Source organism: Planktothrix serta PCC 8927 (assembly GCF_900010725.2).
Classification (GTDB): domain Bacteria; phylum Cyanobacteriota; class Cyanobacteriia; order Cyanobacteriales; family Microcoleaceae; genus Planktothrix; species Planktothrix serta.
Genome location: NZ_LR734839.1, coordinates 1 through 57,671, shown reverse-complemented (window position 1 = coordinate 57,671; position 57,671 = coordinate 1). Strand labels below are relative to the sequence as shown.

Below are 57,671 nucleotides of genomic sequence, written 5' to 3'. Positions count from 1 at the left end.
GTCAAGGATTTTGGACTGAACAAGGGGAACCCTTGCGCTTAATTGGTACCCAAATTGATTTGGCATCTTCCCGATTAGAAAATCCCCCCTCTTCAACAGAAAATCTGCCTCTGGATGATCCCATTCAGCACTTAAAATCCGTTGTGTTTAAAACCGATATTCAAGGGAATTGGACATTTTTAAATTCAGCTTGGACACAGTTAACGGGATTAACCATAGAAAATAGCTTAGGAACATCATTTTTAAACTATATTTATTCTCAAGATCGGGAAAAAGCGACTCAATGGTTAGAATCGTTAATGTTAGGTCGTTCCCAAGCCAGTCAACAAGAATTCAGAATTTTAGTCTTTAATATCAAAGAACGAGAGGATGCAGGACAGCGTTCCCAACCGGCGACTCGCCGCATCTTAATTTCGGCTCAATTAACTTTAGATAAACACAAGCAAATTACAGGAATTATCGGAACATTACATGATATTACAGAACAGTTTCAGGAATTAGATGAATTAAGAGAACGAGAAAAATTAATTCATGAATTTTATGAAATTACTGTCGGAAATACGGCTAATTTTGAAACTCGAATTAATGCTATTTTGAGAATGGGTTGTCATCGATTAGGAATGGATATTGGATTACTCGGACGAGTTTTTGCCGATCGCTATGAAGTGATTTCTTCCTATCTCTGTGACGATTTTCCCTTTGGATTTGCGAAGGGGGATACCTTAGCCATTGAACAAACCTTTGAATGGGAAGCTTTAAAAACTGAAGAAGTGGTTTGTTTAGAATCTATTAAACAATCAACCTGGAAAGATCATCCCGCTTATCAAACGCGACGGTTAGAATCTTATATTGGAATGCGGGTAATTGTTGGGGGACGAATTCATGGAACCTTGAGTTTTATGAGTCGCAATTCTCGCGCACCTTTTCAACAGTTAGATTTAGAATTTTTGAAATTAATGGCAAATTATATTGGGAATGAAATTGCACGGGAAAAATCTCAAGAAATTCTCCAACAACAAAATCAACATTTATTATTGCTCAAAGAAATCACCCATAAAGTTCGTTCTAAATTAGAAACTCAAGAGATTTTTCAAACAACAGCCACTCAAATTGGCAGGATTTTTGGGGTAAATCGTTGTTCAATTTATACTTATCGATCTGACCCTTACCCCCACTTATCCTGTGTAGCAGAATATCTAGAATCTGCTTATGATTCTACCTTGAATTTTGAAATTTCAGTTACTTATAATCCCTATATTGAAAAACTTTTAGCGGAAGATGCAGCGATCGCTTCTGTGGATGTTTTTACTGAACCTTTATTAGAATCTTCAGCCCCCATGTGTCGGCGGATGGGATTAAAATCAATGTTAGCAGTTCGCACGTCCTATCAAGGGGATGCAAATGGCATTATTATGCTGCATCAATGCGATAAAATGCGCCAATGGATACCCGAAGAAATTGAATTTTTAGAAGATGTTGCGAATCAAGTCGGATTAACCTTAGCCCAGGCTAAACTGTTAGAAGTAGAAGTCAAAAATCGTCAACAATTAGCCGAACAAAATAAAGCCTTAGAAGAAGCGAGATTAGCCGCAGAAGTCGCCAGTCGTGCTAAAAGTGAATTTCTAGCTACCATGAGTCATGAAATTCGCACACCGATGAATGCGGTAATTGGGATGACGGGTTTACTATTGGATATGGATTTAACCCCAGAACAACAGGATTTTGTGGAAACCATTCGCACCAGTGGTGATGCGTTACTCACGATTATTAATGATATTTTAGATTTTTCTAAAATTGAATCGGGTAAATTAGATTTAGAACAAAATCCCTTTAAACTTCAAAACTGTTTGGAAGAATCCCTAGAATTGCTTTCAGCAAAAGCCGCCGAAAAAGGGATTGAAATTGCTTATTTAATTGAACCCTCTACTCCTCAAATGGTTCTAGGAGATGTCACCCGACTGCGCCAAGTTTTAGTGAATTTGCTCAGTAATGCGGTGAAATTTACAGCCCAAGGAGAAGTCGTTGTTTCGGTGAAAGCTGCGGAGGTTAAAAATTCCTCATTAACCCTTAATTCTACCCCTGGAATGGCGCATAAAATTTATGACATTCAATTTGCGGTTAAGGATACCGGAATTGGAATTCCATCTGATCGGATGGATCGTTTATTTAAAGCTTTTTCTCAAGTGGATGCTTCCACAACTCGACAATATGGAGGTACAGGTTTAGGATTAGCAATTAGTCAGCGTTTATGTGAACTCATGGGGGGACAAATGTGGGTCGTGAGTCGCGCTTTATCGGATTTTAATATGGATAATCAACCGTTAACTTCCCATATAAGTGGAAATCCTCCAGAGAATTTTGTAGAGGCGTTTGAGTTAGATACGGGCGCCACTTTTTACTTTACCATTCGTGCTGAAGCTTTGCAAAAAGTGGAAGCGGATGAACTGTCTAATTTCCTCGTCGGTAAGCGATTATTAATTGTTGAAAATCATGGCATTAATCAAACGGTTTTAATTCGGCAAGCGAAATCTTGGGGAATGATTCCTGTTTCTGTGAAAACGGGGCATGAAGCTCTAAATGTGTTAAAAAATAATCCGAATTTTGATTTAGTGATTTTAGGAATGAATTTAGCAGATGTTGATGGCATTACTTTAGCAAAAAGAATTCGAGAATGGGAACGCACCCATGCAGAAGTTTTCCTAGAACAAAAACCCCTTAATATTACTTTCTTTAATTATGTGGTGAATACCGATCTGGTTAAACAGGTCGAAAATAGTAAGATAAATTGTGCTGGTTTTATTAATAAACCTCTGAAACAATCACAATTTTATAATACGTTAGTGCAAATTTTTAGCTCTCCCATAGAAAGCGTGATCAAATCTTCTCCGAATTCCTTTGGCTTGGGATCGTCCAGTTTATTGTCTCCTCAAGCTTCTAATAATTTACGAGTTTTGCTGGCGGAAGATCATGTTGTTAACCAAAAAGTTGCAATTCAAATGTTACAACGCTTGGGCTATCGTGCTGATATTGCGGGGAATGGATTAGAAGTTTTAGAGGCTTTAAATCGACAATATTATGATGTGATTTTGATGGATGTTCAAATGCCATTAATGGATGGTTTAGAAACCACTCGTCGGATTGTCACCGAATATGCAGAAGGTCGGGAAAATCGTCCTCATAAACCTTGGATTATTGCGATGACTGCTAATGCTATGCAAGGCGATCGAGAAATGTGTTTAGCCGCTGGAATGGATGATTATATTACTAAACCTGTGCGTCGGGAAGAACTTGCAAAAGCTTTATCCCAATGTCAACCCCTGCATAGTGGAAATGGTCATGAATCTTTAGAAAATTCATCAGAATTCGCCACGAATGGACATTCTAATTCTGCCGTTAACGATCAACGAAATTCGCAGGGAAATTCGACCCTAGAAACAACTCTTAATTCTTCAGAGTTGATATCTTTTGAATCTCCTGCCATTGATCAACAAGTTTTACAAAACTTAAGAGAATATGATGATGATGATGATCCCTTTGTAGATACATTAATTCAGGATTATTTAGCTGACACCCCCCAAAAAATTCAAGAGATTCAAACCGCTATAAAAACTCAAAATATCAGAGGATTAAAAGAAGCATCTCATACTCTAAAATCGAGTAGTGCTCAATTAGGTGCAATTACATTTTCTGAATTATGCAAAGAGTTAGAATATATGGGACGGGCAGGAATGGAAGCAGAAAATGGAACTAATATTGAATGTTTTACTTCAGGAAGTGCCGCCACCGGATTATTAAAGCTGGAAACAGAATGGTTACGAGTTAAAGCGAGTTTAGAACAAGAATTATCGAGGCAAGCCATGGGAATCCAGAATTAAGAATTGTTGACTTTTTAAAACTAACGGTTGACGATTTTTCCTTGATTCTTTACAATTAAATGATGAGGAAAAATCAGCTTGACATTTAAGAACAAATTCTTTCTGTTCCCAGATCCGATGTTCCCTGCTGTATATTGATGCTATTGGGGTCAGAACATCATCTCAAAATTTCCTCAAAATTCTATAATTTAATTTAGTTACCCATTCAATTTTAAGTATGATTCCTGTGATTTTGGCTGGTGGAAAAGGTGAACGGTTTTGGCCTCTGAGTCGCAAACATCGACCCAAACAATTTTTGAGTTTAGATGGAAGTGGGATCAGTTTATTACAAGCAACCGCAGAACGGTTATTACCCTTAACAGAAAGTTGGGATGGGTTATGGGTTGTTACTTCTGCTTTATTAGAGTCGGGGGTTCAAACTCAACTCCCCCAATTACCCCACCCGAATATTTTAGCAGAACCCGAAGGACGAGACACCGCACCCGCTTTGACTTGGACAACCTTAGAAGTGGCTAAACGTTATGGGGAAAACGCGGTTATTGGGTTCTTTCCGGCGGATCATTGGATCGCGGAACCGGAGAAATTTCGTCAAACATTAAAGGCGGCGGAAGTATTAGCAAAAACCCAAGATGTGATCGTGACATTAGGGGTAAAACCGACCTATCCTTCAACGGGATATGGTTATATTGAACAGGGAGAAGAAATCGGAAGTTTTGAGGGATTTCCGGCGTATAAAGTGGCTCGATTTACGGAAAAACCGAATCGAGAAACCGCCGAACAATTTTTAGAAACAGGGCGATTTAGTTGGAATGGAGGCATTTTTGTATTTCGTGTGGGTGTGGTTTTAGCAGAATTAAAAACTTATGTTCCTGAATTAGTTTCTGCTTTAGAATTGAAAGGAAAAGACGCTTATCCTGAGTTGAAAAAAATTAGTATTGATTACGCTTTAATGGAAAAAACTCAAAAAGCTTGTGTTTTACCCGTTGAATTTGGCTGGGATGATTTAGGAGATTGGAATGGATTAGAACGGTTATTAGGAGGAGATAAACCGAATGTGGAATTAACAACCCATGTAGGACTAGACACCAAAGGGGCGATTTTATTTAGTAGCAATTCTGAGGAAGTTATTGTTACGATTGGAGTTGAAGATCTGGTTATTGTTCGAGATGGCAATGTTACCTTAATTGCTAAAAAAGATCGCACCCAGGAAATTAAGCAAGTTCTCAAACAGTTAGGGGATGATCCGAAGTTAAAAGAGTTACTCTAAGCCCAGATTCTTTCGGCAAAATTGAGTACGAAAGAATTAGAAAATTTGGGTCGAGTGGCGATCGCCCAAATCTAAAAATTAGCTGCTTTTAGCCCCAGGAACTCAAGTTCCTGGCTAAAAGCTCAAACCCGTTAAAACGGGTTAATAAAATAAAATCTTTAGTGATGTTTTGAAAACCATCGGTAAGCAGGTCATCTACTAAAGTTGAGGCTCCACCGCCTACATCAATGATCTGCCCTGCTTTCGCACCCTCAGCAATACAAATATTACGACAAACTTATCAACAACAAAACGAAATAGGGGATAATTGGAATTAATGCCTATTGATTTAGGCTCCCTAGATCTGATCTTAAACTGTTATAATTTATATCAATCGTTAAACCTATCCAGATTTAAAGGACAGATTGAATATGATCTCACCGCAATTACTAGAAATAGAAAAATCGGTCAATAATTTATCCATCAATGAGAAACTCTGGTTATTAGAGCAGATTGCTCGAAAAATACGAGAAGGAGATTCAACAGATGAATCAACAGCATTGATACCACACATTACCCTAGAAGATAAATTGAATCAGATGAAAGAATTTTTAGGGACTCCTTGGGAGGGAAAAGAGGATTTTTTACAAATTATGGAAGAAATTGATCAAGAACGCCATTGTTATTTAGGTCGTGAACTTGAATTATAGCCCCTAACTATAGGATTTTTTGATTGTGTATTTACTAGATACTAATATTTGAAAATTGGCTAGATTAATATTCTTGGGTTTGATGGGTTCCGCCCATCCTACTGATCATGACGGATTTCCGAACTAGCACTCGGAACAGTTGAGTGCTAAAGTTGGCTATTGGTGATTAATGATATTGTAAGATGGCTAAAATTGTTTCGTTTGGTGAAGAATCCCGTAAAGCCTTAGAAAAAGGCATCAATGCCTTAGCCGATGCGGTGCGAGTCACCCTTGGCCCTAAAGGTCGGAATGTTTTATTAGAGAGAAAATTTGGGGCCCCAGAAATTGTCAATGATGGTATTACCGTTGCGAAAGAAATCCAACTGGCTGACCCCCTAGAAAATACAGGCGCTCGACTGATGCAGGAAGTCGCCTCTAAAACCAATGAAGTCGCTGGAGATGGGACAACAACCGCCGCGATTTTATCTCAAGCCATGATTCATGAAGGGTTAAAAAACGTCGCAGCAGGGGCTAATCCCGTCGCCATCAGACGGGGAATGGAAAAAATTGCTCAAATTTTAGTCCAAGAAATTGAAGCCGTTGCTAAACCCGTTGAAGGGGATGCGATCGCCCAAGTCGCTACAATTTCCGCCGGAAACGATGAAGAAATCGGTCAAATGATTTCTCAAGCGATGGAAAAAGTCACCAAAGATGGGGTGATTACCGTTGAAGAATCCAAATCCATCACCACAGAATTAGATGTGGTCGAAGGAATGCAACTGGATCGGGGATATATTTCTCCCTATTTTATTACCGATAATGAACGGATGGTCGTAGAATTTTCTAACGCCAGAATTCTGATTACCGATAAAAAAATTAGTTCGATTCAGGACTTGGTTTCTGTCTTAGAAAAAATCGCTCGATCGGGTCAACCTCTGTTAATTATTGCTGAAGATATTGATGGGGAAGCTTTAGCAACTCTGGTGGTGAATAAAGCCAGAGGCGTGTTAAATGTAGCAGCCATTAAAGCTCCTAGTTTCGGTGATCGTCGCAAAGCTTTGTTACAGGATATTGCTGTTCTCACGGGCGGACAATTAATTTCTGAAGAAGTGGGATTAAGTTTAGATACTGTTTCTTTGGATATGCTAGGAACAGCCAGCAAAATCACTATTGAAAAAGACAATACGATTATTGTTGCTGATAGCAAAAATCAAGCCGATGTGAAAAAACGGGTTGAGCAAATTCGCCGTCAATTGGAAGAAACCGACTCTGAATATGATGCGGAAAAACTCCAAGAACGGATTGCTAAATTAGCGGGTGGTGTCGCTGTAATTAAAGTTGGGGCTGCCACTGAAACGGAAATGAAATCTCGCAAATTGCGGATTGAAGATGCGTTAAACGCGACAAAAGCAGCCGTAGAAGAAGGGATTGTTCCTGGGGGCGGGACAACTTTAATTCATCTGGCTAAAAAAGTGGATGAAATTAAATCCCAACTCAGTGATGAGGAAAAAATTGGGGCGGCAATTATTTCTAAAGCCCTAGAAGCACCGTTATATTATATTGCTAGTAATGCTGGGGCTGAAGGTGCTGTTGTGGTAGAAAATGTCCGCAATACTGAGTTTAATATGGGCTATAATGCCTTAACGGGAGCTTATGAAGATTTAATTGCTTCTGGGATTATTGACCCTGCTAAAGTGGTACGTTCCGCGCTACAAAATGCTACTTCTATTGCGGGATTAGTGTTAACAACTGAAGCCTTAGTTGTGGAAAAACCAGAGAAAAAATCCGCAATGCCCGATATGGATGGTATGGGCGGTATGGGCGGTATGGGTGGTATGGGCGGTATGGGCGGTATGGGTGGTATGGGCATGATGTAGAATGCCTTGATGTCACTTTATCCTGAATTATTCCAAAATTGAACAATAGCCCAAGCAACGGATATACTAAGAGTCATCTTAATATATCCGTTGCTTTTTTGATCGGAGGTTTTTTCGACCGCATTTCAGATGTTGAAATCTTTCTGTTAGTATTCCCTATTCCCTATTCCCTATTCTCTATTCCCTGTTCCCTGTTCCCTGTTCCCTGTTCCCTGCTCTATGATTCATTCTACCTATCAAATCGGAGGAAGTTTAGCTCAAGATGCTCCCACTTATGTAGTTAGAAAAGCGGATTCTGATCTGTATTCCGAATTACAACAAGGGCATTTTTGTTATGTTTTAAATTCTCGACAAATGGGAAAATCCTCCTTACTGGTCAAAACTCGTTATCGTTTACAACAAGAAGGATTTCGATGTACAACCTTAGATATGACTCGTATTGGTAGTGAAATGGTAACTGCCCAACAATGGTATAAAGGAATTGTCAGCGAGTTATGGCGAGGATTTAATCTTTTAGGAAAATTTAATTTAAAAAATTGGTGGAAAGATGAAGAAGACATTTCAGTGATTCAACGGTTAAGTAATTTTATCGAAGATATTTTATTAACTCAATTTCCTGACGATAAATTAATTGTTTTTGTTGATGAAATTGATAGTATTTTAAGTTTAAATTTTAAAGTTGATGATTTTTTTGCCTTGATTCGATTTTGTTATAATCAACGGGCAATTAATCCTGAATATAACCGCATTAGCTTTGCTTTATTTGGAGTTGCTACCCCTTCCGATTTAATTTGCGATCGCAGTCGTACCCCCTTTAATATTGGTAAAGCTATTGAATTAGAAGGCTTTACTGTCAATGAAGTTCAACCTTTAATTCAAGGCTTAGAACAGAAAATCACTAATCCTACTGCTGTGATGCGGGCGATTATAAATTGGACAGGAGGACAACCCTTTTTAACTCAAAAATTATGTCAAATGGTTTTCCATTCTGTGGAGGAAACGATGAATAATGTTTTAACAATTCCCCCTGGAACAGAAGGATTTTGGGTTGAATCTTTAGTGCGATCGCATATTATTTATAAATGGGAATCCCAAGATGAACCCGAACATTTAAGAACCATCCGTAACCGCATTGAATATAATCAATATCGCCTCGGAAGAATCCTCGCAATCTATCAAGATATCCTCCAAGGATTAGAAGTTGAATCCGATGATAGTAACGAACAAGCAGAACTAATTTTATCCGGTTTAGTCGTCAAAAAAGAAGGTATTCTCCGGGTCAAAAATCGAATTTATCAAGAAGTCTTTGATTTAGAATGGGTCGCCCAACAACTGAGTACCCTGCGGCCCTATTCTCAAGCTTTTGATGCCTGGATACAATCAAACCAACAAGACTTTTCCCGATTATTACGAGGACAAGCCTTAAAAGAAGCTCAAAATTGGTCAAGTGGTCGCAGTATTAGTGATTTAGATTATCAATTTTTAGCCCAAAGTGAAGAATTAGACCGCCGGGAAGTTCAACAAGGTTTAGAAGCCGCCCGAATGCAAGAAGTAGAAGCCCGACTTACCCAAGAAAAACAAACCGCAAAACTGCAACGGTTTCTACTTCTATCTGTTAGTATTGCCTTCGTGATTGCGATGGGATTAAGTGGAATTAGTTGGTTGCAATATCGTCAAGCGCGAGTCAATGAACAACAAGCAAAAACTAATGAAATTAAAGCCTTAAGTCAATCTGCCGAGTCCTTATTTGCTTTAAATCAACGATTTGAAGCCTTAATTCAATCCATGAAAGCCTATCGAAAATTACAAACCCTACCCAATATTGATCCCGAAACCCACCTGAATGTGCAATTGACACTGCAAAAAGCCGTTTATGGAATTCAAGAATATAATCAACTCTTGGGGCATACGAGTATAGTTTCCACCGCAGAATTTAGCCCTAAAGGAGATTTAATTGCCTCTGGGAGTCAGGATAAAACAATTAAATTGTGGAAACCGGATGGTTCATTATGGAAAACCCTGATAGGACATGGAGGTGGGATTACGGGGTTAGCATTCAGTCCCCGCCATCCCCTCCTGGCTTCGGCGAGTGCAGACAAAACAATTAAATTGTGGAAAACCGATGGTAGCTATTTAAGAACCTTAAATGGACATAAAAAATCAGTCATGGCTGTTAGTTTTAGTCCGATTCAGGATATTCTGATTTCGGCTAGTTTTGATCACACCTTAAAATTGTGGACAATAGATGGAAAACTCTTAAAAACCATACCCGCCCATTCTGCCCCAATTAGAACGGTTGCCTTTAGTCCCGATGGTCAGAGATTCGCCTCTGGAAGTGCAGATAAGACGGTTAAAATCTGGAAATTCGATGGCACACTTTTAAAAACCTTGACCGGACATCAGGGGGAAATTATGGCGGTGAATTGGAGTCCCGATGGTCAACTGATTGCTTCCGGGAGTCGAGATAACACCCTTAAACTCTGGAGTCGAGAAGGAATTTTAATCGATAGTTTTGGCCCCTTTGAAGATGACGTTTGGGATGTGGCATTTAGTCCCAATCAGAAATTTTTAGCGGCGGGAATGCGAAATAAAGAAATAAAACTCTGGCGAAAAGATGTCCAGAATTCTGTTTATACCCCTTATAAAACTTTATTAGGACATTATGGAGAAGTAAATCGGATTGTCTTTAGTCCCGATAGTCAAACCATTGCTTCGGCGAGTTGGGATAAAAGTGTTAAACTTTGGAAAACCAAAGATTGTTTAGTAACTCGGTTAATCGGTCATCAAGACAGCGTTTGGGGAGTCGCTTTTAGTCCCGATGGTCAAACCATTGCTTCGTCATCCTTAGACAAGACGATTAAACTCTGGACAAAACAGGGGAAATTATTACAAACACTTACAGGACAAAACTCGTGGGTTCATCAGGTTGAGTTTAGTTCCGATGGTCAATGGTTAGCATCAGCCTCTGGAAATGGGACGATTGAACTTTGGAAAAAAGCTAAAAATGGAACATTTATCACCCATCCCAATCAAATCCTAGTAGGACATCAAGGCGGGGTTTGGGGGATAAAATTTACCCCCGATAATCAATCCCTGATTTCTGGAAGTTGGGATGAATCGATTAAAATTTGGGGAATCGATGGCACACTCCGCCAAGCTTTGAAGGGTCATAATGGTCAAGTCTGGGGAATAGCAATTGCGCCCAAGGGTGATTGGATTGTTTCAAGTTCTGACGATAAAACCATAAAACTCTGGGGATTGAACGGTCAACTCCTACAAACCTTAACAGGTCATCAAGATGGGATTTGGGGACTGGCTTTGAGTCCCGATGGACAGATTTTAGCCTCCGCCAGTCGAGACGAAACCGTAAAATTATGGCGTTGGAATCCTCAGCTTAAATCCTTTATTTATGAAAATACCGTCAAGGGACACACAGCAACTGTTATGGCGGTAGCCTTTAGTCCTGACCAAAAGTTATTGGCATCAGCAAGTCAAGATAAAACGATTAAACTCTGGAAACTCGATGGCACTTTAGTTAAAACTTTAAATCGTCATAATGATGAAGTTTATAATGTTAAATTTAGTCCCGATGGTCAAACAATGGCTTCTGTTAGTGTGGATAAAACGGTGATGTTATGGGATTTACATCAAGTTTTAACCTTGAACGAATTCGCTTATGCTTGTAATTGGGTACAGAATTATTTAAAAACAAATTCAATGGTCAGTCCCGAAGACCGAACGTTATGTCAGGGAACAGGGAACAGGGAACAGGGAACAGGGAACAGGCAATAGGCAATAGGCAATAGGCAATAGTAAACTAGGTAATAGGTAATAGTAAACTAGGTAATAGTTAAAAGTCAAAAGTAAACTAGGTAAAAATAATGATGAAAATATTAGGATTTGTGGCAGTTGTCGGAACTCTCCTGAATGTTACACCCCAGGTTAATCCTGTAGCTTCCATTCCGTCTAATTTTCCCCTACAACTCGCTCAAAATTCCCGACCCTCTTCCTCAATTCAAGGTTATTGTTTTGCCGTTGCTAATGATAATATAGACTCCATCGCCCGGATTTATATTAATAGTAATAATCAAGTCACAGGTCGAGTAGAAGCAACGATTCATAATGAAAAAGAATCCTATTATACGTCCTATACTCAAACGTTACAAGGAATAAAAAAAGGAAATCAATTAATCTTAAATATTACCACAAAAATTGAGTTAGATACCCAAAAAAGCAAAGAAACCTGGACGTTAACAGCCGATTCTCTGAATACCGGACGGGTGATTTATCAAAAACAACCTTGTTTGGTGTCTCAAATTCGTTTCGCACCGGGCAAAAATTCAGCAACCGTGAGTCAATCTGTTGTACGGGGGAGTCGAGATATTTATTTATTAAAAGCTAACAAAGGGCAGAGAATGGATGTTAAAATTACCGCTTTAGAAAATAACGCTGTTTTTGATATTATTGCCCCCAATGGGCAGGTTTTGAAAACAGAAGCCACCCAGTCTAGCTTGAAATTACCCGCCACTGGAAATTATGAAATTGTTGTTGGCGGAACTCGTGGGAATGCTAGTTATCAATTAAACGTTAAAATTCAATAGGGAGGGAACAGGGGACAGGGAACAGGAAACAGGGAACAGGGAACAGGGAACAGGAAACAGGAATAATATCGGAGAGTGACAGAATAGGGATATAAACTTGATGATATCAAATTCAGAGTTAATTTTTCAAATTTTAGAAAGGAAAAAAACGGGATTCCTAACCCGAAACCCCGCTTCTGAGTTGTTCAGTCTTTAATCAACGGTTTTTTTGGACTTCCAACCCGATTGATAATAGATTCCTGAACCCTGATCAGCAACAAAATGACAAGACCAATAGGATTGAATAAAACTCTTCCAAATTGGTTCATTGGAATAGTGATAATAATCCCCTAAAAGCGGTTTAATCGCTTCCGTTGCTGTTTTTAAATGATAATGGGGAATACTTAAGAAAATGTGGTGAGCAACGTGAGTGCCAATATCATGATGAATGGGGTTAATAAACCCATAGTCACGGTCAATGGTTGATAAAGCTCCTTTGAGGAAATTCCAATCCTCGCCTCGATACCAGGGGATATCAGCTTCACTATGATGTAAGTAGGTAACGAGATCCAGCCAGATCACAAACACCAGATAGGGCATGAAATAGTATTTCACGAAAAACACCCATCCGAATTGATAGGTGAGAAATCCTAAAAAGCCTACCATGACCACTAATAGGGATGTACTGGTAATAATATCCCATTTTTCAGAGGGTTTAAACAGAGGGCTACTGGGGAGAAAGTGAGAGCCTTGACGATTGGGCGATCGCCGAAATAGATAAATCGGATAGGCCAGCAAAGGCAAATAAAAGCGAAATAGCTTTTCATACCAAGGCATCAGATTAAACTTGGTTTCCGTCACCGGATACCAACTTTCATCAGTGTCAATATTTCCAGTATTGGCGTGATGAGTTCTGTGGCTAATCCGCCAACCGTGATAGGGGACAAGCAGGGGGACATGGGAAATATGGCCAATTAAGTTATTCAGCCATTTGATTTTGGAGAAAGACCCATGACCGCAATCATGGCCGACAACAAATAACGCCCAAAACATCGTTCCTTGCATCACCCAAAAAATGGGGAAAAACAGCCAAGAATCGAGTTTATAGGCGATGAAATAGAACCCGGCGATGATGGAAATATCAAGAAAGAAGTAACTCAGAGATTTCCAAACTGAGGGTTCAAAGCAGTGGGCGGGAATCGCTGCTTTTACATCTTGGAGAGTAAAGGGTACTTCTGCGGTTTGGGTTGATAAGGCACTAAGGGTTGCCTGGTTAGACCGATTGGATAATTGCACGAATGTTTTGATTTGACCTTATGAACAATCCGCAGTTTTGTTGACACCCCACATCAGACCACAAACATCAGGATTTGGGATGCTAACCTAAACTGCGGGTTCTGAACGGAATTTATTGTACCGTTTTGGACGTTAATTTTCGCAACAAATCTTAAATTGCTAGATTTCTGGGGCCAATTTTAGGGGGATGTGGTGTCTGTAGTCTCTGTATCAAGCCAATTAAAATCCTAGAAGTTGACCACAAAGACACAGAGACACAGAGGGTTTTAACGAGAAGATTAGCCTTTATTGATAAGCTGCCATGGGCAAACAAGAACAAACAAAATTGCGATCGCCAAAGGCATTATCAATGCGTCCCACAGACGGCCAGAATTTATGCTCTTTTGTCCAGGGTGCAGGATAGGCGGCTTGTTCACGGGAGTAGGGATGATTCCATTCGCCACAAATTAACGATATTGCCGTATGAGGAGCATTTTTTAAAACGTTATTTGTGGCATCCATAACCCCCGATTCAATATTAGCAATCTCCTGACGAATGGCAATCATAGTATCACAAAATCGATCTAATTCTGCTTTTGATTCGCTTTCGGTTGGTTCTACCATCATGGTTCCTGCTACAGGCCAAGAAACCGTCGGCGCATGAAATCCATAATCCATTAAACGTTTAGCAATATCATCAACTTCAATGCCTGCGGATTTCTTCACAGAACGTAAATCTAAAATACATTCATGGGCAACAAATCCCTGATTTCCTTTGTACAAAGTCGGGTAATATTCATCTAAACGACGGGCAATATAATTCGCATTTAAAATTGCCACTTTTGTCGCTTCTGTTAATCCTTTTGCCCCCATCATGGCAATATACATCCAAGAAATCACTAGAATACTTGCACTCCCCCAAGGCGCCGCAGAAACCGCCCCAATGCGGTCATTTCCTTCTAATTCCACCACTGCATGACCGGGGAGGAAGGGAACTAAATGAGAGGCTACCCCAATTGGCCCCATTCCTGGCCCACCGCCCCCGTGAGGAATACAGAAGGTTTTATGCAGGTTTAGGTGGCAGACATCGGCCCCAAAATTCCCTGGACGACATAACCCGACTTGGGCGTTCATATTCGCCCCATCCAGATAAACTTGTCCACCATTGGCATGAATAATATTACAAATTGCTTCAATTCCGGTTTCAAATACCCCGTGAGTCGAAGGATATGTTATCATTAATGCAGCTAAATTATTCTGATGTTTTTCAGCTTTAGCTTGCAAATCGGCAATATCAATATTGCCTTGATCATCACAAACAACAGGAACCACTTTAAACCCACACAGCACGGCACTAGCTGGATTTGTACCATGAGCAGATTCAGGAATTAAACAAATATTGCGGTGAATTTCTCCTCGATTTTCATGGTATTTCCGAATTACTAATAATCCCGTATATTCTCCTTGAGAACCTGCATTGGGTTGTAAAGAAATCCCAGCAAATCCTGTGATTTCAGCTAACCAGTTTTCTAACTGTTCAAACAGAATTTGATAGCCTTGGGTTTGCTCTTTGGGGGCGAAAGGATGCAGTTTACCAAATTCCGGCCAAGTTACCGGAATCATTTCCGCAGTTGCATTTAATTTCATTGTACAGGAACCTAACGGAATCATCGAAGTATTTAACGATAAATCCTTCGTTTCTAAGCGATGAATATAGCGTAAGAGTTCTGTTTCGGAATGGTAACTGTTAAAAACGGGATGGGTTAAATAGGCAGATTTGCGAGTAAATGCGGTAATATTTTCGGAGGTTTTTAAGACCTCTTCAACGCTAAAAGGTAACTCAGATCCGGCAAAGATTTCCCACAAATCCATTATATCTTGAATTGTTGTGGTTTCATCTAAACTAATCCCAACTGTATGCTGATCAATGACTCGGAGATTAATTTCTTTAGCTGCGGCCGCTGACAGAATTTCCGTTAAGGATTTTTCCCCTAATTCTACTTTAATTGTATCAAAAAAGGGTTCTGTTCCCATTGAATAACCTAAGCGTTTTAACCCTTCTGCTAAGGTTAAGGTTAACTGATGAATAGTTTGGGCAATTTGTTGGAGTCCAGACGGCCCATGATACACCGCATATAAACTCGCAATTACCGCTAATAAAACCTGGGCGGTACAAATATTACTGGTAGCTTTATCGCGGCGAATATGTTGCTCACGGGTTTGTAATGCTAACCGCAATGCTGGGTTTCCTTGAGCATCTTTAGAAACACCAACTATCCGCCCTGGAACGTTGCGCTTATAGGCTTCTTTGGTGGCAAAATAGGCTGCATGGGGGCCACCATAACCCAGGGGAACGCCCAACCGTTGGGTACTTCCCACCGCAATATCTGCTCCGAATTCCCCCGGAGGCGTTAACAGCGTTAAACTTAAAATATCCGCCGCAACTGTGACTAAAGCGTTATGGTTATGGGCGGTTTCAATAAAGTTTCGATAGTCATAAATTATTCCATCACTAGCCGGATATTGTAGAAGACATCCAAAGAGAGGAGTATTAAAATCAAAAGTCTGATGATCTCCAATAATAATATCAATGCCTAGGGGAATTGCACGGGTTTTGACGACATCAATCGTTTGGGGATGACAATCTTGAGAAACAAAAAAGCTATTAGCTTTGGTTTTAGAAACCCCATAGCTCAGACTCATAGCTTCAGCAGCCGCAGTTGCTTCATCTAATAGGGAAGCGTTAGCTATTTCTAATCCCGTTAAGTCTATAATCAGGGTTTGAAAGTTTAGTAACGCTTCTAAACGACCTTGGGCAATTTCCGCTTGATAGGGAGTATAAGCGGTATACCATCCGGGGTTTTCTAATATATTTCTTTGAATCACTCCGGGTGTGATACAATCGGCATAACCCATGCCAATAAAAGAACGATAGACTTTATTTTGAGAAGCGATCGCTTTTAATTGATTCAGGGCTGCATATTCACTTAAAGCTTCTGGTAATTGTAAGCTTTGATTGAGGCGAATTGTTGAGGGAATGGTTTGATCAATTAAATCCTCTAAACTAGAAACCTCCAATAATTTTAACATTTGTTGAATCTCTTGAAAATTGGGGCCTAAATGCCGTTGGACAAAACCCTCTTGTCCGTTCATTTTGGGGTATTTTCCGTTGCTATTAGAGGCGGAAGACGGGATGGTTTCAAGCTGGGTGTTCGCTGAGGAATTAATTTCTAACATGAAGCTCCAAATGATTCAACAGTGATCTTGGGGTTGATACCCTGGGTAGAAATGATGTAAACCAGCGATACAGTAGAGTTTTCAGGTTCAAGTTGAACGGCATCTCCAGTAACAACTGTTTACATTTCCTTAAAATTAGTTTACCAAAAGTTGACAGAAGATGAGGGATGTAGGGCTTCCCGTGACCTGTATCTGTGAACAGGGAATGAGTTTGCTGGATTTAGAAGTGTCCTAACTATAATGCGTAGCCCTATAGATGCGCTGTTCTTGGGCGGGATATAACCTAACTTTTAAAGCTTGAAAATTGAATAAATTTAACTCAAATATCTCTATTTATTAGAAACAATTTTTTATTTTTTGAGGGGGCAATTTTTTCCTCAAATCTGCTCTTGATCAGATTGTAACCCCTGATCAAAATTTGGGGATGAGTCTTCTTGCTCCCCTTTTTGATAAAATTAATAATTAATGACATTGAATCGGGAGAACTCTCAAGATGACAACTGAACAACCAACCCGGAAAGAACGCGATAGCATGGGAGAAATTGAGGTAGCGAGCGATCGCTATTGGGGGGCGCAAACTCAACGCTCTATTTATTATTTTAGCATTGGTAATGATTTAATGCCTAAAGAAGTGATTACTGCCTTTGGGATTCTCAAAAAAGCCGCCGCTATTACGAATCAAGAATTAGGAAAACTTCCCGCAGACAAAGCTAAATTAATTGTGCAAGCCGCCGATGAAGTTATTAATGGCAAACTCGATGATCATTTTCCTTTACGAGTTTGGATGACCGGAAGTGGCACCCAATCTAATATGAATGTTAATGAAGTTATTGCCAATCGAGCTATTGAAATAGCCGGAGGAATCTTAGGAAGTAAAACCCCGATTCATCCCAATGATCATGTCAATATGTCTCAATCTTCTAACGATACATTTCCTACAGCAATGCACATTGCAGCAGCTATTGCCATTACTCAACGGTTAATTCCCAGTGTCAAAAAAATGCGAGATGGGTTACAAGCTAAAGCCGAAGAATTTGCCGATATTGTTAAAATTGGGAGAACCCATTTACAAGATGCTGTTCCCTTAACTTTAGGTCAAGAATTTTCGGGTTATGTGGCTCAATTGGATGGGAATTTAAAACGCCTGGAGCTAATTTTACCCGATTTATATGAATTAGCCATTGGTGGAACTGCGGTCGGAACTGGATTAAATACGCCCAAAGGATTTGCCGAAAAAGTGTCAAATCAGATTCATCAAATCACAGGATTACCCTTTATTTCTGCTCCCAATAAATTCGCAGCCATGGCGGCTCATGATGGTCTAGTGATGGCGAGTGGAGCCTTAAAAACCTTAGCCTGTTCGTTAATGAAAATTGCCAATGATATTCGGTTTTTAGGAAGTGGCCCCCGTTGTGGTTTAGGAGAATTAATTTTACCTGAAAATGAACCCGGTTCATCAATTATGCCAGGGAAAGTTAACCCCACACAATGCGAAGCGATGACAATGGTAGCCGCGCAGGTAATTGGGTATGATACGGCGATTAGTATTGCGGGTTCTCAGGGACATTTTGAGTTAAATGTGTTCAAACCGATGATCATTTTTAATTTCATTCAATCGGTAGCAATTTTATCGGATAGTTGTCATAATTTTACAGATTTTTTATTAGCAGGATTACAAGTTAATCGTAAGAAAATTAACAGTTATGTTGAACAATCCTTAATGTTGGTAACAGCTTTAGCTCCCAAAATTGGCTATGATAACGCAGCCAAAGTTGCTCATATTGCTCTGGAAAAAGATCTAACTTTAAAAGAAGTTTGTCTGGAATTCGGTTATATTTCCAGCGAAGAATTTGACGAAATTGTAGATCCCTATAAAATGGCATATCCTGAGCTTTGAAGGGGGTTTTATTTTTAGCCTAAATTGAGATACATCCCCTTGACTCCCGTTCCTGAACCGAACAGGAAATGATTCTAATCTTAAAGAATGGGGATGTTGAATCCAACTTTTTGTAACATTTGTTTCAGCGTATCTTTTGACTAGCTTGCTGTATTCGTATTCATCTGTATTTAAAGAAATAAGTTGAATTTAGGACAGTAAGGCTCTATATTAATTGTAGCCTATGCTTTAATCCATTCGCTAATCACAACTCAGCAGCGATGATCAAACCCTACTGCTGAACAGTTCAAACCCTCTGTTGAATAGTAACAATGTGTTATAACCCCAAGGGATAATATGTCTTTAAACCCTATATTTTCGGATAAAGAAGTCATAGAATTTCCTGATAGTCCAATTCCTTTAGATTCCAAATTTTATATTCAACGTCTTCCCTGTGAAGGATTGGCCTATGCAGAAATTGAAAAATCGGGGAGTTTACTGCGAGTGAAAGCGCCTAGAAAAATGGGGAAAAGTTCTTTAATGTTAAGGCTCATGAACCATGCTGAAGTGTTAGGATACCGAACTGTTTTAATTGATTTTCTCCAAACTGATACCGCTATTTTTGAGAATACAAATAAATTTTTCAGATGGCTGTGTGTTAATATTGCTCGACAATTGGAACTTGAACCTAAATTAACGGATTATTGGGATGAGGATATGGGAAGTAAAGTCAGTTGTACACTTTACTTAGAAAGCTATATCTTACCCCAAATTAATCAGCCCTTATTTTTAGCTTTTAATGAATTAAATTGTGTCTTTGAATACAACAATATTATTCAAGATTTTCTTCCCTTAATTCGATTTTGGTATGAACAGGGAAGACAAAATAAAATTTGGCAAAACCTGAATTTAGTTTTAGTACAATCGACAGAAGTTTATGTATCTTTAAATGTTAATCAATCTCCGTTTAATATTGGTTTAGCGATTGAACTCCCGGCTTTTAATCTTGATCAAGTTAAAGACTTAGCCAAACGTTATCAAATCAATTTAAGGGCTGATCAAATTCAAAAATTAACGGATTTAGTGGGAGGACATCCCTATTTAGTTCATCTGGCTCTTTATCACTTAGGTTGTGATCTGATTACCTTTGAAGAATTATTACAAACCTCTGCAACCTTAACTGGAATTTATCGGGATCATTTACAATCTCTCTGGGTGATCCTCCACAAAAAACCAGAACTGGCTATGGCGATGCAACGAGTAGCAACCGCGTCGGAAAGTATTCAACTTGAACCGATGATTGCTTATCAATTATATAGTTTAGGTTTAGTGAATTTAGCCGGAAATTATTGCGCCTCATCCTGTGAACTTTATCGTCTTTATTTTGGCTTACAACTGCTCAGAAATAACCAGGATGATGCCGTAAAATTAAAACAGTTGCAACAAGAAAATAGCCTATTAAAAGCATTAGTCTATATTGATCCCCTCACAGAAGTTGCTAACCGCAGACAATTTGATCACCGGATAGAAATAGAATGGAAACGAATGTTGCGAGAAATCGCCCCATTATCTTTAGTTGTCTGTGATATTGATCATTTTAAAATTTATAATGATACCTATGGTCATCAAGCCGGGGATCAATGTTTACGCGAGGTCGCTCAAGCCATTCGCAGTGTCGTTCAACGTCCAGGAGATCTAGTAGCCCGTTATGGGGGTGAAGAATTTGTGCTGATCCTTCCTCAAACCGATGCTAAGGGGGCCCTCTATATTGCTGAAGCCGTCCGTCAGAAGATTAAAGCTTTAGCTTTACCCTTTAAAACCGAAAAATTACCCGCTCGTCATGAATCTGTCAGCATTAGTTTAGGAGTTGCTAGTACAATTCCAGGTGTGGATGCGGGTGATATTGGAACGCTGTTTTTAGCAGCAGATGAAGCTCTATATGAATCCAAAAATAACGGCAGAGATCAAGTTAAATTGAGTTCATTTTTACAATTCCAATATTGATGAATTTTAATTGATGAATTTTAATCAATATATTTTATTCCCTAATGACAACTTATCAATATCGAGTTGGGGGTAGCCTCAGTAATGACGATCTGTTTTATGTAGTTCGACAAGCAGATACAGATTTATATGAAGCTTTAAAAGCCGGAGAATTTTGTTATGTTCTCAATGCTCGACAAATGGGAAAATCTTCTCTATTAGTCAGAACACTTTATCGGCTGAAACAGGAAGGTTATTATTGTGCTACCTTAGATATGACCCAAATTGGCAGTGAAACAGTCACTCCTATTCAATGGTATAAAGGGGCGATCGCTAGCTTATTATTAGGGTTTAATTTACTAGAAACCTTTAATTTAAAAACCTGGTGGAATGAACAGGAAAACTTTTCTTTAGTCAGTCGCTTCAGTGCTTTTATTGAAAGTTTACTCTTAGAGCATTTTCCCCAGGAAAAAATTATTATTTTTATCGATGAAATTGATAATATTCTCAGCTTACCGTTTTCTGTTGATGAATTTTTTGCCTTGATTCGATTTTGTTATAATCAACGAGCGATTAACCCTGAATATAACCGTCTTACCTTTGCTATTTTTGGTGTCGCCACCCCACCGGATTTAATGAGCGATAAAACTCACACCCCATTTAATATCGGAAAAGCCATTCCCTTACAAGGCTTTAAACTCCATGAAGCCAAACCTTTAGCTGAGGGACTAGCCCCCTATTGTGAACAACCACAAGTGGTATTAAAAGAAATATTGACCTGGACAAACGGACAACCGTTTTTAACTCAAAAATTATGTCGGTACATCCAAACCCTTAATCAAGTCAGTAACCCTGAAAAAATTTTCATTCCCGCCGGAATAGAAGCTTTTTGGATTGAGTCTTTAGTCCGAGCTAAATTTATTGAAAGTTGGGAATTTCAAGATGAGCCAGAACATTTAAGAACCATTAGAGATCGGCTTTTTTATCATGAAAAATGGATTGAAAAATTACTCGAAATTTATCAAAAAATCTTACAAAATATCTCGATTGCTTGCGATGGTAGTCGAGAACAAATTGAACTCATTTTATCCGGCTTGGTGATTCCTGAAAATGGATTTTTAACCGTTAAAAACCGAATTTATCAAACCGTCTTTAACTCAGAGTGGGTGAATCAACAATTGAAAACTCTGCGCCCCTATTCTCAATCCTTAGAAGCTTGGGTTGCTTTAGACAAACAGGATAATTCTCGTTTGTTACGGGGACAAGCCTTAATTGAGGCTAAAAATTGGGCAAAAGACAAAAGTTTAAGCGATTTAGACTATCAATTTTTAAGTGAAAGTGAAGAATTAGATCGCCAGGAAACCCAACAAGCTTTAGAAATTCAACGCTCAAAAGCCGTGGAAGCCAAAGTTGCTGAGGAACGAAAAACTGCCAAACTGCAACGGGTTTTACTCAGCGTGGTCAGTTTAGGTTTAATCGTCGTTACCTTCTTAGCGATGGAGGTTTTGATTCAATTTCACAAAGCCAAATTTAACGAAAAAAATGCCAGAATTAATCAAATTAAAGCCTTAGTTTCTTCCTCAGAAGGACAATTTGCCTCTGATCATCAATTAGATGCTTTAGTCGATGGAATTAAAGCTCAAAAATATCTCCAACAACTTCCAGACGCCGATGCTCAACTGAGCCTGAAAGTAGAAAAAGCCTTGAGACAGTCGGTGTATGGGGCAAATGAATTCAACCGTTTAATTGGGCATCAAGGCGGAGTATTAACGGTTGATATTAGTCCTGATAGTCAATTAATTGCCACTGGGAGTAATGATAAAACGGTAAAGCTGTGGAAACGAGATGGAAGCTTATTCAAAACCTTAAAACACAAAGCCACCGTGCATCGAGTCGCCTTCAGTCCCGATAGTCGTCTGCTGGTCACCGCCAGTTTAGACGGTCAAGTCAGCCTCTGGGGAGCAGATGGCACCTTCGTTCGACAGATTTCGGCACACTTGGCCCCCGTTTGGGGGATCGCCTTTAGTCCCCAGGGGGATGCGATCGCTTCAGCCAGTGGCGATGGGACGGTGAAATTGTGGTCGGTCAATTCTTTACAACTGATCAAAACCTTCAATACCCAACAGCTTGCTGTTTGGAACGTCGCCTTTAGTCAGGATGGTCAGACCCTAGCAACAACGGGATGGGATGGCACCCTGCAACTGTGGAGTCGAACCGGAAGATTACTCAAAACCCTCAAAGGACATCAAGGAACGGTTTGGGATGTGGCCTTTTGTCCCCAGACCAATCTGTTTGTTTCCGTGAGTTCCGACGCCACTGCTAAACTCTGGAACCTTGACGGAACGTTAATTAGAACCCTTCAGGGAGACCATGTTATGCTCGGAGTTGATTGTAGTGAAAACGGTGAATTTATTGCCACCAGTGGTAAGGGTAATGTTATTCAAATCTGGACATCCGATGGCGCGTTGATGCGGACTTTGAAGAAACATCAAGCGGTGATTCGAGATGTGGCTCTGAGCGCCGATGGGTTGATGGCGGCTTCTGCGAGTGATGACGGTACGGTTAAATTGTGGCAACGCAATCTCTATTTATTGACACCCCTGTCTGGACATCAGGATACTGTTTGGGATGTGCAGGTGAGTCCCAATAATCGCTGGATACTTTCAGGCGGTGGGGATCAAAGTCTGCGATTTTGGTATCGGGACGGAACTTTAATTCAGGTTTTGGATCAGATCAGCCGGGGTGCGTCCTTTAGTCCCGATAGTCAGAAAATCGCAGGAGGAGGGACACCCGACGTTAAGCTATTTGAAATTCAGGACACTGACCCCCCGACCCTAAAGCGATTGAGAACCTTCAACGGCCATCAAGCCAATGTGATCTCAACGGTGTTTAGTCCCGATGGCCAAATGATTGTTTCCGGGGGAGATGACCACACCCTGAAATTTTGGAATCTTCAGGGGAAACTCTTACACAGTGTCAATGCTCATGATGAAAGAATTTGGAAACTAGCCTTCAGTCCCGATGGTCAAATCCTCGCCTCTGCGAGTGAAGACGGGACAGTCAAATTGTGGACACCGGATGGAAAGGCGATCGCCACCTTAAAAGGACATCAAGGCGCCATTTGGGGTGTGGCGATTAGTCCTTTGGGAAATTTAATTGCATCGGCGAGTTTGGATGATACTCTGCGACTTTGGCATCGGGATGGAACCTTACTAAAAACAATTTTAGGTCAAAGTCGCGGATTAACACGAGTTGCCTTTAGTCCCGATGGCAAATTTTTGGCAACCGGAGGAATTGATAATACGGTTAAGTTATGGAATTTAGCAGGAGAATTAATCACAACATTACCCGGACATCAAGGAATTGTTGATACAGTGGAGTTTACACCGGATCAGAATGCGCTGGTATCAGGAGGAGATGATAGTACCGTGATTATCTGGGATTTAAAAAAAATTCGGAGCCTTAACGAATTGGAATATGCTTGTAATTGGGTGCAGGATTATCTAAAAACATCTCGTGAAATTGAAGAGATTGATCGGAATTTATGCCAATAAAGATATAAGGGAACAGGGAACAGGAAAAGAGGAACACAAGTTTAGGTTTTAGCATTAGTCTATGTCCTAACTGCCTTGGCGACTGCTATAAAAAAAATCGTAGTTATTATTTATGAAAATCATTTATTTTTTAAAACCCGCTATTTCTATGATTAATAAACTTAAATATCCTCAGAAATTTGCTTTAATTAGCTGTATTTTTATTATTCCTTTGAGTTTAATGATGTATCTGCTAATTTCTGAAGTTCAGAGTCGGATTGATTTTGCGGCTCAGGAAAAGTTAGGAAATATCTATCTCCGTCCCCTGCGTCAACTTTATCCCAAAGTCTATCAAGCTCAATTGTTGATGGCTAACCCTAATTTTAGTCCTGAAGATCAGACTCAGTTAGAACAACTCAAACTAGAAATTTCCGATCAGATTAAAGTTTTGGAGAAAATGGATCAAAAAATCGGATATCAATTATTAACCCGTGATTTGTTTCGAGAATTGAAAGAGAGTTGGAGAACCTTAGAAGAAAATCAGAAGATTTGGAGCTTACAAACTCAAAAAGTCTATATTTCTATTATTTTAGAACAAATAAATCAACTCCGGTTTCAAGTGGGAGATCAATCTAATTTAATTCTTGACCCAGATTTAGATACCTATTATTTAATGGATACTACTTTGTTAAAATTACCAGAAATTCATAAAATTTTAGTGGATATTCTGTTAATTACTCAAGAAATTAGCCAACGGGAACAACAGGAGTTAACTCAAAAAGAATATTGGACAATTACCACCCTTTCAGGATTATTAACGAATTATAATGACAAACTCAAACGCGCACTAGAGGTTTCTTTTGAGCATAATCCGCCGGGAAATTTGCGTCCAAAACTGGAGGCTGATCTGAATTTACTCACCGATAATATTAAGACTCTCAATAGTGGACTAATTGATGTGATTCGCACAGGAGACACTACCAATATGCCACAGTATTTTAAAGACGCTGAAATCAATATTCAACAAAGTTTGATGTTATGGGATCAGACCATTGATGAATTAGATTTTTTATTACAGCGTCGTATTGACGGTTTTCTGCATCGACAAATCTTTCTCTTTATCTTGGTTTTGATTCCGTTATTAATAGTCATTTATCTATTTATTGGATTTTATCAATCCGTTATGCAAACTGTCAATAGTCTCAGTATTGCTTCTCAAAAAATGATTGCGGGAGAAATGAATGAAACCCTACATTTGGAGAATCAAGATGAATTAGCAGAAGTGGCTAAATCCTTTAATAATCTTGCTGTTGCTTTAGTCACAGCCAATCAAGAAATTACCTCTCTAAACCAGCAGTTAACCTCGGAAAATCTTCGCATGAGTGCGGAGTTACAAGTTACTCGTCAATTGCAAAAAATGATTTTACCCAATGAGCGGGAACTGGCAGAAATTGTACATTTAGATATTGCGGGTTATATGGAACCTGCGGACGAAGTGGGAGGAGATTATTATGATGTGATGTATAATAATGGTATGGTTAAAATTGGCATTGGAGATGTCACCGGACATGGGTTAGAATCGGGGGTTTTAATGTTAATGGTACAAACAGCAGTCCGAACTTTAATCACGAATAATGAAACCGATCCGATTCATTTTTTAACCACATTAAATCGGGTGATTTATGATAATGTTCAACGCATGAGATCCGATAAAAATTTAACCTTTTCGTTAATTGATTATTATAATGGAGTTTTAAGCATTTGCGGTCAACATGAAGAAATGATTGTGGTGCGTTCACACTCTAAATCTGATCCCGAAGATCATCCCGTTATCGAAAGAGTGGATACGATGGATTTAGGTTTTCCCATTGGTTTAGAAGCGGATATTACTGATTTTATTGGGTCTGTTAATATTAAATTAAATTCCGGGGATGGTGTGGTTCTCTATACCGATGGAATTACGGAAGCTGAAAATGATCAAGGTCAATTTTATTCTTTGGAAAGACTTTGTGAAATTGTTAAACAAAATTGGCATTTAACCGCAGCAGAAATTCGTCAAGGGGTGATTAATGATGTGCGATCGCATATTGGCAAACATAAAGTGTATGATGATATTACTTTAATTGTTTTAAAACAAAAATAACAGCAGTCAACAGTCAACAAAAAATCAATCATTTAATGGAGTCCCACATCGTTTACAAAATCGAGCATCGTTATCATGAACTGACCACCCACATCCTGAACAAACGAGTTCAATATGATTAGCTGTTTTGACTAATTGTTTAATTAAATCTCCCAATTGCCAAGGAATTAAAGCGATCCCTGTTAATATCATTAAAATGGTTAAAAGTCGTCCCATTGCTGACAAGGGAGTCACATCCCCAAAGCCTACGGTTGTCATGGTGACAACGGAAAAATAAACCGCATCTAAGAAGGTTTTATAGACTTCTGGGTTAACAGGGTGTTCGACTTGATAAATTAAACCGGAAAACACAAAAATAATTGTTAACAGGGTGAAAATAATCCGAGCTAAAATTATTCCATCTTCAGTTTTAATCCGAAAAATTGAGATTTTAACATCAATAAATCGAATTAATCGCAGGATTCTAAACCATCTAAATATTCGTAAATAATTAAAATTTAAAAATCTGAGATAACCTTGAATAATAATAACTAAATCAATAATAGATAGAGGATGTAAAACGAATTGTTTTTTATTGTCAGCCGCCCAAAATCGCAATAAATACTCAATAGTAAAAGTAATTAAGATAATAAAATCTAAGGATTCTAAACGAGAATGAACTAAGCTTGAAATCGGATAAGTTTGAGCGATAAAACTGGCTAAGGAGGTTAAAATTAACCCGGTTAAGGTTAAATTAACCAGTTTTCCGATAGGAGTGTTAATATCGTCTAAATAAAAAGCAACGTTCTTTCGAGCTTTTTCTAAAACATCTAAGTTAGGTGGGGAGGGAATTTTTTCTAAGTGGTCAGACATAAATAAACCCAGCAATGTAAAGGTATCTAAATTCCTTACTATTCCCTGTTCTCTTGTCTATGAATTTATTCTATAGATTTTAATAATAACTCTAAAATTTCCTGGCGGTCTTTTTGATCGGTTTGGGGTTGTTGATCTAACCAAGTAATTGCTTCATTTCTGCCATCTTCAGCCGCAATCATTAAAGCACCCCAGGTTTTTAAATCCAGTTGTTCAGGATTTTCTAATAACGCAGCATTCAAACGATTTTTAATTCTTCCTCCATTCGATCTTAATAAATTAGCAATTTCTTGCTGATTTCCAGGACTATTTTTTAACACATCTAACGCCTCATTCCAGCGTCCATCAATTAAAGTTGCTAATACTTGTTGACTGGGACTCGCCCAAGCCGCAATCGCTTGCGCTTTAGTAATTTTAGCATGAAATTCAATTAAATCTAACTGAGCTTGAACAGCAGTTGACCATTTCAAATTAGCACGATTTCCAGACACTACATTTTTTTTCAAGGGTTTAATTAAATCTAATGCAGGCGACCATAATCCACTTCTAGCTAATCGTAAGGCTTGTCTATAATCATAATCATCTAAGAAGGCTTCATCTAAAGAAATTGCCGTTAATTGAATCGGGTTAGGAATAAATTTAAACGGTTGTACTTGATAAATACTAAACTGAGGTTCTAACCCAATCGTTTGTTCAATTAATAATTCCGGGTCTTTTCCGCTAGTGATTTCCTGCCATATTGGTTGTTGTCCGGCGGCACTTTTCCATTCCAACATCATACTCAAATAATGATAACTGGGATTGTAATGAATAATCTGTCCATAGGGAACAGTTTTTTCTCCCATCACGCGCTCACTATTGAGATTAAACCAAAGACCCATTTGAGGAATTTTGCCTTTAAATTGTGTGAGTCGAGTTAATGGTAAAGGTTTATTAGAACCCTGTTGATTAGATTCGGTTCCAATTAACGATGCAATCACAAAAGATTCGGCTGGCCCTTGGGTATTGAGTTGTTGAATTAAGCGATAATATTGAGTGCTACCTGGTCGTTGATAGGGAGTTTGAACCGCTTCATAAACCCGCAATTGCACAATTTCTTGACAGACTCCTTCACAGGGATGAGCCACACTAGAGGGGCGACTTTTTAAAATCGGAATTAATAAATCCGTTGACTGTTGAATAATCTTGTCTGACGAGACTAATAAAGATTGTAGAGGCAATGCAGAGATCGGAGTATTGACATCTTTTGAACGGGAATCCAGTTGAGGTAAAGTTAGGGATTTTCCGGCTAATAATCCTTCGGTTTTCAGGGTTTTATTAATTTCATCTAAGGTGAGAATTGAGTCTCGACGTTGCAGAGAAATTTGTGTCCAAGCGGGTAAAAATTGATTCAGCCAAATCCCAATATCAGGATTAACAATCAGTTGATAACTAAACCACGCACAGCCCCCAATTAAGGTTGTTCCTCCTAACAACAAGGTAAATGCTACCCCATCTGCGGCCCATTTTTTCCAGAGCATCCACAAAGGTTGACTACCCCTTTTAACCAAGGGTTTTAAGGGGGATGATTTTTTTCCCGGAGGTAAAACAGCAGTTGGAGAACGTCGAATTTGACGACGCTGTACTCCTGATGGGACAGGTGTTTTACCCGTTTTCGATTGGGGTTTTAGGGGTTGACCCTTTTTTCGGGGAGAGGGTTGATGACCTGTCTTTAAAGGATTCAGCATGAGGTTTAGAGGTAAGATGGGGTTATTCTAACGACGGATTGACACTCCCACCCCTACGCTACGCTCTTTGGGGTGGGATTCTCGTATCTAGTCCAGTCAAAAAGAAACAATTGGATGTACTCTTGTTTAACCGTATTCACCGAGTTCGGGGGTGTGCCAAGCGCCCCATAATTTAAACCGGATGAATCCATTACAGAAGCATCTCTGGTGTAGGTTTAAATCACATGAGAAACCATCCCATTGAGATAGATTTCGTGCAGCATTCAAATCAGAGTTATGGTAGTGACCATTAGGGCAATTAAAATCGTGCCGATTTCTCTTACCAATAACACCACAAGTTGAACAAGATTTAGAAGTATACGGTGCAGGTCTTTTGATTAGTTTTAATCCTTTAAGAGCCAACTTATAATTAAGTTTTTGCTCCAAAGAATAATAAGACCAATTATGTCGAGATTCACCGGAATCAGAGCGAGATTTCTGGCTCTGTTTCATAGTTTTACGACATCCCTCTAAATCCTCAATAACAACATCAGCATTATGGTATTCGGCAAAACGAACAATTCTACGACTAACGGTATGGTTAATTGCATCCATCCATCGTCGCTCTTTTTTGTTCCATTTCTTTAAAGCTCGAAACTTCTTAGCTTCTTGAAGTTGTTGCCTTCTTTGTTGAAAATAGCGTCTTCGATGCTTAACGCTGTGACCTTTAAAGAACTTGCCGAAACCTTCTTTTGGTGCAACTACCGCTAAATTATTCTGCCCTCGGTCACACCCCAATCTTTTCTCCGTCTTAACTTCGGGAACATCCTCAGTAATTGACAGATAGGCATACCACTTATTTCGATGTTTAATCAATTTAAAAGAACCTCCTTGAATTGTTCCCTCTAACAATCCATCTAAAACGGGTTGCCAATGAGGGGATGCAACTTCAATGGGGATTCTTTTTTCACCTTTGAGGGTTGGGAAACTAATTGAATAGGTACTCCCTTTTTGAGTTAACTTCCAGTTTTGGTTGTTAACTTCCACAGGAAGAACTTTATATCGTTTGGTTTTACGACCTGTGGGTGATGTGGTATGTCGGATAACTTGATTAACCAAGGCAGATTTTAACTCGGACATGATTTTAGCTGTTGTCATTTTACGCCGTTCTTTAATTGGCAATGACAACAACTTGTTAGCAATTCGCGTGTTTTCTTCCGTCATTTGCTCAAACATAAGAGCTTTACAACGGTTAAGCTCCACGAATTTTAGTTTAATCGTCCGAGTTATCTTAGTCATGTCAACCCTGATAACAAGTGAAACCATCAAGAAATATATTGCAAATCAAAATTCTCATTAACCTTCACTCTAACAAAAGGCGGGTATTCTACATCCCACGCTTAAAAGACGTGGGCTTTGAATACGGTTATTGTAAGACTTGTTCATAAAGTTCTCCCGCTCGTTCCCAAGTATATTCAGTTTCAATTAATAATCGCCCATTTTGCGACAATTGCTGTCGGAGGTGGGGATGTTCAAACAGTCGGCTAATGGCTTCTACATACTCAGCAACAGAGTTAGCGCGTAAGGCGCGATGGGGATCATCTGGCCCATCAACGGCTAACCCTTCTAAGCCGCGATCGCTGGCCACCACCGGAACCCCGGCGGCCATTGCTTCTAGGGTTTTATTTTTAATCCCATAGCCACTGCGTAACGGGGTAACACAAACCGTTGCTTGATGTAAATAATCCACCACCCTCGGAACGCCTCCAGTGACAATTACACCGGGATAATCGGCTAATTGTAGAACCTCTGGAACGGGTCGCGCGCCTACAATGGTAAAGGTTGTATCAGGATAACACTTTTGTAAGGCGGGTAAAACCTCTAAGGTAAAAAATCGAGCCGCATCGATATTATGGGAGGCGTCCATCGCACCGACAAAAGCTAGGTTATGATTATTGGGATCTTGCGATCGCATCGGAAATAATTCTAAATCAACGCCATTGGCGACAACATGAATTTGACCTTGGGGTTGAAATTGGCGAAACTGTTTTTGATCATCATCGGTGGTTACGACTAAATCATGAAATTTAGACGCATACCGTTTTTCATAGCGTTCTAAGAGTAAATTTAAGTAAATGCGATCGCGTTGGGGATGGGGAGAAGCCCCCATTTCTAAATGGTTACGAGTCCAACCAACGACAGAACTATGAATATTAACAACGGTATGAACTTGGTTTAAATAGGAGGGTCGAATATAAATTTCATTCACACTATGTTCACAAGTAATTACATCAAATTTGCCTTGCTCAACGGCTTGATCGATCCAAGTTTGCATTTCTTTTGAATAACGATAAAGCACATTGGGAGGGGTGCTTTTAATTAAAGAAGTCACCAACCGTCCCACTTTAGCAATAGCTCCAGAACGAGGTTCGCCCGGATAGGGAAAAACTAAAAGTTGACTCACCCATTGACGCAATTCTTCCACGTCCTGATCACTAACCCCCGAATGTCGTTGTGTCACCAAGGTAACGGCGTGGCGAGAATGGAGATATTTGAGCAAGTTAAACGTCCTAATCTCCGTTCCTCCCCGACTGGGTGGATAGGGAAACGTAGAGGAGATGATCAGAATATTCATATTTTATGATCCAATCGGAATTAAACGATACATAACCCAATTCCCTAAAAAACAGGATTTCGGCTATTGCAGATCAATTTTTTTCAAGATATTATAGTAGTATACAACTTTAAGTTAACTTTACAACCTATTCAATAGTTAATCGCTAGATAAATTTATGTTTTCATCAAATGCTTCCAATACTGATCCGATTTTATCTATTGTTACAGCAACCTTGGGCAAATTTTCTGATTATTGGTTGGAACAGTTATTAAAGGTTAAAGGGAATGTTAAATTTATTTTTGTTTATCCTCCTAATACTCCCATTCCCAACTTTCCTGATCCTAGAATTGAAGTCATTATTAGTCCTTTTAAGGGAGAAGTATTGCAGAGAATGACGGGACTACTTAACGTTAAGAGTGAGTATGTCATTGCTCTGGATGATGATGATTTTATTTGTCCTGATATTTTAGAGCTTACGGTTAATTATTTTGCTCGATTTCCCGAAAGTTGGGTATTAAGATTAAAAGTTCAAAGTATCAATCATCAGAATGTAACTGAAATTCAGAAAGATTGGTCTAGTATTCCTAATATTAATGAACTAGATATTGCTTACAAAACTCCCGAAAACCCCTATCCCTATCAACAAGGAAACCACAAAGAATTGCTAGCTGTTCCCATTGTTCCTTTAAATAACAAACTTGATCTTCTCTTAGCCCTGAATCAGAGTAGAGTTAGAAAAGATATGCAAGGAATCCATTTTGAAAATTTTAATAATAAGATCTGGAAAACCTCAAAAGTCAAAGTATCTTTATCAGATTTCAGTCAAACCTTAAAACTTATGGGTGCATTAACTTGGATTCCGAGTTGGAGTCTGGATCGAACTTTGGGTTTATTTATCCAAGCTAAATTCTATGAACCCGACAAAATTATTGGTCATGCAATGCCAAAACCGGAACAAGTGCGATATATTGTGATGGAAAAGCAGGGTTATAGAATTTATTTAACATCGGATATTTTATTGATTAAAGAGTTTCCTCAATATCCTTATTTATGGAATCTTTTTTTTGCTCAATTAGATCAAATTCCTCGGTTTCTTTTATCTCGGTTAAAATTGAGATAAAAACAATGGATTAATCAAAATCTCAGAGAATTTGATTCTTGTGACAATTTTAGAACTAGCACACAGTTGCACTCAAAGCCGAGTCCTCATCTGTTATGGTTTTGATTAGATAACACCCATAACACCCCCTAAGCACCGTTCTCGCTTCAGAGCGGTGTTTTTGTAGATAGCATGATCCCTGGGTTGATTGACTGATCGAAAGGGTCGTAGCAATCATGTTGAAACATTAGAGGTAACATAGAATCAGCGCGAGAACTTTAAACTCCTTTCCTCCGGCGTTCCCTGTTCCCTGTTAAGCTGTTCCCTCCTATAAAATATGAACACAGATTTTACTAATTCCTTACCTCAGTGGCTGCGGTTTATCCAACGTCATCGCGCTAGTTTGATTATCGGAATTCCCATATCAAGTTTAACAATTGGTCTGGTGATTATTGCCACCTTCCAGTATCAAACCCAAGAGGCGAGAAATCGAGTTCGCCATACCTATCTTGTTCATAACCAAGCTCAGGACTTACTGGTTCAAGTCTTAACCACAGAAATTAGTGTTAAAGATTATGCGTTAACTCGCCAAAAAAAATATTTAAACACTTATCAAAAAGTAGATCAAAGTTTACCTATTTCTCTACAGAAACTCCAGGATTTAGTAGTAGATAATCCTCGTCAAACCCAACAAACTCAAAGGATTGAATCTGCTATCAATCAATCCCAAAAACTATTAAAAAATTACTTATCTACGCTGCAAACTTCTAGTCTAAGGCCCAAAGAATTAGCAACATTACAAAATATTTTCCTGCAAGCGGGGATACAAATGCAAATTACCCGCAAAGAGATTAGTCAATTTATTCAAGAAGAAGAACGTCTTCTTGAGGAACGAAGACTGGTTCAAAACCAGCAAATTCAATTAACGTGGATTTCGATGTTTGCCGTCACAGGACTAGGCATTGTGGGGTCGATTTTTGCAATATGTTTAATGCAGAAATTAGATCAAAAATTAGCCTTACAAATTGCTCAAACCCATGCCCAAGAACGCTTATTTAGAGATACATTTGAACAAGCTGCTGTCGGAATTGGTCATGTTTCTCTATCTGGAAGATGGTTAAAAGTCAATCAAAAATTTTGTGAAATTGTAGGCTATTCCCGTGATGAACTTTTAAGATCTCGGCTATCCGATCTCACCCATCCTAATGATATTGACGCCGATTTATATTTATTTCAAAAACTAATTAATCAACAAATTCCCAGTTATTCAATTGCTAAACGCTATCTGCGTAAAAATGGCTCCATTGTTTGGATTAATTTAACCGTTTCCTTGGGGTCATGGTTAGATAAATCTCCCTATTGGCAAGGAGAAGAAAAACGCTATGGAATTAGTGTAATTGAAGATATAACGGCTCGTAAAGAATTAGAATTAGAACGCGATCGCTTTTTTGAGTTATCCGTTGATATCTTAATTATTGCTAATCGGAATCGACAATTAAAACGGGTCAGTCCTTCTGTTGAAAAAATTCTCGGTTTTACTCCCCAGGAATTACACCAAACTTCCTTTATATCCCTTGTTTATCCCGATGATTTAAGTTTTGTTGAGGCGACTATTAGTGATGAAAATACCCAAGAAGCTTTGATTGTTTCCTTTGAAACTCGGTTACGGTGTAAAGATAATACCTATAAATGGATTGCTTGGAATTGTGTTCGGGTTGCAAGTAGTGGATTAATGTATGGAACAGGTCGAGATATTACCGAACGAAAACAAGTAGAAGATGCTATTGAAAGAGAACGTCAACAACTCCGACAAATTATTACCCATGCTCCCGTTGCTATGGCAATGTTTGACCGAGAAATGTGTTATATTGCTTATAGTGATAAATGGCTGTCGGATTTTGGTTTAGTCGGATTAAATCAACAGTCTCCTTCTATTAAACAACAAGGTTTAGAAGCTTTTCCTCAAATGCCTGATGCTTGGAAAAATGCGTTTAAACAGGTATTAAAAGGGAAGATTATTTCCAGTCCTGAAGATGTATTTTATGATGCTGATGGCAAAAAGAGTATGATTCGCTGGGCGATTCATCCTTGGTATGAACCGAATCAACAAATTGGCGGTGTGGTGATTGCGGCGGATCGGATTGATGAATTAGTAGAAGCACGGGAAGCCGCCTTAGAAAATGCCCGCATAAAGTCTCAATTTTTAGCGAATATGAGTCATGAAATCCGCACGCCTATGAATGGAGTGATGGGAATGGCAGGATTATTATTAAAAACAGAATTAACCTCTAAACAACAGGATTTTGTTCAAGGGATTCGCATCAGTGCGGAACATTTATTAGCAATTATTAATGATATTCTCGATTTTTCTAAATTAGAAGCCGGAGAAATGAAACTAGAAAGTTTGGATTTTGATTTAGAAAATTGTTTAGAAACTGTTATTGATTTAGTCGCAACTCAAGCCGAAGAAAAAGGGTTAGAACTGGCGATGATTATGGATATTGAAGTCCCCCGTCAGTTACGCGGCGATCCGGGTCGTTTACGTCAAGTCTTATTAAATTTGTTAGGAAATGGGATCAAATTCACCGCCACCGGAGAAGTTGTTGTGCGGGTGAATCAACTCTCTAGTACCTCTAAAATGACCCTGTTACGGTTTGAAGTTTCCGATACTGGTATTGGGATTTCCCCGGAAGGACAAGCGCAACTCTTCCAATGTTTTTCACAATTAGATTCTTCCACAACTCGCCAATATGGAGGAACCGGATTAGGGTTAGTTATTTCTAAACAATTGGTCAATTTAATGGGAGGTGAAATTGGCGTTACCAGTCAGTTAGGTCAAGGATCAAAATTTTGGTTTACGGCTCAATTCTTAACCGGAGAAGCCTCCAAAAATCGATTAGTTCCTCCGAGTTTAATGAACTTAAAACTATTAGTTGTTGATAGCAGTGCTACCATTCGCCAAGCTATTTGCTATTTAACTCAATCTTGGGGAATGCAGTTAGATGAAGCCACGGATGGAGAATCTGCACTAACTTTATTACATCAAGCCACGACTCAAGGAGAACCCTATCATGCTGCAATTTTTGATCAACAATTATTACGCAGTAATGGCGATAATATGGCTGAGGTGATTCGTGGCGATCGCAATTTATCCCAAACTAAATTAGTCTTAATGACCATGATGAATCAACGGGATCTAGCCGAACAAATGTTACAACAAGGAGTTGCTAGTTATTTAATTAAACCCGTAAGAGCGTCTCGTTTATTTGATGCGTTATTAACAGCAATGGCGAATCAAATTTCATCCAGTCTGCAACAACAACGTCAAACCGCAGCATCCAAGCATCAGGAAATTAAAACCCAACCCAAACCCCCCTTAAAAATTCTTCTAGCCGAAGATCATCCGATTAATCAACAAGTGATTTTGAATCAACTTAGCTTATTAGGATATGAAGCCGATTTAGCCAATAATGGTCAGGAAGCTCTGGAAATTTTGGCTCAGAAAAACTATGATGTCATCTTTATGGATTGTCAAATGCCCTTATTAGATGGGTATGCCACAACTCAGCAATTAAGACAACAAGAAAATGAGGATCATCATACTATTATTATTGCGTTGACAGCCCATGCTTTACCAACAGATCGAGAAAAATGTCTAGCGGCGGGTATGGATGATTATCTCAGTAAACCCGTTGAACCCGAAGAATTAGAAGCGGTTTTGGAGAAATGGTCAAAGGTAATTCAGTACAAAAATCAGAAATCAAAAATTTTGGGAACGACTGGATTAACCAAGGCGAAAATCCCTTCTGTTTCGGCTGATCAAACTCCCTTGAATATTGAACGCTTGCAAGCTATTTCGGGAGGGAAAAAAGACTTTCAACAAAAACTATTAAGGGTTTATTTAGATCGCACTGATCAAGATTTTAGTCAAATTCGACAAGCGATCGCCGATCAAGATTTTGTCAGTTTACAACAATATGCTCATCGTCTCAAGGGTTCCAGTGCTAATGTCGGAGCAACAATTATTTCTCAACTAGCTTATCAACTGGAAAATGCTACACAACAGCAGAATATTTCCCTTTGTTCTCAACTGGTAACAAACATTGAACACAATTTAGAAACCCTGAAAACTTATATTGAACAGTATTTGCATCAGATTTAACAGAATTTACCCAAAATTCGGTAAACTCTTAAAATGATCAGTTGCCCGATTTTTTATTTTCCCCAGTTCTTATGACCCAGGATGTTCGGCAGTGGCTAGACGAAATTAAACGCTTAAAACAACAGTTGGCGCAAACCCAACGGGATCTGAATGCGGCAATTGAAAGTTCTGATCAATGGCGACAACGCTATAATACTGAAGCGCAACAACGACGCCAAGAAGCGCAACGGTATTTAGAACAAATGGGAGAACTCCGGGGAGAATTAGAACGATGGCAACGTTTATCTCCGCTTGCGAATGAGTTACAAGTGCGGGTCGCAGTTCGTCAAGAAATTGATCAATTAAAAACCTTAGATGACATCAAAACTAAATTAATTGAAGTCATGTTAGAACGCGATCGCGGTCGTGAACAAATTCATCAACTTGTCGAAGCTTTAGAAGCAGAAAAAGCGGCTCATCTGGACACTCGCAATAGTTTAACAACAGCGTTAGGAGATACGGTTGATTTACTCACCAAAGCTCAAAATCAACCTCAATCTACCCCCACAATATTACCAATATTAACCCCAGATCCGCCAGAATATTCCTCTAGTATTCCTCAACTTCCCGAAGCTCAACAGCAACCTTTACCCCAATTACCTCCTATTGAGGAGGGATAGGATTTGGGTTGTCGATTATCGGTTGTCAGTTGACTGTTAATCGTCAACTTATCAATATCGATTAAATGATTATATTGCGATCACTCCTGGGTTAATTTGGTTAACAGCACCCGCCCAAAATAATAATAATCATGATGCGGTTATTGGTGTGATTAGAACAACCTTTAAATTTTAAGTTAGAATATCGGTAAATCCTAATTCTCACCTAAAATGACTAAAACTCTTGATGTGACTGGCTTGACTCCCGAACAAATCGAACAAATTGATGCAATGATCAACACATTTAGGGGTATCAATAAACATCAAAACCCATTAACAGAAGATCAAATATCAGAATTTGATCCAACTGCGTTGTTTTTTGAAAGTGAAATTCTTCAATCGTTTAATCGGAGTCTACTTTATGGCAACAGAATCTAAACGAATTTATCTTGATACCAACGTTCTCGCTTATGTTGCTAATACCAAAGCACCTCACCACAGGTCTGCATTAGAAATCTTTCGACCCTGTGAAACAGAAATTCTCTGCGTTTCATCACAAGTTTTAGCAGAATTTTACTCCTACATTACGAATCCTGCTATCTTAGCAAAACCCCTAGAGCCAACAGAAGCCATTAACCGCATTCAACGAATTTGTCAACAGCCTCATGTCTGCTTGCTCTCAACTCCTCTCGATCTTTTTGAAGGTTGGATGAGGTTATTGGAAGAACGACCTGTGACCAATGGAGGAATTTTTGACTTACTTCATATTGCGATTATGTTATCTCATCAAATCACCCGGATTTACACTTTCAATGTTAAAGATTTTTCTTGGTGTTCCCAAATTCAAGCCATCGAGCCTAGTCATCTTTGAAAAGTTCCAATAAATTCTTGAATCGGTTCATCAAACTTAACTGTAAATAACTCAGTAGAGACGCTATATTCAACGCCTCTACTAACAAATTAAAATCCCATAACTTTGGCAACCGCTTCCATTTCCGGTGCAATTCCGGCTTTGAATTTATTGTTGCTATGAGTAATAGCGGTATCAGGATCTTTTAAGCCATTACCTGTTAACACACAAACAATTTTAATTCCTTCTGGAACCTGATCTTTGACTTTCAATAATCCCGCCACGGACGCGGCGCTCGCAGGTTCACAAAAAATCCCTTCCCCAGAAGCTAATAATCGGTAAGCATCCAAAATTTCTGTATCAGTAACAGCACTAAAACTGCCTTTACTGGCATCTTTCGCCGCAACCGCAATATCCCAACTCGCCGGATTTCCAATCCGAATAGCTGTTGCTAAAGTTTCAGGATTTTCTATCGGATGACCCAACACTAACGGCGCGGCTCCGGCGGCTTGAAATCCCATCAGTTGAGGTAAACGAGAACATTTACCAACAGAATGATATTGACAAAATCCCATCCAATAGGCGCTAATATTCCCGGCATTTCCCACCGGAATACATAACCAGTCGGGGGCATCTCCCAAGGCATCCACCACCTCAAAAGCAGCCGTTTTTTGACCTTCTAAACGATAGGGATTGACCGAATTAACTAAAGTAATCGGATAATTTTCAGCCATCTCCCGGACAATATTCAACGCTCGATCAAAATTGCCCTGAATCGCTAAAACTTCCGCCCCATATAATAACGCTTGGGCTAATTTCCCTAACGCCACATAACCATCGGGAATCAAGACAAAGGCTTTCATTCCGGCTCGACGGGCATAGGCCGCCGCCGAAGCCGAGGTATTTCCGGTACTAGCACAGATGACGGCTTTGCTGCCTTCCTCCTTGGCTTTAGAAATCGCCATCGTCATGCCTCGGTCTTTAAAGCTGCCTGTGGGGTTGAGTCCGTCATATTTCAGATAGACCTGCACCTGTTTGCCAATGCGTTCGGCAATAGCTGGGGCCGGAATCAAGGGCGTGTTGCCTTCTTGTAGGGTAATAACGGGGGTCGCTTCAGAAACAGGTAAATAGTTGCGGTAGGCTTCAATCAGACCGGGCCAGCACTTTAATGAGGACTGGGTTGTAGGCAAAGTCAACGTCATCTTGGTAGTAATTAATTAATAAATGAAAAATAATCCGGTTAAGGATTGACAAATTAACAGATTCATGATAACCCAGAATCCACTTAACGGTTTAAATCTATAAACTGTATCAGTTGACAGGATCAGCCGTTGGGTGTATTCCTTATTTAGTTTACCTTTTCGTTGACATTCCGTGAAAAAACCCATCAATTTTGATGTTTTTTTCAATGGGAGTAAACATTCAGGGTAAAATATAGTTAAGATTTGTTGAGCTAACATTTTTAGATGTCAAATCAACTGCTGATGTCCAATCGTTCCTCGACTGCATCTCGTACTCAAACCTTAGATGCCCCTTCAAGCCGGACTTCCGGTTCTGTTATGTCTAAGCCTCTAACGATTGATGCGATGAAAAATCTGTACAGCGCCGATCAGCAAGTGAAGTTTCTGCATTTGCACGCTGAAGTTGAAACCTTGCTCCTGGAATTGCAAACCATCAAGCAACAGCGCCAAGAAACAACATCACCCCCACAGACTTGTTAAGTTGCTCCCTGAGTTCAACTCCCTATCCCCATCATCACTAGCTGGGTTTAGCAAAAACTAAAAACTGCTAAACACCCCAGTTGGCGTCGAACTCCGTTTAGAAAAAGTTACCATCGGAGTCAAGCCGCAACGGATAAATGGAAACAGCCTGTTTTTTCGAGACAGGTCATGTTTTTCATGGAAAATTGGGTGATTTCTCAGGCTACCCATCGAAAATTGGGAACATAAAACCCCACCACTCTAGTACGACCCTAGCCTTTAGTGCTAAGGAATTTAAAAGTTTAAAAGATTCTATGACATTATCATCTGTTCAACCTCAAACCTTAGCATCTTCTGCTAATTTTCCATCAAACTTACGTTTAAAAGACATTATCAAAAGTCTACCGCGTGAAGTCTTTCTCAAAGATCAAAAAAAAGCTTGGCTGACTGTTTTTATTAATGTTGTTCTTGCTGTTGCTGGCTATTTTGCGATCGCTTACTCTCCCTGGTTTTTACTTCCCTTCGCTTGGATTTTTACCGGGACAGCCTTAACAGGATTTTTCGTGATTGGTCATGACTGCGGACATCGTTCTTTTGCTGACCGTCGTTGGGTGAATAACTTAGTCGGTCATATCGCGTTTCTTCCCTTAATTTATCCTTTCCACAGTTGGCGTTTAGGACATAATCACCATCATAAACATACCAATAAACTGACGGAAGATAATGCTTGGGAACCCTGGACAATCGAAAACTATGAAGCCTCCCCTCAAATCGTAAAAGTAGCTTATAAATTAACACGGGGACGGTTCTGGTGGTTAGCCTCAATTTTACATTGGGCAATTGTTCACTTTGATTGGCGCAAATTTGAAGGAAAAGGACGGGAACAGGTCAAATTTTCTTCTCTATTTGTGATCGGATGTGCTGCGATCGCATTCCCCACAATGATTTTTACAATCGGAATTGGGGGCTTTGCCAAATTCTGGTTAATGCCTTGGTTAGTTTACCATTTCTGGATGAGTACCTTCACCCTCGTTCATCACACAACCCCGGATATTCAATTTCAAGAACCCCAAGATTGGAATGAAGCTTTAGCTCAATTATCGGGAACTGTTCACTGTAATTATCCCGCTTGGGTTGAGTTTTTGTGTCACGATATTAACGTTCACATTCCTCACCATATTTCCATAGCGATTCCCTTCTACAATTTACGGACAGCCTATAAAAGTCTACAAGATAATTGGGGTGAATATCTCTATCCTGAGTCTGATTTTTCCTGGTCTTTAATGACTCATATTGTCGATCAATGCCATTTATATGACCCGGAAAATGCTTATCTTTCCTTTAAGGAATACAACAAGAATTAATTAAATCCAACTTTAATTTATTCCTCAAACCCTCACTAAATTTCCGAGGGTTTTTTAGTAGTGAGTCCTTCAGGACTCAATCTTAATAGAGAGTCCTGAAGGACTCACTACATTTTATTCTTTTTTTTTAAGTCAAATAAAGTGACAAAAAATCAGTAATTACACTGATGTTAATTGTTGATCAAGCAGATATGATCAGATAAAAGTGCCTCTGTTCACTTCATGCTATTAACAAATTCAACGCTTTCTCAAGGATTTACATCAATTACACCCGCCAGTAGTGAATCGGATATTGAGCAAAATATTATTATCCCTCTATTGGAAAGTTTAGGGTATAACGCTCAGGACTGGCGGGAACAAGCCGTTATTCGTAAAGTTAGAGTTGATTTTTGTGTTCATCCTCATGAAGCAGTTGCACCTCATCCCCCCTATTTAATCATTGAAGTTAAAGCACCTCAGAAAAAAATTTTTTATTCGAGTTGGCAGATTCATGATTATATGAGAAAGTCGGGAGCTATTTTGGGGTTATTAACCAATGGCTATGAGTTTAGAATTCTCTATAATTATAGTGGGGATATCCAGACAATTTTAACCTATTCTCAATCCCAACTGATTCAAGACTTTCAACTTGTACATAAATTATTGGGTAAAAAAATAGGATTAAAATTTAGTCAAGCGTTACAAAGAAGTCAACAAAAAGTTCATGCTCGGTTTTTAAAGGCGATTGCCAATTCATTCCAAAATCCAACTATGTTAGGATTATTTAAGCCGAGTAAAAAGCCTAATTCCAAACCTCCTAAATCATCAGAAAAAAATTCGGAGCAGCCAGAATCAAAATTTATTGCTAATTCTAATCAGGAGAATAAATCGATGATCATTACGGTGTTTAATAATAAAGGTGGAGTGGGTAAAACCACGATGACGATTAATTTAGGAGCCGCTTTAAATCGCTTAGGTTATAACGTGCTTTTGATTGATATAGATGCTCAAGCTAACTTAACAATGGGTTTAGGAATTGACCCCTTAGAAGATATTGAAAATCAAGGAAAAAAAGATATTACCGATTTATTACTTAATCCGAGAGTTAAACTAGAGGATACAGTGATTGAAAAACAATGGGGAAATCTGAAGTTACATTTAGTTCCGTCCCATATTAAATTAAGTTATAAGGAACCGGATTTAGTGAGTGCTGTTGATAGTGATAGAGTTTTAGCTAAGAAGCTTAAAAATAATCATTATGATTTTGTTTTAATTGATCCGCCTCCGTCTTTTAGTAAAGTGAATGGGATTTCTTTGATGGCTTCTTCAGGCATTTTAATCCCCACACAACTATCTCCTTATCCCGTCAGAGCCTTAGAATATGTGATTGAAAAAGCTCGTAAAGTCGGAGAATCTAAAGAAGAACCTTTACCGATTTTAGGAATTGTTGTGAGTATGTATGATCAACGTTCTTCTAGTTTTAATCTGTCGATGAGAAGTCGAATTTTTGAAATATTAGATAAAGTGGGAGAACAAGATAATATTGAGTTATTCCCAGAACATACTTGGGTTCCTCGGCTGAATATTGTTTCTAATTGTCCCGATAAAGGATATCCAATTTTTTCCTCGGAATTTGATGATCAATTGACTTTTCCAGAAAAGGAAGCCGCCCAAAAAGCCAGTGAACGTTATCTGGAATTAGCTCAACACTTAGTTAAAATTTCTAAAAAAGGGAGTTAAAATCGATGAGTTTATCAGATCGTCGGGTTCAAATTGGATCTTATTTAGGAATTAAACCTATTACTCATGGTCAAATTCATACGTTTCAAATTGCAATACCCAATGCAGAAACGATAGAGATTTTACCAGAAAGACGAGAAATTTTAGCACAAACACTGAGGGAACATCAAAGTAATTTAGGGTCTTTAGTGGTGCGCCGAACTAAAGCTTATGATGAAGAAAAAGAATATGAAATTGTTTATGGTGCAGATTGGTGTATCGTCGCTGAAGAATTAGAAATTGAGCGTCTTTGGGTTTGGGTTTTTGATTTAACCGATGAACAAGCAATTACGATGAAAACCGAATTGGAACAATTGCTTGGCGGTGGTTCTATTCAACCTATAACTCCAGACATTATCATACAAGAGGAACAACCATTAGAAGTACAATTAACACAACAACTGCCGAAATTGATGAAAGATATTAACACTAAATTTCAAGCGTTATCTCAAACGATATCTTCTGAAAATACACAAATTAATCATCGATTACAACAGATTGAAACTACTGTTAATCATTTAACGGCTATTGTTCATAATCTGACTCAGTTAGTAGAAAAACTAACTATTTCTCCAATTCCTCCTTCGCCTTCACCGTCTCCAGTACATAAACTCAATCTCAAAAATTCTAATTCTGAACAAATTAAGAGAGAACTCAAAAAGGCTAGAATGAGCAGATCTCAAATTAAAGCAGCATTAAAAGCTATTGATTATTGGAAAGAAACTAAAGGAGAATTAAGTTGGGATAATCTGGAATCCTCAATGCAAAAGGGTACAGATAAAATTGAAGGGTTTGGTAAAGAAACCTATAAAAAGCTTGAACAGATTGGTGAAATTCCTAATACGTGATTTTCCCTCAATCCTAAAAAGTAGTGAGGCGTTCACGCCTCTATTAGAGTCCTGAAGGACTCACTACTTTTTTTATTAGTAGTAAGGCGTTCACGCCTGTAAATAGAGTCCTGAAGGACTCACTACGGGTTATTCAGCCCTGATCAAAATTTGATATGAGACGACATTTTACTTCTAATTTAGCTTTACGGAAGTTAGCTGAAGTTTACCTCTATCAAAAGAAGTAAATCCAAATTAATAATTTTTTTTATTGCTCTTAACCAAAAAAAATTGTGAATATCTATAACTTATGTTAGATGAATTCGCAATTTATTTCTATATCAAGAGATAGATTATTGCCTGAATTATTCCTCAAACACTTCTGATTGCAGTTAAATCAAAAAGTAATTGTTAAAATAGAGGAAACTTGTTCTATAGCACTTCTAAAAACGTTATCAAGCTCATTAACAAGATCAATAATTATTAAGGAGGTAAATTGATGAGATATTTGCATAGTTTTAACTTCGTTAAAGTTCCAGCTTTACTTTTATTTTCCAGTAGTTTAATGCTACCATTTGCCCAATCAACCCCGGCAATACCCAGATCTGGTTTCTCAACCACAACACCCCCTTCTGTTCAGCGTCAATTTAAACAGGGGCAAATCTCCATGATGAATGGAGAACTGACGATTCAATTAGTCAATGAAATGAATACACCCGTTACTTATCAAGTGATTGGAGATACTTCAGATCGCTTATTGTTCAGTTCTTCATCGGTCAGTTTAAAGTCATTAACCACCCCAACAACTGTCACCTTTTATCGACCCGATGGGGGGTTCATTCAAGCAACACCGGAAATAATTGATGAAAATGGAATTTTGCAGATCACCTTACAAGAAGCATTTGATGTTGAGCAGGATGATCAAGTTTTAAGGATTAATGATCAGGGTGGAGTTTACATTAATTAAGGATGTCAAATGCTAAAGCCTTGGTTAACCAGGATTTACAGGATTTTTTGAGTTGAGTTCATCTTGTAAATCCTTGGGTTAAAATCAAGAGTTAAGGATTTTTTTCAAAGGTTAGAATACCAGAACTTAGATCGGTTTTATAGGTAATTTGCAGTTGACCTTCGGAATTAATCTGAAAAGTTTGGCTTCTTTCTAAAGCGGAGAGAAATTGATCTTCTTGCTTCATAATGTCTTCAGGACAAGCCATTTGAGTTCTCCCGGCGACACCAAATTTTAATTGATCATCCTCAAGGGTGTAGGATGCAAAATAACGGTTACAACCGGATGAACCACTAATTTGATCCTCTTGAAAATTTAAGCTGATTTCCGTTTCTTTTAACGGGGTTTGGGGAGATTTTTCATTACCCCAGGAGACTAATTTCCAATCGGTTCCGGTCAAGGAGTCAGAAGCCATAGCTAGATTAATGATTGATAAAAGGGATAGACTGGCAATGGACAGGGATAGAAGTAGTTTTTTCATGGTTAGGAATTTGAGTTTTTAATTGTCCAAAAGGGGATTTGTTGAGTGAGTTGTAAACGGATGTTTTCCAGGCCGTTTTTAGCAAAAATAAAGGTTTTATCTTGCCAAAGGGGAACATAGGGAACATCTTCAGCGAGGAGTTTTTGAATTTCCTCAAAAATGGCTTTGCGAGTTTGCGGGTCTTGTTCTTGACGTTCTTGAGCAATCAATTTGTTCATGCGATCGCTATAATAAAAAGAACCCTGATATTGACTCGCTCCTTTTTCACATCCGGTTTCAGCCGAACCTTTGCTACAGTCTAAAAACGGTTGAATATAATTATCTGCATCCAGAAAATCTGCATACCAATCTAAAACAAAAGTCGGATAAATCCCCTCCTCTAAATATTTAAACGCTGTTGTCGATTCTACACTATTAAGTTGTAAATCCAGTAACCCTCCTAAATCTCGGTCGGCTAAGGCTTTTAAGGTTAATCCTAAAAACCCTTTATTAGAAGAATTAGACGCATACCAAAGTTCAACAGTTGCCGGATTTTCTGGGGTATATCCGGCTTGTGTTAACAGTTGTTTGGCTTTTTCAATATTACCATCACCATATTTTAAATTAAAGATGGGTTGATAATCGGTAAAAGTTGTGGGAATTAAACTATACAGTTTTTCTCCTTGATTTTGTAACACCCGTTCATTAATCACAGCACGATTAATTAATGCCGCGAGTGCTTGTCTAACTTCTATCCGATTTAAAGGTTCAGATTTAACATTAAGCAGCAAATAATTAATAGTATTTCCATTCGCTGATATTTCTTGCCAATCCCCTTTTTTTGCTCCTTTCTGTAAACTTGAAATTTGATCAGGATTTAAGGATAAATAAGCAACGTCAATGCTGCCACTACGAAAGGAATTAAATAAATTAGAAGAACTGGAAAACCGTTGAATATCAATTCCAGTATTAGCAGGTTTTTCTCCCCAATAGTTTTCAAAAGCATCTAAACGAATTACATCAATCCCAAAAGATTGTAATTTGTATGGCCCAGTTCCGACGAATTCATTGGGTTTAAATTTGCCTTCTCCGATTTCATAAAATTGGGGAGAAACGGCTGTAATTCCTGAAAAAGCTAAGAGGGAAGGAAAGGCAGAAAAAGGTTTTTTCAGTTTAATCGTTAATTCATATTCTCCGGTGGCTTGAACCGTATCAACAGCATCTGCTAATAAGGAGGAGGGAGAACCTGCATTCTGAATAAATCGTTGGATAGAAAATTCCATTGCTGCGGCATTAAAGGCAGTTCCATCATGAAATGTAACGCCTTCTCGGATAGGAATTGTATAGGTTAATCCATCGGAGCTAATGGTTGGTAAAGCGGTGGCTAATCTGGGGACAAGTTGATTAGTTCCGAGTTCATAATCATAGAGGCGATCGCCTAAATTATACAGGATATTTCCTGACATTAATTCATAGGCATCTGCCGGATCAAGGGTTCGAGGTTTTAAGGTAGTTCCGATGGTAATTCGTCCATTATTCGAGGAAGATGAAGCAGATTGATTACTCGGTTGATGGGGAGTACAACTAATCAGAATTAGACAACAGAAGCAAAATAAACTGATCCATTGCATCAGCAATTTTCGGGAAGAAGGATGCAGGTTTTGGAATCGATTCCACAAATTTTGGGGTTGCTTAACCATCGGATCTCAATATTCAGGATTAATCTAAACCTTTAATCATAGCATTTCCGGGCTAACTTTTCCTGAGAAAGTTGAACTATTTTGATCAAGTTTGCGAATCAGAATTGCTATCCTCTCCTTGTTCAATAATAGGGGTTCCCGGTTCAAGGGGGGTATCGGGAGGAGGTATAATAACGGTATCACCGACTTTTAAACCTGATTTAATTTCAACTTGAGTTAACCCTTTTAATCCCACAGTAACAGGTTGTTTTTGTGCTTGATTATCGGAGTCTAATTTCCAGACAAATTCGGAATCTTTTTCGGATTGAATCAGTTCAGTATTCAGCACAACTACATTTTTTTGTTGCTCTAAAATAATTTCTACACTCACGGGACTCCCTGGAATTAATGTTCCGGTAGGTTGCTCTAATTGTACGGTAGCAGGAACTGTTGCTTGTTCAGAGGAACTGCTGGATTGATTATTTGTATTACTTCCAGTTGTGGCTTGTAAATTCACCTGTTTAACTCGTCCTTGAAAGGGTTTAGAATTAGGGCCGATAATAATAATTCGTGCAGATTGATTGGGTTTAACTTGGCTGGCGTTAAGGGTCGATAACTTGAGTTGAACCAGTTCTTGACTTGGATCTCCCAAGGTAATTAAATCATTACTACGGTTTACTCCATCCCCCGGTTTAACATTAATATTGAGCACCACGCCATCGAGGGGAGAAGTCACTAGATTATTCTGTAATTGTAAGGTTTGTTCTTTATATTCAATTTTCATTTTATTGAGATCACTCAAGTTTTGTTGCAGTTCAGACTGAGATTGTTGGAGATCAATTTCAGCGTCTAATGTCCCATTACTGATTTCATTAACCTCTAAAAAAACATTTTTATCGGTATTTAATACGAAAATCGCGTTCTTTAATTCTAATTCTGCATCTCGTACAGCTATTTTTTTTGTGCGGATTTCTGTTTTTTTTCTGTCTACTTCTTGTTCGGCAACAAATCCCCGATCTAAGAGAATATTTAATTTATTTAATTCCGCTTCAAATGCAGCTAAATCTTCTTGAGCTTCAATAACTTTTTGTTGTTGACGTTCTACTAAAGCTTGGGATTGTTGAATTTTGATAGCTTGAGTGATTTCCTTCGATTGAACTTCCTGTTCATACTGTTTTAAATCTGCTTGATAATTAAGTTTAGCGTTTTTTAATTTAATTTTTGCTTCTTCTACTTTTTGACGATTTCGTTCAACAATAAGTTCTTGCTTTTGAATTTCTAACTGTTTTTTGGCTAATAGAGTTTCTCGTTCGGCAAATCTTAAAGTCATTAAAGATTGACCCAAAACAATGCGATCGCCCACCTTAACTAATATCTGATCAACTGCACCATCTTCTGGGGATTTAATCGTGCGTTGTCCCCCTAATTCAACCGTTCCTCCTTCATTAATTTTATTCTCAATAGTTCCTAATTCCACTTTCTGTAATCCGGCGGTTACAGGCTCAGAAGTCGGGTTTTTTAACTTATAGTAAAAACTAACGGCTCCGACACTAACTCCGGTGAATAGGGTGACAGCAATTAGCCATTTAATTCCCCGGTTATAAGCTATTTTTGCTTGATAATCTAGGCTTGACACGGATTTTTAACGTCCTCCTATAACTCAAAATCAGGCTATTTCTATTCTGTCGAATTTTACGCGGATTACCCTATTTTAATCACTTACCTATCATAATATTAACAGCCCGCAATTAGATTGAGGATTGGGGGAAGCGGCAATTATCTGGGGTGACGGAATCTTTGACCCAACCTTTTTGCGAGGAAAAACTGATTTCCACGATTGACTAGATTTTGCAGGAAAAGCCCAGTTTTAAATCCGAACTATAATCGGTTCTGGAAAAAAGTCCAATTAATAAATATAACATTGAATAGCCAGACAACCTCAAAAAACGATATAATTTCTTTAGGTTTTCAGACACACCTTAACAATGACCAGTATAATTCGACAGGTTGAACAGAAGCCAACTGATCTGCAACAGATTGTTAGTCATTTACCCGGAGTCATTTATCAATCGCTGCTGCATCCTGATGGTTGTAATGAGTATTTATATCTGAGTCCTAGTTGCCGACAAATTTATGAGCGAGAACCCGATGAAATTCAGTACAATTCTGCTTTAATGTGGGGATGGATTGATGATCGGGAGCAACAGGAATTTATTCAATCTCTTTTGACCTCGGCTCAGAATTTAAGTCCTTGGCAACGACAATGGCAATATCAAACACCATCGGGAAAAATAAAATACTTATCGGCGATCGCCCAACCTGTTCCTCAAAATAATGGCGATATTATTTGGGATGGATTAATTATAGAAATAATGCCTCCTTCCCCCCATTATGATTGCTGTCATTATCATCCAACTTGTGAAATTGAACCTCTAAAAATGGATGAAATTGAGCAAGTTTTAAGCTGGTTAGAAACCTCAGATGATTCGATCAAACGTCAAAAAACTGAACTGGCATTACAAGAGTCACAAACTCGCTTCAAACGATTAGCAGAAAATGTACCAGGCGTTACCTATCAATATCATCAATATAATCATCAGGGACAAGGATGTTTTACTTATTTAAGCCCCAAATGTTTAGAGTTAACAGAAATTAGACCCGAAGTTATTTTAAAAAATGCTGATTTTCTCTGGAAATTAATTCATCCCGATGATCTCAATGCCTTTGTAGATTCAATGGCTGAAGCAGTAGATACGGGAAAACCTTGGCAACATCAATACCGTTTAATTACTCCTTCGGGTAAAATAAAATGGATTCAAGCCGGAGGAAGTTTAGGGAAACAAGCGGATGGATCAATTGTTTGGGATGGTTTACTCTTAGATATTAGCGATCGCAAACAAGCAGAAGAAGCATGGCAACGTTCAGAAACGCAATTGCGAGAATTAGCAGAACGAGAAAGCATTCTAAATTGTATTGCAAATTTGATTAGAAATTCCCTAGATTGGAATAAAATTTTAGAGACAACAGTAGAAGAAATTCGTCAACTGTTAGGAATTGATCGCTGTTATTTTGCCGGATATCATTCCGAATTAAACCCTCCCGAATGGGAAATCCTTAAAGAATCCAAAGCCTCAAATTTAGTCAGTATTTCTGAATTATATCCTGGGGACGCTTTGCACCCGATTAGTGAAATTGTTTTACAGGGAAATATCATTCAAATTGATCAAGTTATCGCTTGTAAAATTCCTGCTATTCGGAATTTTTTAATGGTTTTAGAATTAGAATCTGTTTTAATTTTTCCCCTACAAATTCAATCGGGGGATATTGGAGCTTTAGTCTTAGCTAATTGTCAAGAACCCCGTCCTTGGAAACCCCAAGAAGTGGAGCTTTTACAGTCTGTTATTAATCAGTTAGAAATTGCAATTAATCAAGCAAAACTCTATACAGAATCTCAAGAATCTGCTCGAATTGCTACTGCAAAAACTAAAGAATTAGAACAAACCCTGACCCAATTGCAACAGGCTCAAATTCAATTAGTTCAATCCGAAAAAATGTCTAGTTTAGGGCAAATGGTTGCCGGAATTGCTCACGAAATTAATAACCCGGTGAGCTTTATTTTTGGAAATTTGACTTATGCTCAAGAATATCTGGATGATTTATTTTCTGTAATTGAAGTCTATCAAAAATATTATCCCCATCCCGACCCTAACCTAGAAGAAATATTAGCAGAATTTGAACTGGATTTTATTGCTGAAGATCTCCCTCGGTTATTCAACTCTATGAAAACCGGAGCAGAGCGAATTCGAGATATTGTTAAATCCTTAAGAATTTTCTCCCGTTTAGATGAATCTGAACTGAAAGATATTGATTTACATGAAACCTTAGATAGTACGTTAATGTTGTTAGAAAGTCGCTTGAAAGAACAACCCCGTCATCCAGCAATTCAAGTGATTAAACAATATGGAAACTTACCTCGGATTGAATGTTATGCTGGGGAACTGAATCAAGTTTTGATGAATTTATTAACCAATGCAATTGATGCGATTGAACACCGCAATAAAGGGCGCTCATTAGAGGATATTGTAGCCGATTCGGGGATGATTTGGATCACGACTTTATTAACAGATGGTCAGCAAGTACAAATTCGGATTGCAGATAACGGAATTGGAATGAAAGCTGAAGTTTTAGCTAAAATTTTTGACCCGTTTTTTACCACAAAAGATGTCGGTTTAGGCACAGGTTTAGGACTCTCGACCAGTTATAAAATTATTGTTGAAAAACATGGAGGTCAATTATCCTGTATTTCAGAAGTGGGGTTAGGGACAGAATTTGTCATCCAAATTCCTAAACAACAACCCATAACTGACTAACGGGCTGAGAATTTTGTGTTAAAAGGAAGAAATAATGTTATTCTATTGTCTAATAATATTTAACCTCTTGATTTTAGCGATCGCTTGGAATATTATCAAGTTGGGGGGAGTCTTCCCCTTGATGCCCCTAACTATATTAAAAGATCGGCTGATGATGAATTTTACGAGGCTTTAAAACAGGGAGAATTTTGCTATGTTCTTAACTGTCGGCAAATGGGAAAATCCTCCTTGCGAGTTCACATGAAGGTTCGGTCTATAGTGTGAGTTGGAGTCCCGACGGCCAAACCCTGGCTTCTGGCAGTGATGACAACACCATTAAGCTGTGGCATTTTGATTTAGATCAATTAATAGCTTGGGGTTGTGAGTGGATGAAGGATTATCTTAAGAATAGTTCGAGTGTGAGTGAAGAAGACAGATGTTTGTGTGATGGGGTGAGAGTGAAGCAGAATTCTAAGCCTTGAAATAAATTTCAGGCTGAGAGCGAAAACCCGTTAAAACGGGTTAAGAAAATCAAGTCTTGAGTTATCTTTAGATAACGTTAGCTTTTAGCCCGAACTTTAGTTCAGGGCTTTTATCTCAATAATTCCTCAATTAAATTTACTAAATTTTCATCAATTTCTAAAGGTGAAATTAACTCAAATTCAACGGTAGGGAATTCTTGAGAAAACTGTTTCAGGGATTGAATAATCGCATCTGTTATTCCACCGGAAAACATAAAATAAGGGATAATTCCAATTCGGTGAACTCCTGATGCAATTAACGCTTGAATTTGAGTTTCTAAGTTTAAAGAAACCGACCAATAGGCGGGAATTGCCTTGATTTGAGTTGCTAACTGTTCAATGGGTTGATTTCCCCCAGGATGGCGACTTCCATGAGCGATTAAAATCCAATATTCGATCTCAACCCTTGCCATTTTTGTTGTGATCCAAGAAGCTAAACGGTTGATTTGAGAACCGAAATAAGGTAATAAATGGAGTTGAATTTCTGCTCCGAGTTGTTCTTGGGCGATCGCAATTTCTTCGGGTAAATCAGTATTAACATGAACACCTGACGAGAGAAATAACGGTAAAATTTGAACTTGAGAATATCCCCAAGATAAACTTAAGTTGGCAAACTCTTGAATCTGTTGATGGAGAGGAAGGGACGCTAATTCTAATGTAGCAGTTCCAACGGGAGGACAACCTGAACGTTCTCCTAGGCGTTTTACCAATAAATTTAAAGCCTGTTGGGGACGAGGATCACGGCTACCGTGAGCCACAAGCAAAGAGGTAGATAGCAAGGGTTTGGCTTAATCCTGAACGCGCAGTTAACGACTGATATTGTATCGAAAATTCAGCGATTCAGTCCCAGAGAAATGAAAAACAAAGGATAGCATCATCATACCGCCTCAAATTAATTTCTAAAATGCCTGATAAATGGATTTAAAAAATAAAGGTGGCTGATAATTTTGTGCTTCTAAAACTATCATTTAGATATCGACTAATTTCACCCACCCTCGGCGAACATTGTACAATAATCGGTTAATAATTGCTTTTTCATCTTCAGTCAGACGATCCGCCAAAATAGCAGATCTCAAGTGTTGACGGTCACTGCGAGTCACCACACTAGAAAACATAATTTGACCGAAAAGTTCTTCAAGCGGTATTGGACGGTATGCCATCATAAATCACCTCTCCTTGGGATGCCTGGCTCAGACCCTGATTTAAGTTCGTAGGTTTGCCTAGATTAATCATGAACTTTCTGTGCAGAATGTTAAGTGATTCAAAGCGATGTTAAGTTGTGATTAATCTGGCTAACTTTTGTGATTTGAGTCAATTTGAGTCAACTTAAGCCTCCGAAGCCCTGAACTAAAGTTCGGGCTAAAAGCTGAAGTCATCTAAAGATGACTAAGATTATTGTTCATTAACCCGTTTTAACGGGTTTGTAGGGGCGGGTTCTACAAGATCTTTTCTGATTAACCGTAACCCCACTGAACCCGCCCCTACTACTACGCCTGTTCGCGCAGCGTTGCGTAGCAATAATTTATTTCAAGGCTTTTAGCGCGATTGTTGACACTGATGCCGTCAACCGTCAACCTACAAACACTTTTCTAATGTCGCTACAACCGATTGAGATAAACTCGGCAAATCATAGCCTCCTTCGAGTCCAAAAACAATTTTAGAAGTGAGTTGTAGACAATATTCGGTAAACAGTCCGAAGTCTTCGGGTTGTAGGGAAATACTGGCTAAGGGATCATCTTGGTTAGCATCATATCCCGCACTCACAATCAGCAAATCTGGCTGAAACTGCTGTAAAAAAGGCATAATCCCCCGATCAAAAGCAGGTTTGTATAACTCAATTGTGCTACCTGGTGACATCGGAATATTCAAAACATTGTTGTAAGAGCCGCGTTCTTCGGCATATCCAGTTCCCGGATAACAGGGGGATTGATGTAACGAACAGTAAGCGATTTGAGGATGATCTTCTACTAACGCTTGAGTTCCATTTCCGTGATGCACATCCCAATCTAAAATAGCGACTTTTTGAATTTCCGGTTGTTGCAGAGCATAGTAGGCTGCGATCGCCGCATTAGAAAATAAACAAAATCCCATACCGCGATCGGCTTCTGCGTGATGTCCGGGTGGACGCGCTAACACAAAAGCCGGACGTCTCGTTGTCAACACCCGATCCACCCCATCCAACCAGGCGCTCACCGCCAATAGTGCCACATCATAACTTTCAGCCGAAATCGGGGTATCTCCATCTAAGTAACCTCCCCCCTGATCCGCGATCTTTTTGACCTGGTGAATATGGGAGGAAGTATGCACCGTTTCTAATAACGTGATCAACGGTTGCAGGCGATCGACCACTGGAGTTGGAACTTCCCAATTTAACTGTTCGGCCCAAGATACCGATTTCAGGGCGTTTACAATTGCTGTTAACCGTTCTGGCCGTTCTGGATGGAATAATCCGGTCTTATGGTTGAGGAATTCGTCAGAATAAATAACTGTTAGCATTTTTCAGGTTTTTTGTCAATTTTTGAATCCCAGATTTCACCCCCAAGAAGAAGGCAAATTATGGTACAATTTTAAGCATTAGTCGCTGATTTTAGAGCCTCTACCGAAGATGATTTTAGTTCTACTAATATTTTCGGTTAAATGTGACTAATTTTAAATTGTAATGGAGTTTTTGAAGGTATGAGTACCTCTGAGTCGAGAATTATCCCGACGGATCTGAGAAATGAAATGCAGCAATCCTACCTAGAATACGCCATGAGCGTGATTGTAGGGCGAGCGCTGCCAGATGCGCGGGATGGTTTGAAACCCGTTCATCGTCGGATTTTATACGCGATGAACGAACTGGGCTTAACACCCGATCGACCCTTCCGTAAATGCGCCCGTGTGGTGGGGGAGGTACTCGGTAAATATCACCCTCATGGGGATGTCGCCGTTTATGACGCCTTAGTACGGATGGCACAGGATTTTTCCATGCGATCGCCGTTAATTAACGGTCATGGGAACTTTGGGTCAGTCGATAACGATCCCCCTGCGGCTATGCGGTATACCGAATGTCGTCTACAAGCCTTAACCAGTGATTCCCTGCTGCGAGATATTGACGCAGAAACCGTTGCTTTTGGTGATAACTTCGATGGTTCTCAACAGGAACCCTTAGTTTTACCTGCACGAATTCCGCAATTACTATTAAATGGATCGTCAGGAATTGCTGTTGGGATGGCAACGAATATTCCCCCTCACAATTTAGGGGAATTAGTCGATGGTTTATTAGCATTAATTCATAATCCTGAGATTACAATTGCCGAATTAATGCGGCATATTCCAGGGCCGGATTTTCCCACCGGGGCACAAATTTTAGGCACATCGGGAATTAAAGAAGCCTATAATGATGGTCGAGGTTCAATTACCATGCGTGGGATTGCTACCATTGAAACCATCGAACATAAAGGCAGACCCGATCGAGAAGCGATTATTGTCACCCAACTGCCTTATCAAACCAATAAAGCCGCGATGATTGAACGCATTGCGGAAATGGTTAATGATAAGAAATTAGAGGGAATTTCCGATATCCGCGATGAAAGCGATCGGGATGGAATGCGGATCGTAATTGAACTTAAACGGGATGCTTATCCCCGTGTTATTCTTAATAACCTCTACAAACAAACGCCCCTACAAACAAATTTTGGGGCGAATATGTTGGCTTTAGTGAATGGCCGTCCCGAAATTCTCACCCTGAAACGCTTCTTAGAAGTGTTCCTGCATTTTCGGGAACAAACCATCCGTAAACGCACGGAATATGAACTTAGAAAAGCGCAAGAACGGGATCATCTTTTACTGGGGTTATTAATTGCCTTAGACAATTTAGATGCCATTATTGCCTTAATTCGTCATGCGGCAGATATTCCCATAGCCAAACAAGAATTAATGGCTAATTATGGGTTATCTGAACAACAAGCCGATGCGATTTTACAAATGCAATTACGGCGTTTAACCGCTTTAGAATCTCAAAAAATTGACCAGGAACACCAAGAACTGCAAGTCAAAATTGCGGATTTAGAGGATATTTTAGCCCGCAGAGAACGAATTTTAGAAATCGTTGAATCTGAAGCCCTAGAACTTAAACAAAAGTTCAACACCCCTCGGCGTACTGTAATTGAACACGCAGAAGGAGAGTTAGATGATACTGATTTAATTGCCAATGAAAAAGCCTTAATTCTATTAACAGAACAAGGTTATATGAAGCGAATGCCTGTTAATACTTTTGCCGCCCAAAGTCGGGCAACCAAAGGCAAACAAGGCACAAAAATGAAAGAGGATGATGAAGTTCAACACTTTATCACCTGTTGCGATCATGACACCGTATTATTCTTTAGTGAACGCGGTGTTGTTTATAGTATCAGAGCCTATCAAATCCCCGTTTCATCCCGCACAGCGCGAGGGGTTCCGATTATCCAAATGTTACCCATTCCCAAGGAAGAACGGATTACTTCTATTGTTCACGTCAGCGAATTTAGCGATGATGAATATTTGGTAATGTTGACAAAAGGTGGATTTATTAAAAAAACTCAATTATCTGCCTTTAGTAATATTCGCACCAACGGTTTAATTGCGATTTCCTTAGAAGAAGGGGATGAGTTGCGATGGGTGAGACGGGCAAAAGTTGAGGATGGAATTATTATTGGTTCCCGTCACGGCATGGCAATTCATTTTAAAGCTAATAATAAACAATTGCGGCCGTTAGGACGGGCAACACGAGGCGTTAAATCCATGAAATTGAAAGGGGATGATACCTTAATCAGTATGGATATTTTGCCCAGTGCGATTATTTCTAATTTTGTTGAAGCGGAGGGTGAAGAACCTGAAACCGATGAAGAATTAATGCTAATATCGGCAGAAACAGCAGAAACTACCGAGGAAGAATTAACTCTCACAACAGCAGAAATATCTGAAATATCTGAAATATCTGAAACAGCAGAAATAGCAGAAATAGCAGAAACCACCGAGGAAAATGAAATAGAAACCGAAGTAATACCGCAGGAAACTTCTCAAGGATTATCGGTTTTAGTCATCACAGCCAGTGGTTATGGAAAACGGGTTCCAGTGACTCAATTCCGTCTCCAAAATCGGGCAGGGAAAGGCATTATTGCCACCAAATTCAAACCCCATGCCAAAAAAGATGAAGTTGTGGCGCTAAAAGTTGTTGATGAAACTCAGGAGTTAATGTTAATTAGCAGTCGAGGAATTATTATTCGTCAAGTGGTGAATGCCATTCCCCTTCAGTCTCGAAGTGCCACAGGGGTTCGGGTTCAGCGCTTATATGAAGAGGATTCTATTGCTGCGGTTGCAATTGTTCCCGCTTCTGGGGAAGAAGATGTTGAAAGTCTATCAACTTCTGAAGAATCTGGAGAGGAAGAATAAATCGGGTTAATTTTTATTTAACCCAGAATTATCCCCCATAGCTGTTTTAAAGTCCCCCTTTTTTAGGGGGATTTAGGGGGATATTCTTAGTATTTATTAACTGATTTTATAGCGAGTCTAAAGGGATTGTACACTCATAATAATGAAGATTATTAATCCTAAAAAATACCCCGATGTCTTTGTAGGGGCGAGGCGCGCCCATTGGTGTCAACTTAACTCACGTTAGCCCTGAACTAAAGTTCGGGCTAAGAGCGATCGGCATCTAAAGATGACTCAAAATTTCTCTTTCTTAACCCGTTTTAACGGGTTTTAGCTTTGAGCCTGAAATTGATTTCAAGGCTTTTGGCGTTAAGTTGA

Annotated in this window: 36 protein-coding genes and 1 pseudogene (1 of these 37 running past the window's edge); 24 read left to right on the top strand and 13 right to left on the bottom strand. The window is 39.0% G+C overall.

Going from position 1 to position 57,671, the window contains the following annotated elements; genetic code table 11:
* From PL8927_RS04650 to PL8927_RS04625, 6 genes are all read left to right on the top strand, one after another.
* Positions 1-3,875, top strand: the 3' portion of a protein-coding gene (locus PL8927_RS04650; protein WP_083618111.1) for a response regulator. 1,393 nt of this gene lie to the left of the window's left edge; only the last 3,875 of its 5,268 coding nucleotides appear in the window; its start codon lies off the left edge, out of view; its stop codon occupies positions 3,873-3,875.
* Positions 3,876-4,092: 217 nt separating this feature from the next.
* Positions 4,093-5,142 carry a mannose-1-phosphate guanylyltransferase gene (locus PL8927_RS04645; protein WP_083618109.1) on the top strand — a complete coding sequence of 350 codons (1,050 nt, stop codon included), beginning with the start codon at positions 4,093-4,095 and terminating at the stop codon, positions 5,140-5,142.
* 410 nt (positions 5,143-5,552) lie between these two features.
* A complete protein-coding gene (locus PL8927_RS04640) occupies positions 5,553-5,831 on the top strand; it encodes a hypothetical protein (RefSeq protein WP_083618107.1) in 279 nt (92 codons plus the stop codon).
* 182 nt (positions 5,832-6,013) lie between these two features.
* On the top strand, positions 6,014-7,687 hold the full coding sequence (groL, locus tag PL8927_RS04635; RefSeq protein WP_083618104.1) for a chaperonin GroEL: 1,674 nt from the start codon (positions 6,014-6,016) through the stop codon (positions 7,685-7,687).
* A 219-nt stretch (positions 7,688-7,906) separates the two neighbouring features.
* A complete protein-coding gene (locus PL8927_RS04630) occupies positions 7,907-11,479 on the top strand; it encodes a WD40 domain-containing protein (protein ID WP_083618102.1) in 3,573 nt (1,190 codons plus the stop codon).
* Positions 11,480-11,568: 89 nt separating this feature from the next.
* The gene (locus PL8927_RS04625) at positions 11,569-12,288 is read left to right on the top strand and encodes a hypothetical protein (RefSeq protein ID WP_231505911.1); all 720 of its coding nucleotides are present in this window, start codon (positions 11,569-11,571) and stop codon (positions 12,286-12,288) included.
* Positions 12,289-12,480: 192 nt separating this feature from the next.
* Here the strand turns inward: PL8927_RS04625 and PL8927_RS04620 are convergent, their stop codons facing one another.
* Together PL8927_RS04620 and gcvP are read right to left on the bottom strand one after the other, a co-directional pair.
* The gene (locus PL8927_RS04620; protein WP_083618099.1) at positions 12,481-13,563 is read right to left on the bottom strand and encodes a DUF3474 domain-containing protein; all 1,083 of its coding nucleotides are present in this window, start codon (positions 13,561-13,563) and stop codon (positions 12,481-12,483) included.
* A 285-nt stretch (positions 13,564-13,848) separates the two neighbouring features.
* A complete protein-coding gene (gcvP, locus tag PL8927_RS04615) occupies positions 13,849-16,779 on the bottom strand; it encodes an aminomethyl-transferring glycine dehydrogenase (protein WP_083618097.1) in 2,931 nt (976 codons plus the stop codon).
* Positions 16,780-17,272: 493 nt separating this feature from the next.
* On the opposite strand from gcvP, the gene fumC reads away from it, so the two are divergent.
* From fumC to PL8927_RS04595, 4 genes are all read left to right on the top strand, one after another.
* Positions 17,273-18,676, top strand: a complete 1,404-nt coding sequence (gene fumC / locus PL8927_RS04610; RefSeq protein ID WP_083618095.1) for a class II fumarate hydratase — start codon at positions 17,273-17,275, stop codon at positions 18,674-18,676.
* Positions 18,677-19,012: 336 nt separating this feature from the next.
* On the top strand, positions 19,013-20,659 hold the full coding sequence (locus tag PL8927_RS04605; protein ID WP_083618093.1) for an AAA-like domain-containing protein: 1,647 nt from the start codon (positions 19,013-19,015) through the stop codon (positions 20,657-20,659).
* A 44-nt stretch (positions 20,660-20,703) separates the two neighbouring features.
* On the top strand, positions 20,704-24,192 hold the full coding sequence (locus tag PL8927_RS04600; RefSeq protein WP_083618091.1) for an AAA-like domain-containing protein: 3,489 nt from the start codon (positions 20,704-20,706) through the stop codon (positions 24,190-24,192).
* A 112-nt stretch (positions 24,193-24,304) separates the two neighbouring features.
* The gene (locus tag PL8927_RS04595; RefSeq protein ID WP_156093095.1) at positions 24,305-26,314 is read left to right on the top strand and encodes a PP2C family protein-serine/threonine phosphatase; all 2,010 of its coding nucleotides are present in this window, start codon (positions 24,305-24,307) and stop codon (positions 26,312-26,314) included.
* A gap of 24 nt (positions 26,315-26,338) precedes the next feature.
* Here PL8927_RS04595 and PL8927_RS04590 read toward each other — a convergent pair whose 3' ends face one another.
* The 4 genes from PL8927_RS04590 to PL8927_RS04575 form a co-directional block, all read right to left on the bottom strand.
* The gene (locus tag PL8927_RS04590) at positions 26,339-27,166 is read right to left on the bottom strand and encodes an ion transporter (protein WP_083618088.1); all 828 of its coding nucleotides are present in this window, start codon (positions 27,164-27,166) and stop codon (positions 26,339-26,341) included.
* A 65-nt stretch (positions 27,167-27,231) separates the two neighbouring features.
* A complete protein-coding gene (locus tag PL8927_RS04585; RefSeq protein ID WP_083618086.1) occupies positions 27,232-28,893 on the bottom strand; it encodes a hypothetical protein in 1,662 nt (553 codons plus the stop codon).
* Between the two features lie 126 nt (positions 28,894-29,019).
* Positions 29,020-30,171 (bottom strand): RNA-guided endonuclease TnpB family protein, encoded by a 1,152-nt coding sequence (locus PL8927_RS04580; RefSeq protein ID WP_197047319.1) that lies wholly within the window; start codon positions 30,169-30,171, stop codon positions 29,020-29,022.
* Between the two features lie 127 nt (positions 30,172-30,298).
* Positions 30,299-31,507, bottom strand: a complete 1,209-nt coding sequence (locus PL8927_RS04575) for a glycosyltransferase family 4 protein (RefSeq protein WP_083618084.1) — start codon at positions 31,505-31,507, stop codon at positions 30,299-30,301.
* A 157-nt stretch (positions 31,508-31,664) separates the two neighbouring features.
* Here PL8927_RS04575 and PL8927_RS04570 point away from each other — a divergent pair, with 157 nt between their 5' ends.
* The 6 genes and pseudogenes from PL8927_RS04570 to PL8927_RS04545 all read left to right on the top strand — a co-directional run bounded on the left by PL8927_RS04570 (position 31,665) and on the right by PL8927_RS04545 (position 38,259).
* Positions 31,665-32,609 carry a glycosyltransferase family A protein gene (locus tag PL8927_RS04570; RefSeq protein WP_083618082.1) on the top strand — a complete coding sequence of 315 codons (945 nt, stop codon included), beginning with the start codon at positions 31,665-31,667 and terminating at the stop codon, positions 32,607-32,609.
* Positions 32,610-32,925: 316 nt separating this feature from the next.
* Positions 32,926-36,750, top strand: coding sequence for a PAS domain S-box protein (locus PL8927_RS04565; RefSeq protein WP_083618080.1), 3,825 nt, complete (start codon positions 32,926-32,928; stop codon positions 36,748-36,750).
* Between the two features lie 71 nt (positions 36,751-36,821).
* Positions 36,822-37,409 (top strand): hypothetical protein, encoded by a 588-nt coding sequence (locus PL8927_RS04560; RefSeq protein ID WP_083618079.1) that lies wholly within the window; start codon positions 36,822-36,824, stop codon positions 37,407-37,409.
* Between the two features lie 58 nt (positions 37,410-37,467).
* Positions 37,468-37,584, top strand: a pseudogene (locus PL8927_RS04555) (carbohydrate porin); the annotation flags it as partial.
* Positions 37,585-37,619: 35 nt separating this feature from the next.
* Positions 37,620-37,826, top strand: coding sequence for a hypothetical protein (locus PL8927_RS04550; protein WP_083618077.1), 207 nt, complete (start codon positions 37,620-37,622; stop codon positions 37,824-37,826).
* Entirely contained in the window at positions 37,810-38,259 is a 450-nt protein-coding gene (locus PL8927_RS04545; protein WP_083618075.1) for a type II toxin-antitoxin system VapC family toxin, read from the top strand. The genes PL8927_RS04550 and PL8927_RS04545 overlap by 17 nt, the downstream gene beginning before the upstream one ends.
* A gap of 89 nt (positions 38,260-38,348) precedes the next feature.
* Here PL8927_RS04545 and thrC read toward each other — a convergent pair whose 3' ends face one another.
* Positions 38,349-39,440 (bottom strand): threonine synthase, encoded by a 1,092-nt coding sequence (gene thrC / locus PL8927_RS04540; RefSeq protein WP_083618072.1) that lies wholly within the window; start codon positions 39,438-39,440, stop codon positions 38,349-38,351.
* Positions 39,441-39,704: 264 nt separating this feature from the next.
* Between thrC and PL8927_RS04535 the strand changes: the two genes are divergently transcribed.
* The 5 genes from PL8927_RS04535 (at position 39,705) to PL8927_RS04515 (ending at position 44,854) form a co-directional block, all read left to right on the top strand.
* On the top strand, positions 39,705-39,959 hold the full coding sequence (locus tag PL8927_RS04535) for a hypothetical protein (protein ID WP_083618067.1): 255 nt from the start codon (positions 39,705-39,707) through the stop codon (positions 39,957-39,959).
* A gap of 293 nt (positions 39,960-40,252) precedes the next feature.
* On the top strand, positions 40,253-41,302 hold the full coding sequence (locus PL8927_RS04530; protein WP_083618212.1) for a fatty acid desaturase: 1,050 nt from the start codon (positions 40,253-40,255) through the stop codon (positions 41,300-41,302).
* A gap of 222 nt (positions 41,303-41,524) precedes the next feature.
* Positions 41,525-43,021: an AAA family ATPase gene (locus tag PL8927_RS04525; protein WP_083618065.1), complete on the top strand. Its 1,497-nt coding sequence runs from the start codon at positions 41,525-41,527 to the stop codon at positions 43,019-43,021.
* A gap of 5 nt (positions 43,022-43,026) precedes the next feature.
* On the top strand, positions 43,027-43,908 hold the full coding sequence (locus PL8927_RS04520; protein ID WP_083618062.1) for a hypothetical protein: 882 nt from the start codon (positions 43,027-43,029) through the stop codon (positions 43,906-43,908).
* Positions 43,909-44,386: 478 nt separating this feature from the next.
* On the top strand, positions 44,387-44,854 hold the full coding sequence (locus tag PL8927_RS04515) for a hypothetical protein (RefSeq protein WP_083618060.1): 468 nt from the start codon (positions 44,387-44,389) through the stop codon (positions 44,852-44,854).
* Between the two features lie 91 nt (positions 44,855-44,945).
* On the opposite strand, the gene PL8927_RS04510 is transcribed toward PL8927_RS04515, so the two are convergent.
* From PL8927_RS04510 to PL8927_RS04500, 3 genes are all read right to left on the bottom strand, one after another.
* Positions 44,946-45,374 (bottom strand): META domain-containing protein, encoded by a 429-nt coding sequence (locus PL8927_RS04510; protein WP_083618057.1) that lies wholly within the window; start codon positions 45,372-45,374, stop codon positions 44,946-44,948.
* Positions 45,375-45,376: 2 nt separating this feature from the next.
* On the bottom strand, positions 45,377-47,053 hold the full coding sequence (locus PL8927_RS04505) for an ABC transporter substrate-binding protein (RefSeq protein WP_083618055.1): 1,677 nt from the start codon (positions 47,051-47,053) through the stop codon (positions 45,377-45,379).
* A gap of 85 nt (positions 47,054-47,138) precedes the next feature.
* Complete coding sequence (locus PL8927_RS04500) at positions 47,139-48,668, bottom strand: efflux RND transporter periplasmic adaptor subunit (RefSeq protein ID WP_083618053.1); 1,530 nt, start codon at positions 48,666-48,668, stop codon at positions 47,139-47,141.
* Between the two features lie 349 nt (positions 48,669-49,017).
* Here PL8927_RS04500 and PL8927_RS04495 point away from each other — a divergent pair, with 349 nt between their 5' ends.
* On the top strand, positions 49,018-51,402 hold the full coding sequence (locus tag PL8927_RS04495) for an ATP-binding protein (protein ID WP_083618051.1): 2,385 nt from the start codon (positions 49,018-49,020) through the stop codon (positions 51,400-51,402).
* Between the two features lie 260 nt (positions 51,403-51,662).
* Positions 51,663-51,863, top strand: coding sequence for a WD40 repeat domain-containing protein (locus tag PL8927_RS04490; RefSeq protein WP_231505909.1), 201 nt, complete (start codon positions 51,663-51,665; stop codon positions 51,861-51,863).
* Between the two features lie 110 nt (positions 51,864-51,973).
* Here PL8927_RS04490 and PL8927_RS04485 read toward each other — a convergent pair whose 3' ends face one another.
* The 3 genes from PL8927_RS04485 to PL8927_RS04475 all read right to left on the bottom strand — a co-directional run bounded on the left by PL8927_RS04485 (position 51,974) and on the right by PL8927_RS04475 (position 54,398).
* Complete coding sequence (locus PL8927_RS04485) at positions 51,974-52,681, bottom strand: sirohydrochlorin chelatase (protein WP_083618045.1); 708 nt, start codon at positions 52,679-52,681, stop codon at positions 51,974-51,976.
* 189 nt (positions 52,682-52,870) lie between these two features.
* Complete coding sequence (locus tag PL8927_RS04480) at positions 52,871-53,065, bottom strand: hypothetical protein (protein ID WP_407947368.1); 195 nt, start codon at positions 53,063-53,065, stop codon at positions 52,871-52,873.
* Positions 53,066-53,477: 412 nt separating this feature from the next.
* Positions 53,478-54,398, bottom strand: a complete 921-nt coding sequence (locus PL8927_RS04475) for a histone deacetylase family protein (RefSeq protein WP_083618042.1) — start codon at positions 54,396-54,398, stop codon at positions 53,478-53,480.
* A 180-nt stretch (positions 54,399-54,578) separates the two neighbouring features.
* Between PL8927_RS04475 and gyrA the strand changes: the two genes are divergently transcribed.
* Positions 54,579-57,314, top strand: coding sequence for a DNA topoisomerase (ATP-hydrolyzing) subunit A (gyrA, locus tag PL8927_RS04470; RefSeq protein ID WP_083618040.1), 2,736 nt, complete (start codon positions 54,579-54,581; stop codon positions 57,312-57,314).
* Positions 57,315-57,671: the final 357 nt, after the last annotated feature.

Coding starts and splice junctions, on each gene's coding strand:
- PL8927_RS04645 (WP_083618109.1), top strand. CDS start 4,093: ATGATTCCTGTGATTTTGGCTGGTGGAAAAGGTGAACGGTTTTGGCCT.
- PL8927_RS04640 (WP_083618107.1), top strand. CDS start 5,553: ATGATCTCACCGCAATTACTAGAAATAGAAAAATCGGTCAATAATTTA.
- groL (WP_083618104.1), top strand. CDS start 6,014: ATGGCTAAAATTGTTTCGTTTGGTGAAGAATCCCGTAAAGCCTTAGAA.
- PL8927_RS04630 (WP_083618102.1), top strand. CDS start 7,907: ATGATTCATTCTACCTATCAAATCGGAGGAAGTTTAGCTCAAGATGCT.
- PL8927_RS04625 (WP_231505911.1), top strand. CDS start 11,569: ATGATGAAAATATTAGGATTTGTGGCAGTTGTCGGAACTCTCCTGAAT.
- gcvP (WP_083618097.1), bottom strand. CDS start 16,779: ATGTTAGAAATTAATTCCTCAGCGAACACCCAGCTTGAAACCATCCCG.
- fumC (WP_083618095.1), top strand. CDS start 17,273: ATGACAACTGAACAACCAACCCGGAAAGAACGCGATAGCATGGGAGAA.
- PL8927_RS04605 (WP_083618093.1), top strand. CDS start 19,013: ATGTCTTTAAACCCTATATTTTCGGATAAAGAAGTCATAGAATTTCCT.
- PL8927_RS04600 (WP_083618091.1), top strand. CDS start 20,704: ATGACAACTTATCAATATCGAGTTGGGGGTAGCCTCAGTAATGACGAT.
- PL8927_RS04595 (WP_156093095.1), top strand. CDS start 24,305: ATGAAAATCATTTATTTTTTAAAACCCGCTATTTCTATGATTAATAAA.
- PL8927_RS04590 (WP_083618088.1), bottom strand. CDS start 27,166: ATGTCTGACCACTTAGAAAAAATTCCCTCCCCACCTAACTTAGATGTT.
- PL8927_RS04585 (WP_083618086.1), bottom strand. CDS start 28,893: ATGCTGAATCCTTTAAAGACAGGTCATCAACCCTCTCCCCGAAAAAAG.
- PL8927_RS04580 (WP_197047319.1), bottom strand. CDS start 30,171: ATGACTAAGATAACTCGGACGATTAAACTAAAATTCGTGGAGCTTAAC.
- PL8927_RS04575 (WP_083618084.1), bottom strand. CDS start 31,507: ATGAATATTCTGATCATCTCCTCTACGTTTCCCTATCCACCCAGTCGG.
- PL8927_RS04570 (WP_083618082.1), top strand. CDS start 31,665: ATGTTTTCATCAAATGCTTCCAATACTGATCCGATTTTATCTATTGTT.
- PL8927_RS04565 (WP_083618080.1), top strand. CDS start 32,926: ATGAACACAGATTTTACTAATTCCTTACCTCAGTGGCTGCGGTTTATC.
- PL8927_RS04560 (WP_083618079.1), top strand. CDS start 36,822: ATGACCCAGGATGTTCGGCAGTGGCTAGACGAAATTAAACGCTTAAAA.
- PL8927_RS04550 (WP_083618077.1), top strand. CDS start 37,620: ATGACTAAAACTCTTGATGTGACTGGCTTGACTCCCGAACAAATCGAA.
- PL8927_RS04545 (WP_083618075.1), top strand. CDS start 37,810: ATGGCAACAGAATCTAAACGAATTTATCTTGATACCAACGTTCTCGCT.
- thrC (WP_083618072.1), bottom strand. CDS start 39,440: ATGACGTTGACTTTGCCTACAACCCAGTCCTCATTAAAGTGCTGGCCC.
- PL8927_RS04535 (WP_083618067.1), top strand. CDS start 39,705: ATGTCAAATCAACTGCTGATGTCCAATCGTTCCTCGACTGCATCTCGT.
- PL8927_RS04530 (WP_083618212.1), top strand. CDS start 40,253: ATGACATTATCATCTGTTCAACCTCAAACCTTAGCATCTTCTGCTAAT.
- PL8927_RS04525 (WP_083618065.1), top strand. CDS start 41,525: ATGCTATTAACAAATTCAACGCTTTCTCAAGGATTTACATCAATTACA.
- PL8927_RS04520 (WP_083618062.1), top strand. CDS start 43,027: ATGAGTTTATCAGATCGTCGGGTTCAAATTGGATCTTATTTAGGAATT.
- PL8927_RS04515 (WP_083618060.1), top strand. CDS start 44,387: ATGAGATATTTGCATAGTTTTAACTTCGTTAAAGTTCCAGCTTTACTT.
- PL8927_RS04510 (WP_083618057.1), bottom strand. CDS start 45,374: ATGAAAAAACTACTTCTATCCCTGTCCATTGCCAGTCTATCCCTTTTA.
- PL8927_RS04505 (WP_083618055.1), bottom strand. CDS start 47,053: ATGGTTAAGCAACCCCAAAATTTGTGGAATCGATTCCAAAACCTGCAT.
- PL8927_RS04495 (WP_083618051.1), top strand. CDS start 49,018: ATGACCAGTATAATTCGACAGGTTGAACAGAAGCCAACTGATCTGCAA.
- PL8927_RS04480 (WP_407947368.1), bottom strand. CDS start 53,065: ATGATGGCATACCGTCCAATACCGCTTGAAGAACTTTTCGGTCAAATT.
- PL8927_RS04475 (WP_083618042.1), bottom strand. CDS start 54,398: ATGCTAACAGTTATTTATTCTGACGAATTCCTCAACCATAAGACCGGA.
- gyrA (WP_083618040.1), top strand. CDS start 54,579: ATGAGTACCTCTGAGTCGAGAATTATCCCGACGGATCTGAGAAATGAA.